At 68.8% G+C, this 57,409-nt stretch carries 43 protein-coding genes (1 of these 43 running past the window's edge); 13 read left to right on the top strand and 30 right to left on the bottom strand.

Going from position 1 to position 57,409, the window contains the following annotated elements:
- A protein-coding gene (locus ACP59X_RS22005; protein ID WP_428562675.1) for a diguanylate cyclase crosses the window boundary here: on the top strand, positions 1-1,357 show its 3' portion. Its footprint begins 185 nt before the window's first position; the window shows 1,357 of its 1,542 coding nt (coding positions 186-1,542); its start codon lies beyond the left edge, outside the window; it ends in the stop codon at positions 1,355-1,357.
- 81 nt (positions 1,358-1,438) lie between these two features.
- Here the strand turns inward: ACP59X_RS22005 and ACP59X_RS22000 are convergent, their stop codons facing one another.
- From ACP59X_RS22000 to ACP59X_RS21990, 3 genes are all read right to left on the bottom strand, one after another.
- Positions 1,439-2,020, bottom strand: coding sequence for a VOC family protein (locus ACP59X_RS22000; protein WP_428562673.1), 582 nt, complete (start codon positions 2,018-2,020; stop codon positions 1,439-1,441).
- Between the two features lie 30 nt (positions 2,021-2,050).
- Entirely contained in the window at positions 2,051-2,908 is an 858-nt protein-coding gene (gene dapF, locus ACP59X_RS21995) for a diaminopimelate epimerase (RefSeq protein ID WP_428562671.1), read from the bottom strand.
- A gap of 77 nt (positions 2,909-2,985) precedes the next feature.
- Complete coding sequence (locus ACP59X_RS21990) at positions 2,986-3,762, bottom strand: hypothetical protein (RefSeq protein ID WP_428562669.1); 777 nt, start codon at positions 3,760-3,762, stop codon at positions 2,986-2,988.
- A 124-nt stretch (positions 3,763-3,886) separates the two neighbouring features.
- On the opposite strand from ACP59X_RS21990, the gene ACP59X_RS21985 reads away from it, so the two are divergent.
- Both ACP59X_RS21985 and ACP59X_RS21980 read left to right on the top strand, forming a co-directional pair.
- Positions 3,887-5,041 carry an OmpA/MotB family protein gene (locus tag ACP59X_RS21985; RefSeq protein ID WP_428562667.1) on the top strand — a complete coding sequence of 385 codons (1,155 nt, stop codon included), beginning with the start codon at positions 3,887-3,889 and terminating at the stop codon, positions 5,039-5,041.
- 150 nt (positions 5,042-5,191) lie between these two features.
- Positions 5,192-6,670, top strand: coding sequence for a bifunctional glycosyltransferase/class I SAM-dependent methyltransferase (locus ACP59X_RS21980; protein WP_428562665.1), 1,479 nt, complete (start codon positions 5,192-5,194; stop codon positions 6,668-6,670).
- 1 nt (position 6,671) lies between these two features.
- On the opposite strand, the gene ACP59X_RS21975 is transcribed toward ACP59X_RS21980, so the two are convergent.
- From ACP59X_RS21975 to ACP59X_RS21965, 3 genes are all read right to left on the bottom strand, one after another.
- On the bottom strand, positions 6,672-9,050 hold the full coding sequence (locus tag ACP59X_RS21975; RefSeq protein ID WP_428562663.1) for a glycosyltransferase family 39 protein: 2,379 nt from the start codon (positions 9,048-9,050) through the stop codon (positions 6,672-6,674).
- A 260-nt stretch (positions 9,051-9,310) separates the two neighbouring features.
- Positions 9,311-10,483, bottom strand: coding sequence for a DNA polymerase IV (locus tag ACP59X_RS21970; protein WP_428562661.1), 1,173 nt, complete (start codon positions 10,481-10,483; stop codon positions 9,311-9,313).
- A 92-nt stretch (positions 10,484-10,575) separates the two neighbouring features.
- Positions 10,576-10,779, bottom strand: coding sequence for a hypothetical protein (locus tag ACP59X_RS21965; RefSeq protein ID WP_428562659.1), 204 nt, complete (start codon positions 10,777-10,779; stop codon positions 10,576-10,578).
- Between the two features lie 150 nt (positions 10,780-10,929).
- Between ACP59X_RS21965 and ACP59X_RS21960 the strand changes: the two genes are divergently transcribed.
- Positions 10,930-13,395 carry a glycogen/starch/alpha-glucan phosphorylase gene (locus tag ACP59X_RS21960; RefSeq protein WP_428562657.1) on the top strand — a complete coding sequence of 822 codons (2,466 nt, stop codon included), beginning with the start codon at positions 10,930-10,932 and terminating at the stop codon, positions 13,393-13,395.
- 617 nt (positions 13,396-14,012) lie between these two features.
- On the opposite strand, the gene ACP59X_RS21955 is transcribed toward ACP59X_RS21960, so the two are convergent.
- From ACP59X_RS21955 to ACP59X_RS21895, 13 genes are all read right to left on the bottom strand, one after another.
- Positions 14,013-14,729 carry a hypothetical protein gene (locus tag ACP59X_RS21955; protein ID WP_428562655.1) on the bottom strand — a complete coding sequence of 239 codons (717 nt, stop codon included), beginning with the start codon at positions 14,727-14,729 and terminating at the stop codon, positions 14,013-14,015.
- A 26-nt stretch (positions 14,730-14,755) separates the two neighbouring features.
- Positions 14,756-15,091, bottom strand: a complete 336-nt coding sequence (locus tag ACP59X_RS21950) for a hypothetical protein (protein WP_428562653.1) — start codon at positions 15,089-15,091, stop codon at positions 14,756-14,758.
- A 125-nt stretch (positions 15,092-15,216) separates the two neighbouring features.
- Complete coding sequence (locus ACP59X_RS21945; protein WP_428562651.1) at positions 15,217-16,899, bottom strand: YIP1 family protein; 1,683 nt, start codon at positions 16,897-16,899, stop codon at positions 15,217-15,219.
- Between the two features lie 108 nt (positions 16,900-17,007).
- On the bottom strand, positions 17,008-18,237 hold the full coding sequence (locus ACP59X_RS21940) for a glycosyltransferase family protein (protein WP_428562649.1): 1,230 nt from the start codon (positions 18,235-18,237) through the stop codon (positions 17,008-17,010).
- 56 nt (positions 18,238-18,293) lie between these two features.
- On the bottom strand, positions 18,294-18,989 hold the full coding sequence (gene fliS / locus ACP59X_RS21935) for a flagellar export chaperone FliS (RefSeq protein WP_428562647.1): 696 nt from the start codon (positions 18,987-18,989) through the stop codon (positions 18,294-18,296).
- 82 nt (positions 18,990-19,071) lie between these two features.
- Complete coding sequence (gene fliD, locus ACP59X_RS21930; RefSeq protein ID WP_428562645.1) at positions 19,072-20,766, bottom strand: flagellar filament capping protein FliD; 1,695 nt, start codon at positions 20,764-20,766, stop codon at positions 19,072-19,074.
- Between the two features lie 117 nt (positions 20,767-20,883).
- Positions 20,884-21,777, bottom strand: coding sequence for a flagellin N-terminal helical domain-containing protein (locus ACP59X_RS21925; RefSeq protein WP_428562643.1), 894 nt, complete (start codon positions 21,775-21,777; stop codon positions 20,884-20,886).
- A 360-nt stretch (positions 21,778-22,137) separates the two neighbouring features.
- Entirely contained in the window at positions 22,138-22,908 is a 771-nt protein-coding gene (gene tsaB, locus ACP59X_RS21920; protein ID WP_428562641.1) for a tRNA (adenosine(37)-N6)-threonylcarbamoyltransferase complex dimerization subunit type 1 TsaB, read from the bottom strand.
- The gene (rseP, locus tag ACP59X_RS21915; RefSeq protein WP_428562639.1) at positions 22,901-23,980 is read right to left on the bottom strand and encodes an RIP metalloprotease RseP; all 1,080 of its coding nucleotides are present in this window, start codon (positions 23,978-23,980) and stop codon (positions 22,901-22,903) included. The genes tsaB and rseP overlap by 8 nt, the downstream gene beginning before the upstream one ends.
- A 131-nt stretch (positions 23,981-24,111) precedes the next feature.
- Entirely contained in the window at positions 24,112-25,362 is a 1,251-nt protein-coding gene (gene dxr, locus ACP59X_RS21910) for a 1-deoxy-D-xylulose-5-phosphate reductoisomerase (protein ID WP_428562637.1), read from the bottom strand.
- The gene (locus ACP59X_RS21905; RefSeq protein WP_428562635.1) at positions 25,359-26,882 is read right to left on the bottom strand and encodes a hypothetical protein; all 1,524 of its coding nucleotides are present in this window, start codon (positions 26,880-26,882) and stop codon (positions 25,359-25,361) included. Before ACP59X_RS21905 ends, dxr begins: the two co-directional genes overlap by 4 nt.
- Before the next feature lie 17 nt (positions 26,883-26,899).
- On the bottom strand, positions 26,900-27,688 hold the full coding sequence (locus tag ACP59X_RS21900) for a phosphatidate cytidylyltransferase (protein WP_428562633.1): 789 nt from the start codon (positions 27,686-27,688) through the stop codon (positions 26,900-26,902).
- Between the two features lie 158 nt (positions 27,689-27,846).
- Positions 27,847-28,329 (bottom strand): hypothetical protein, encoded by a 483-nt coding sequence (locus ACP59X_RS21895; protein WP_428562631.1) that lies wholly within the window; start codon positions 28,327-28,329, stop codon positions 27,847-27,849.
- 125 nt (positions 28,330-28,454) lie between these two features.
- Here ACP59X_RS21895 and ACP59X_RS21890 point away from each other — a divergent pair, with 125 nt between their 5' ends.
- The 4 genes from ACP59X_RS21890 to ahbC all read left to right on the top strand — a co-directional run bounded on the left by ACP59X_RS21890 (position 28,455) and on the right by ahbC (position 32,628).
- Positions 28,455-30,176, top strand: coding sequence for a sensor histidine kinase (locus ACP59X_RS21890; RefSeq protein ID WP_428562629.1), 1,722 nt, complete (start codon positions 28,455-28,457; stop codon positions 30,174-30,176).
- A 21-nt stretch (positions 30,177-30,197) separates the two neighbouring features.
- Entirely contained in the window at positions 30,198-30,602 is a 405-nt protein-coding gene (locus ACP59X_RS21885) for a response regulator (protein WP_428562627.1), read from the top strand.
- Positions 30,603-30,624: 22 nt separating this feature from the next.
- Entirely contained in the window at positions 30,625-31,320 is a 696-nt protein-coding gene (locus ACP59X_RS21880; RefSeq protein WP_428562625.1) for a class I SAM-dependent DNA methyltransferase, read from the top strand.
- Between the two features lie 120 nt (positions 31,321-31,440).
- Positions 31,441-32,628 carry a 12,18-didecarboxysiroheme deacetylase gene (gene ahbC / locus ACP59X_RS21875; RefSeq protein ID WP_428562623.1) on the top strand — a complete coding sequence of 396 codons (1,188 nt, stop codon included), beginning with the start codon at positions 31,441-31,443 and terminating at the stop codon, positions 32,626-32,628.
- A gap of 71 nt (positions 32,629-32,699) precedes the next feature.
- On the opposite strand, the gene ACP59X_RS21870 is transcribed toward ahbC, so the two are convergent.
- Positions 32,700-32,939: a hypothetical protein gene (locus ACP59X_RS21870; protein ID WP_428562621.1), complete on the bottom strand. Its 240-nt coding sequence runs from the start codon at positions 32,937-32,939 to the stop codon at positions 32,700-32,702.
- A 176-nt stretch (positions 32,940-33,115) separates the two neighbouring features.
- Here ACP59X_RS21870 and ACP59X_RS21865 point away from each other — a divergent pair, with 176 nt between their 5' ends.
- The 4 genes from ACP59X_RS21865 to ACP59X_RS21850 all read left to right on the top strand — a co-directional run bounded on the left by ACP59X_RS21865 (position 33,116) and on the right by ACP59X_RS21850 (position 37,091).
- Positions 33,116-34,360, top strand: coding sequence for an HDOD domain-containing protein (locus ACP59X_RS21865; RefSeq protein ID WP_428562619.1), 1,245 nt, complete (start codon positions 33,116-33,118; stop codon positions 34,358-34,360).
- A gap of 26 nt (positions 34,361-34,386) precedes the next feature.
- Complete coding sequence (gene hemB, locus ACP59X_RS21860) at positions 34,387-35,370, top strand: porphobilinogen synthase (RefSeq protein ID WP_428562617.1); 984 nt, start codon at positions 34,387-34,389, stop codon at positions 35,368-35,370.
- 135 nt (positions 35,371-35,505) lie between these two features.
- A complete protein-coding gene (gene ahbD, locus ACP59X_RS21855; protein WP_428562615.1) occupies positions 35,506-36,690 on the top strand; it encodes a heme b synthase in 1,185 nt (394 codons plus the stop codon).
- Positions 36,687-37,091 carry a hypothetical protein gene (locus ACP59X_RS21850; protein WP_428562613.1) on the top strand — a complete coding sequence of 135 codons (405 nt, stop codon included), beginning with the start codon at positions 36,687-36,689 and terminating at the stop codon, positions 37,089-37,091. The genes ahbD and ACP59X_RS21850 overlap by 4 nt, the downstream gene beginning before the upstream one ends.
- 142 nt (positions 37,092-37,233) lie before the next feature.
- Here the strand turns inward: ACP59X_RS21850 and ACP59X_RS21845 are convergent, their stop codons facing one another.
- Together ACP59X_RS21845 and ACP59X_RS21840 are read right to left on the bottom strand one after the other, a co-directional pair.
- A complete protein-coding gene (locus ACP59X_RS21845) occupies positions 37,234-38,523 on the bottom strand; it encodes a (Fe-S)-binding protein (protein WP_428562611.1) in 1,290 nt (429 codons plus the stop codon).
- A gap of 15 nt (positions 38,524-38,538) precedes the next feature.
- The gene (locus tag ACP59X_RS21840; RefSeq protein ID WP_428562609.1) at positions 38,539-39,267 is read right to left on the bottom strand and encodes a respiratory nitrate reductase subunit gamma; all 729 of its coding nucleotides are present in this window, start codon (positions 39,265-39,267) and stop codon (positions 38,539-38,541) included.
- Between the two features lie 238 nt (positions 39,268-39,505).
- Between ACP59X_RS21840 and ACP59X_RS21835 the strand changes: the two genes are divergently transcribed.
- Positions 39,506-40,651 carry an acyltransferase family protein gene (locus ACP59X_RS21835; protein WP_428562607.1) on the top strand — a complete coding sequence of 382 codons (1,146 nt, stop codon included), beginning with the start codon at positions 39,506-39,508 and terminating at the stop codon, positions 40,649-40,651.
- Between the two features lie 9 nt (positions 40,652-40,660).
- On the opposite strand, the gene ACP59X_RS21830 is transcribed toward ACP59X_RS21835, so the two are convergent.
- The 8 genes from ACP59X_RS21830 to nhaB all read right to left on the bottom strand — a co-directional run bounded on the left by ACP59X_RS21830 (position 40,661) and on the right by nhaB (position 57,256).
- A complete protein-coding gene (locus ACP59X_RS21830) occupies positions 40,661-41,809 on the bottom strand; it encodes a polysaccharide deacetylase family protein (protein WP_428562605.1) in 1,149 nt (382 codons plus the stop codon).
- Positions 41,810-41,824: 15 nt separating this feature from the next.
- Positions 41,825-42,841: a glycoside hydrolase family 18 protein gene (locus ACP59X_RS21825; RefSeq protein WP_428562603.1), complete on the bottom strand. Its 1,017-nt coding sequence runs from the start codon at positions 42,839-42,841 to the stop codon at positions 41,825-41,827.
- Between the two features lie 47 nt (positions 42,842-42,888).
- Positions 42,889-47,763: a tetratricopeptide repeat protein gene (locus ACP59X_RS21820; RefSeq protein WP_428562601.1), complete on the bottom strand. Its 4,875-nt coding sequence runs from the start codon at positions 47,761-47,763 to the stop codon at positions 42,889-42,891.
- A 4-nt stretch (positions 47,764-47,767) separates the two neighbouring features.
- The gene (locus ACP59X_RS21815) at positions 47,768-49,738 is read right to left on the bottom strand and encodes a polysaccharide deacetylase family protein (protein ID WP_428562599.1); all 1,971 of its coding nucleotides are present in this window, start codon (positions 49,736-49,738) and stop codon (positions 47,768-47,770) included.
- A gap of 56 nt (positions 49,739-49,794) precedes the next feature.
- Positions 49,795-51,456 (bottom strand): glycosyltransferase, encoded by a 1,662-nt coding sequence (locus ACP59X_RS21810; protein WP_428562597.1) that lies wholly within the window; start codon positions 51,454-51,456, stop codon positions 49,795-49,797.
- 334 nt (positions 51,457-51,790) lie between these two features.
- Positions 51,791-53,995 (bottom strand): polysaccharide deacetylase family protein, encoded by a 2,205-nt coding sequence (locus ACP59X_RS21805; protein ID WP_428562595.1) that lies wholly within the window; start codon positions 53,993-53,995, stop codon positions 51,791-51,793.
- 312 nt (positions 53,996-54,307) lie between these two features.
- Positions 54,308-55,573 carry a uracil-xanthine permease family protein gene (locus ACP59X_RS21800; RefSeq protein WP_428562593.1) on the bottom strand — a complete coding sequence of 422 codons (1,266 nt, stop codon included), beginning with the start codon at positions 55,571-55,573 and terminating at the stop codon, positions 54,308-54,310.
- A 72-nt stretch (positions 55,574-55,645) separates the two neighbouring features.
- A complete protein-coding gene (nhaB, locus tag ACP59X_RS21795; protein ID WP_428562591.1) occupies positions 55,646-57,256 on the bottom strand; it encodes a sodium/proton antiporter NhaB in 1,611 nt (536 codons plus the stop codon).
- Positions 57,257-57,409 lie beyond the last annotated feature (153 nt).

Below are 57,409 nucleotides of genomic sequence, written 5' to 3'. Positions count from 1 at the left end.
ATCCACGTTGGATGGTCTGTCGGCGAATATAGCCTTGGTGGAGGAGTCTGGCGGCATTCTTCTCGTGAACAAGGCCTGGAGGGACTTCGCTCGGGCCAATGGCATTGACCCTGTTCGTGTTTCGGAGGGCGTCAATTACTTACGCGTGTGCGGAACAGAAACGGAGTATTGTGCCGGCGATGCCTTCGTGTTTTCCGAAGGGGTGAAAAGCGTTTTGAACGGAAGCAAGGAATTGTTCGTCATGGAATATCCTTGCCACTCGCCCAGTCGGCAGCGGTGGTTCATGGGCCGGGTCACGCCTTTTCCTGGAGACGGCCCCAAAAGGGTTGTTGTTGCCCACGAGGAGATCACCGAAAGAAAGCTCATGGAGATTGCGCTGGAAAAGACCAACAAAAAACTCGAAGCGATCACCAACGAGGATGGCCTAACCAAGATAGCCAACAGGCGGCATTTCGATGCCGTCCTGGAAAACGAGTGCGCCAGGCATGCGCGATCCGGCGCCGTGCTGTCCGTATTGCTGCTCGATATTGATTACTTCAAGAATTTCAATGATACCTATGGCCATGTCCAGGGCGACGACTGCCTGCGCAGCGTGGCTCAGGCCATGGCCCGGTGCCTCAAACGGCCGACCGACCTGGCCGCGCGATACGGCGGGGAGGAATTCGCCTGCCTGTTGCCGGAAACGAACCTCCTCGGCGCGGTCGGTGTGGCCGAGAACATCCGCGGCACGATTCAAAAACTGGCCATCGAACACAACAAGTCCCAGGTGGCCCCTGTCGTCACCGTCAGCATCGGAGTGGTTTCCCTCCGGTGCGAGTCGCAGACGAAACCGGACGACATCCTCAGGCAAGCGGATGCGCTCTTGTATCAGGCCAAGGAAGAGGGAAGAAACCGGGTCAGCTTCCGGGGCGTCCCGGAAGACGCCTACCTCGGGCCCGGGGACAGCCCGGTGGGTGCCGTCAAAATACTCTGGAACAACGCTTCCTCGTCGGGAAATGCTCGGCTCGACAGGCAGCATGGCCAGCTTGTCGATTTGGCCAATGCGCTCCTGGCCGGAATCCTTTCCGGGGATGCCTCTTTCGACCTGCGGGAAAGTGTCGTCCGCCTGTTGCGTCATGTGCAGACGCATTTTGAAGACGAAGAACATATAATGCGGGAAATGGGCTACCCGCAAGCCGAGGAGCACGCCGCCGAGCATGGGCGGTTGCTTCAGGAGGGCTGGGCGCTCGTGCGGGATGACGACGTCGCAGGCATTTCAGCGGTCGGTGTGTTGCAACACATCGTGCATGGCCTTGTCATGCAGCATATGTTTTCTGAAGATGTGAAATATTATTCGTGGAGTCGGGTTGTGACCTAGCCGCCAGTCCTTGCCGCGGCCCCGGCATGATCCCGTTGTGCCATGGCCGGGCGACAACCCGGAAAAGGGGTTGCCGGCCGGCTATTCATCATCCATCAGCACCAGTTCGCGCCCCTCGCCGGGGTAGATGCGGCGTTCGGCCAGGGGGGTGGGCCGCTCGGGAGCCGGCCATTTGCCGCGCTGGGGGTCGGCGCCTTCCAGGGCCGTGGCGCTGGGGTGGCGGTCGGCGTTGACCGGGTGGGAGCGGATGTCCACGCCCGGCACCGGGCAGCTGAATTCGATGGCGATGTTGTTGGGGTCGAAGGAATACAGCGAAAAGATGAAGCCGTGGTCGATGACCTCCGAGGCCCAGAACCCGGCCGCCTCCAGGGCGTCCTTGAGTTCCCACAGGTCGTTGCGGTCGCGCACGCCGATGGACACGTGGTCGAAGGCGTAGGGCCCCTTGACGGGCACGCCGTGGTCCTTCTGCTCGATGGGCGCGACGCCGGGCCATTCGAAGAAGGCGATCATGTCGTTTTCCGAGATTTCCAGGAAATAGTGGCGATAGCCGGGCCGGCCCAGCCCCGCCACCAGGCGCATGCCCAGCAGGTCGCGCCAGAAGCGGATGGTCGTGTCCATGTCCTTGGTGGCCATGGCCAGGTGATTGATGCCGGTGTATCGCATGACGGACTCCCGGAAAGGGTGTGACGGCGCCTAGTCCAGGTCGATCCCCAGGGCTTGCGGGAAAAACGCGCCCGTAAACACCAGTTCGGCCGCGCCGCGCAGATAGGCCCGGCCCTCGCGCAGGATGACGCCCAGTTCCTCGCCGCCCGTGGTGGTGAGGATGGTCTCCTCGCCGGTCAGGCCCAGCTCCCGGGCGATCACCGCCGAGGCCACCGCGCCCGTGCCGCAGGCATAGGTCTCGTCCTCCACGCCCCGTTCGTAGGTCCGCAGCGACAGCCGCCCCGGGCCTTCGCTCTCGATGAAATTGACGTTGGTGCCGGCCGGCTGGAAGGCCTCGTGGAAACGGATGGCCCGGCCGAGCTTCCAGACGTCCACGGCCTCCAGGTGCTCGAGGACAATCACGGCGTGGGGCACGCCGGTGTTGACGCAATGCAGCGGAAAGGCCTGCTGCTCGATCTCCACGGACATGTTCATGTGCAGGCCCTTGGGCGCGGTGAGCTGCACCGTGACCAGGCCCGTGTCCGTGTCCACCTCGGCTTCGATGGGGCCGGCGTCGGTGCCGAAGGTATGCCGGGCCGGGGCGATGCCGAGCATCCAGGCCAGCTTGGCCGCGCAACGCGAGCCGTTGCCGCACATCTCGGCCCGCGAGCCGTCGGCATTGAAAAAGTGCCAGATATAGGCCAGTCCCGAGCCTTCGGGGGCATGGTCGAGGAAGATCATGCCGTCGGCGCCGACACCGAACGCCTTGCGGCACACCGGCGCCACGATCTCCGGCATCACAGCCGGGTCGTACCCCAGCTCGCGGTTGTCCACGCAGACGAAATCATTGCCGCAGCCCTGCAACTTGTAAAACGGGACGGACGGGCCGCAAACGGCTTCGAGATCCATGCATCGCTCCTTCACAAAAACGTGATCACCATCTAGCAGATCGCCGTAGCCGCGTCGAGGGCGGCGCAAGGGGCCGGTCAGGCCGGCAGGTGAGCCCGGGCCACCCGCCACAGGTCCTCGTAGGAATACCTGGCCCGCAGGCCCAGGCACATTTCCTCGGCCAGGACCATCTTGGCCGCGGCGTCGGCCAGGATGGACCGGCGATGCAGCGTGAGGCGGCGGCGCAAAAAGGCTTCGTCGAAACCGTCGGCCACCAGGATGAGCCCCTCGGCGAAAAAAAGCGACCGGCTGGAATCGGCCAGCTTGCGGCAGGCCTCGCGGCCCTCGCGCCGGGCCACCACCAGGCAGTGGAGCAGCCGGGAAAGCAGCACCTCCGGGGGCAGGCCATGGTCCACGGCCGCCGGGTCCCCGGAGGGGGCTTCTTCGGGGGGCGTGGCGGCGCGGGCCTTGTCCGCCTGGGCGTAGACCCGTTCCATGACAGCGGCCTCGCGCACCGGCGGCACGGCAAAAAGGGCGGTCAGAAGCGACAGGACCCGCTGAGGGTTGTCCCCGCTGACCATGGCCGCGAGCACCCGGGCCATGCAGTCGAGCTTGCGGCGCAGGTCGAAGAGCTGCCGGCGCCGGCCGGCCGTGTACAGCCGCCGCACCGCCTCCTCGGGCAGGCTGGAGCCGAAGGCCGTCTCCAGCAGCAGCCGGATGTAGGGCTCGGACACGGCCGCCATCTCCTCCTGGACGACCCGGCCGCCCTTGCGGCTGTCCATGAGCTTTTTGAGCGACAGCCAGTAGGCGGCCAGGGCCTTGGCGGGCATCTCCACGATGTCGAGGTCGGCGCGGTCCGTGTCCGGGTTGGGCATGGGGCTGTGGCCTTTTGCAGGGATTGCAGATAATCATGACCCCGTCCGACACGTTTTGCCGGACGCGATGACCATACGGCGAATCAACCGTCGGCGGCAAGGCCGGCCGGCGTGGAGGACCGCTATGCGCGGACGTTTGCTCAAAGTCCTCATGGTGGTGCTGGTACTTTTGCCCGTGGGCCTGACCGCCTACCTGGCCAACAACCTCTACCACCGCAAGGGCGTGCCCGAGGCCCTGGAAAACCTGACCAAGCAGCTGTTCCGGTCCAAGGAAGACGAGCGCAAGGCCGAGGCCCGGGCCGTGGAACTCGAACGCAAGGCCGACGAACTCCAGACCGCCTACGACGCCCTGGTGGCCGACCTGCGCGGCGAGGTCGACAGCCGGGACATTCGGGTGCGCCAGTTCCGGGAAAAGCTCGAAATCAATTTCGTGGACAAGGTGCTGTTCGCCTCGGGCAGCGCCGAAATTACCCCCCACGGCCGCGAGATCCTGCTCAAGGTGGGCGGGGTGCTGGCCAAGGTCAAGGACAAGGGCATCTACGTCGTCGGCCACACCGATTCCAATCCCATCCACTCGGCCCTGTACCCGTCCAACTGGGAGCTCTCCACCGCCCGGTCCGCCTCGGTCATCCGCTACCTGTCCGAACAGGGCGGGCTTAACCCGGAACGCTTCACGGCCATGGGCCGGGCCTTCTACCAGCCCGTGGCCAGCAACGCCACGCCCGAAGGCCGCCAGGAAAACCGCCGCGTGGACGTCATCGTGGCCGATGTGCCGCTTTTGTCCGGGGAAACCGGCTCCGAATCCATGCGCGGCACCGTTTCCGGGGACAAGACCCCGGTTGCGGCCACGGCCGAACCGGCCCTTGTGCGCGAAACCGCGCCGCCCCCTCCGCCCGCGCCGGCGCAACCCCCTGGCCCCGGCCGCACCGAAGCCCCGCAACAGGCCCAACCGCAGGCGCCGGCCGCGTCGGGCCAGGCTGCTGCGGCCGATAGCGCCAAGGAACAGGTCGCGCCGCAGCCGGTGGCGCAGCAGCCGGTGGCGCCGCAGCCCGTGGCGCCAGCGCCCGAACCGCAACCGGGCGGCCCGGCCGAGGCCGTCGGCGCCGAGCCGGGCCAGGGCGCGGCGGCCGTGAGCCCGAAGCCCGCGCCGCAACCAGGCTCGCCCGGCGAGGTTTCCCCGCCCGAAACGGGGCAAGGCCGTCCGTCCGGCGCGCCGCAGCCGGGCGGGCCGGACCTGCCGCCCGCCCTGCCCGACAAGCCCGACCCGGGCAAGGGGTAGGGCGAGTCACGGCCCGGGGGCGTTTGCGGCGGCCGCCCATTTGCCTTGGCCGGGAAAATCCTTTACCTCCCCCGCTGGATCGGCGTTTGCGCCGCCACGGCCGGTCAGGCCTGGCGGCACGGGAGGCGACCGAGGCGAAGGATGTCCGGCATGCGGGTGTTATTGGCAGTCATCGCGGACGCGGTCTGTACGAAGGCCGGGGAGGCCGAGGCGCGCATTGGCGACTGGTGCGCCGCGGCGGGGCTGGAAGCGGTCCTGTTGCGCTTCGCCGTGGCCGGCCCGGGCCAGGCCCCCCGCGAAAGCGGTGGCGCCGCCGCGCCGCCGGCTACCCTGGGCCTGGTGACCCTGGGCTACCCCGAGCCACTGGGCTACGGCGAGCGGATCAAGCTTTGCTTCGACTACGCCCTGGAACATGGCCTGGAGGCCGTGGTCGTGCTGGACGGCGACCTGCGTTATCCCCTGGAGACCGTGGGCAGCCTGCTGGCCCCCCTGCGCGCCGGCGCGGCGGACATGGTGCTGGCCGTTCCGTCCGGGCCGGCCCGGGCGGAGGCGGCCGGGGAAGCGCCGCGCTTCAAGGTTCAGCCCGGGGCGCGGTTCGTCTCGCGCCTGCTCAACCGCATCAGCCGCAGCCGGCTGTCCGGCTGGCACTGCGGTTTCCGGGCCTACCGCACCCAGGCCCTGGCCCGGCTGCCTTACCGCTACAACGCCGCGTCGCGGCGGTTCAACACCGAGGTCATCATCCAGTTCCTGCTGTCGGGCCTGACTGTGGCCGAGGCGCCGGCCCCGGGCTATGCGCACGAGCGTCTGGGCTTTGGGGCCAAGGTCCGGTTCGGCCTGGACATGCTGCGGGCCAGCGGCCTGAGCGTCCTGCACCGCATGAGCCTTTTCTACCAGCGCCAGTTCGACCTGGTGGACGACGTGTCCGCCTACGGCCTCAAGCTCGGCTACCCCTCGTCGCACACCGCGGCCCTGGCCCGGGTGCCGGACGGCAGCCGGGTGCTGGATATCGGCTGCGGCGACGGCTCGCTGGCCCGGCTGCTCAAGGCGCGGGGCTGCGCCGTGCGGGGCCTGGACCGCCACGACCCCGAAGCCGTGCCCGGCCTCGACGGCTATACCCGCATCGACCTCGACGTCAGCCGCCACGCCTTCGCCGCCTCGGGCTACGACGTCATCCTCCTCCTCGACGTGCTGGAGCACCTGCGCCGGCCCGACGCCCTGCTCGAACACCTGCGCCGGTCCTCGCCGGGCCTGCCCAAGCCGCGGCTCGTCATCTCCGTGCCCAACGTCGCCTTTTGCATCGTGCGGCTGCGCCTTTTTTGCGGCAGCTTCCACTACGGCAAGCTCGGCATCCTGGACCTCACCCACACCCGGCTTTTCACCGAAGCCTCCATCAAGGCCCTGCTCGAGCAAAGCGGCTACGCCATCGAGGGGATCGCCGGCATCCCGGCGCCCTTCCCCAAGGCCATCGGCCTGGGCTGGCTCAGCCGGGCCATGCTGGCCGTCAACGGCTGGCTGATCCGCCGCAACAGGCGCCTGTTCGCCTACCAGCTGGTGCTGACGGCCAAGCCCAGGCCGACCCTGGCCGACCTCGCCCGCCTGGGCGAGGCCCGGGCCTGCCCCCGCCCGTAGCCTATTCCCCGGTTTCCAGGCGCAGGACCGTGAAGGCGGCGGCGTACGGCGTCGCGTCGGCCTCGGTGAAGGCGTCGTTGACGTGGTTTACCTTGTCGAAGGCGAAGGCCAGGCTGTTTGGGCCGGCCTTGCCCGTGAAGGCGACCGTGCGCGGGCTGGCCGGGTCCTTCCAGTCCGTGCGGGCCAGGCCCGTCTCCCGGGCCAGGACGGCGCCGTTGGCCGTAAGCGTATAGCCCTGGTCGTGGAAGGGATTGACGAAGGCATAGGTCAGGCGCAGGGGCGTGTCGCGCTCCAGGCTGAAATCGAGGCTGTTTTTCGGGCCCGTGGCCCAGCGCCAGCGCCGCTCGCCCTCGTGCTCCACGCCGCCGAGCCCGGTCAGGGAAACAAGCGGGTCCATTGCCGCCTCGTCCATGAGGTCCGGCCCGTAGGGGCGGGCGGCCACCGTCAGCTTGGAAAAACCCACGGTCATCAGGTTCGAGGTCGGGTAGTGCGGGGTGATCAGGGCGCAGGTCAGCTCGAAGGTCACGTCCAGGGTGGTGAAGGGCTCCTCACGGCGCAGGCTGACGGTGCGCTCGACCAGCGGGTCGTCGGAGGTCAGCCGGGCGTTGGGGGCCTCGGGGCCGTGGCTGTCCACCAGGGTCACGGACGGTTGGCCGTCGAAGCTGGCCTTGGCCGTGAACCGGTTGCCCCGGCCGATGTTGCGGTACAAAAGCCCCAGGCGGATGGCCGTGTGGCCGCCGCCGCCGGGGTTGGTCAGGCGGTAGGAAAACGAGGCGGGCGCGTCGTTGGCCGTGGCGATGACGGCATTGCCCCAGTAGGGGTAGATGGTCACGCCGGCGGCCTGATGCACGGAGGTGTAGAACCGGGCCGGATGGGCGTCGAGTTCCAGGGGCTTGCCCGACAGGTCCAGGGGCACCTCGGGCTGGCGCTGGACCACGGCCTTGACCAGCCGGGAAACGCCCAGGGGCCGATCGGCGGTCACCGTGGCCCAGTCCGAGACCGGATGGGCCGCGTCGGCCAGATGCCCCAGGCCACCGCCCGCCCCCAAAACGATGTTGAGGGTCAGGGGGCCTTGGCGCGGCTCCACCCGCTGGTCGGCCAGCCGGTCGTCCAGGGCGTACTGCCTGGCGTACCAATCCACGAAATCCACGCCCATGGCGTCCTGGAGGATGGGGCTGCCCGGCAGCGTGTCGCCGACCACGGCCTTGGCGGCCTCCCGGGGGTCCTCGCCATAGGCCGTGGGCGCGTAATAGTGGCCGGCCAGGGGGCCAAGCAGGGCCACGGCGCCAAGCAGGCCCACGCCCAGGGCGGCCCGGGGGCGGTAGGGCGCCGGCACCAGGGCCTCGAGCCCGGCAGCGGCCAACAAGGCCAGGATGGGGATAAGGAAGAACAGATGCCAGTAGGATAGGCAATAGGCCGGCCGGATGGCCATGATGACCAGGGCCGGGAAGACGAGGAAGCTTAGGGCCACGGCCAGCAGGCGCCGCCCCGTGCGCGCCAGCCGGACGGCGCCGGCCACGGCCAGCAGCGGCAGCAGCCACAGCCACCAAAAGGAGAGGTTCGGCCCGGCCGGGGCGGTGACCAGGACGGCCACGGTCCGCCAGAAATTTTCCAGGGCTTCGAACGGCGTGGCTTTGACGGCAAAGCCCCGGCGTTGCAGGGTGGTCATGACCAGAAAGACCAGCGGCAGGGCGAAGGCCGCGGCACCGTAGCGGATACACCGGCCAAGCGCCGCCTTGCGCCCGGGCCGGGCCAGGATGATGGCCAGGAGGATGGCGAAAAAGGCGGCCAGGGGCATAAGGGACGTGAATTCCGCCAGCAGCAGCAGGGCCAGCACGGCCACCAGCCAGCCCAGGGCGCCGTTTTCCCGGTGGTCGAGGTAGCGCTTGAGCAGCCACAGCCCCACCAGGCACAACAGCACGGTGAAGGAATAAAAACGCACGACCCGGGACAGGTACAAGTGGGCCGGGGTGACGGCCAGCACCGCGGCGGCCAGCAGGCCGGCGTCCTTGTCCAGCCAGGCCTCGCCCACCCGGTACATGACCAGGACGCTTAAAACGCCGCAGGCCACGGCCGGCAGGCGCAAGGCGAAATCCGAGTGGCTCAGGGCCAGCACGCCCTTCATGACAAAGTAGAACAGCGGCGGATGCACGTCCTCCAGCCAGTTCCAGCGCATGAGATAGGCCAGGGGCTTGGTGGCCATGATCGGGCCGAAGATCTCGTCACCCCACATGGAGGGGCCGTCCAGGTGGTAGGCGCGCACGACAAAGGCGATGCCCGCGAGCAGGGCCAGGATGCAGGAACGGTTGTCGAGCCAGGCGGCAAGGCGCGGCCTGTCCGGGCCGAGGGCCGACGGCGGGGCGATGGGGCTTGTGGCCATATGCGCAAGGTCCTTTGGAGGTAACACGCTGCGGGTGCCGGCCCTCTACCGCATTTCGCCCCGGGAGGCCAGATCGCCTGGCCGTGGCCCGGGGAGCCGGCGATGCGGCCCGGCCCGATCCCCGCGCCCAGGGCCAGGGATGGCGGCCCGCTGGCCTGGCGCGGGCCTTGTGGGCGACCGTCCAGGCGGCCGAGGAGAGTGGCGGTGCAGGCGGCCGAGGGGAGTGGGCGTGCAGGCGGCCGAGGGGAGTGGTCGTGCCGTCAGCGGTCCTTTTTGCGCCCATCGAACAGCCGGCCGCGCACGATGGCCTCGCGGCCGAACTTGTCGCGGATGGCGTCCAGGGCGGCGTCGATTTTGCCGTCGTGGGCGCGTTCCTTCTCGGCCGGGGATTCAAACAGGCTCAACTGGCGGGGTTTGTCGCCGAAATTGGCCACGCCGACGCCGATGAGGCGCACGGAACGGGGCAGGGGCTCGGCATCGAGGAGGGCGGTCGCCGCGGCGAAGATGGCGGCGTCGCTGTTGATGGGTTCGTCCAGGGTGCGGCTGCGGGTGATCTGGCGGAAGTCGTTGAATTTGAGCTTGAGGGTGACGGTGCGGCCGCGCAGGCCCTCCTGGCGCAGTTCGCGGCCGATGCGTTCGGATTGGCGCAAAAGCCAGGCGGCAAGTTGCTGCCGGTCGGCGGTATCGGTGCCGAAGGTGTTTTCGGCGCTGACGGATTTGGCTTCATGCTCGGGCACGACCACGTCGCTGCCCCGGCCCTTTGCCCGGGCGTGGAGGTCGAGGCCCCATTTGCCGCAGTGGCGCTGCCAGAAATCCGGCGGATAGGCCAGGACGTCGCCGACGGTGCGCACGCCCAGTCGCGAGAGCGTGGCCAGGGCGCGCTTGCCCACGCCCGGGATCCTGCCCACGGGCAGGTCGGCCAGAAACAGGGCCACGGCCTGCGGCGCGACCACGGTGAGGCCGTCAGGCTTGTCGTAGTCCGAGGCGATCTTGGCGATGAATTTGACCGGGGCGATGCCGACCGAGCAGGAGAGCCCGGTTTCCGCGCGGATGGCGTCCTTGATGCGCTGCCCCAGGGCCTCGGGCGGGCCGAAGAGCGTCTGCGTGCCGGTGATGTCCACGTAGGCCTCGTCGATGGAGGCCGGCTCGACCAGGGGCGAAAAGCGGCGCAACACATCCATGACGCTATGGGAGACTTCGGCGTAGCGGCGGCGGTTGCCGGGCAGGAAGACGCCCTCTGGGCAGCGGCGCCTGGCCTCGACCACGGGCATGGCCGAGCGCACGCCGAAGACGCGGGCCTCGTAGGAGGCGGCCGAAACGACCCCGCGCGGATGGTTGCCGATGATGACGGGTTTTCCCGCCAGCGTCGGGTCGTCGTGCTGCTCGACGGAAGCGAAAAACGCGTCCATGTCGAGGTGGAGGATGGTCGCCATGGCCGAGCCTGCGACAGCCTGGCCGACAAATCAAGGGGGGTGCCCCGGCCGGGCCCTCGTGGGCGGTGGCGCGGCCGCGCCGCGCGGACGGCCTAGGCCTTGACGTCCAGCGTCCCCCCCAGGCCCGTGGCGGCGGAGAGCACCTTCGTCTGGAAGTCGAAATCCTGGTCCACCCGGCCGGTGGCCTGATCGGTGTTGAGGCGGGTCAAGGTGTCGGTGACGACCTGGGCGCCCAGTTTTTGTTGTTCGAAGGCCGAGGCCAGCGTTCCCGTTCCGGTTCCCGATATCGCGTCCATGGTGTCCTCCCGGGGATATGATTGCGCGTCTTCGCCTCCTTATCGGCCGGGGACCAAGGCGCCTTTAGCCCGTTGGTTGGACAACGCCGGGTTTTTCTTGCTATGGGACGGCAACATCCTCGTGCCGAGTCCCCCTGAGGAGGCCCCCCCATGCCCGTTGCCAACTGCCCATTGGAAACCCTCGACGCCGATTCCCTCTCCTGCTCCATCCGCAACCACATCACCCATTCCCTGGGCAAGCCCTGCGCCGAGGCCGGCAGCCGCGACGTGGCCATGGCCCTGTCCATGACCTTGCGCGACCGGCTGGTGGACAGGATGCTCGAAACCCGCGCCCGCTACCGCGAAGCCCGGGCCAAACGCATGTACTACCTGTCCATCGAGTACCTGCTCGGCCGCTGCCTGGGCAACAACATCGACAACATGCGCATCGAGGGCGCCTGCGGCGAACTGTTGCGCCAGTGGGGCTTCGACCTGGAGGAGATCCGCGAATTCGAGCGCGACCCGGCACTCGGCAACGGCGGCCTGGGCAGGCTCGCCGCCTGCTTCCTGGACTCCCTGGCCACCCTCGACCTGCCCGGCTGCGGCTACGGCATCCATTACGAATTCGGGCTGTTCAAGCAGGTCATCGAAAACGACCGCCAGGTCGAACGGCCGGACTACTGGATGGCCGAAGGCATGCCGTTGCAGATCGAACGCCGCGACCAGGCCGTCATCGTGCCGGTCTACGGCCATATCGAGGATCACCAGGGCCCGGACGGCGGCTACCTGCCCCTGTGGGTGGACTGGCAGGACCTGCTGGGTGTGCCCTACGACATCCCCATCGTCGGCTACGGGGACAAGTCCGTCAATTACCTGCGCCTTTTCGCCGCCCGCTCCACCGACAACTTCGACATGAAGATCTTCGACGAGGGCGACTACATCAAGGCCATCCACCAGAAGGTCTATTCGGAACTCATTTCCAAGGTCCTCTATCCCAGCGAATCCATCTCGTTCGGCCGGGAACTGCGGCTGATCCAGGAATATTTCCTCGTCTTCTGCGCGCTGCGCGACATCACCAGGCGGTTCCTCAAGCAGAACCGCAACATCGAGGAGCTGCCCGAATTCACGGCCATCCAGCTCAACGACACCCACCCGGCCCTGGCCGTGGCCGAACTCATGCGCATCCTCGTGGACGAGCGCCGCATCCCCTGGGATCGGGCCTGGAACGTCACCACCCGCACCCTGGCCTTCACCAACCACACGCTCATGCCCGAGGCCCTGGAAATGTGGCCCGTGGAACTCATGGGCAAGGTCCTGCCCCGCCACCTCCAGATCATCTTCGAGATCAACCGGCGCTTCCTGGAGCAGGTCCGCCTGACCTCCAACCCCGGCGACGACGTTCTGCGCCGGCTCTCGCTCATCGAGGAATCGGGCGGCAAGCAGGTGCGCATGGCCAACCTGGCCGTGGTCGGCTCCCATTCGGTCAACGGCGTCTCCAAGCTCCACTCGGAACTGGTCAAGAAGGTGCTCTTCCCGGATTACGCCGCGCTGTGGCCCGGAAAATTCAACAACAAGACCAACGGCGTCACCCCGCGCCGCTGGCTACACAAGGCCAACCCGGGGCTCGCCGGCCTCATCGACGAGGCCATCGGCCAGGCCTGGGTCACGGACCTCGAACGGCTGCAGGAACTCGTCCCCCTGGCCGAGGACGGGGCCTTCCAGCAGAAGTTCATGGCCGTCAAACGGGCCAACAAGGACCATCTGGCCGCCTTTATTGCCAAGATGACCGGCACCGTCCTCTCGCCCGACGCCGTCTTCGACATGCAGGCCAAGCGCATCCACGAATACAAGCGCCAACTCCTCAACGCCATGCACGTCATCCACGACTACCTGCGTATCACCGAGGACGGCTACGTCCCGCCCGCCCCGCGCGTCTACGTGTTCGCCGGCAAGGCCGCGCCCGGTTATTTCGAGGCCAAGGCGATCATCCACCTCATCTGCTGCCTGGCCAGGACCATCAATGCCGACAAGCGGGCCGCCGACGCCATCAAGGTGGTCTTCGCCCCGGATTACCGCGTCTCCCTGGCCGAAAAGCTCATCCCGGCCGCCGACGTCAGCGAACAGATATCCACCGCCGGCACCGAGGCCTCGGGTACCGGCAACATGAAGTTCTCGCTCAACGGCGCCCTGACCATCGGCACCCTCGACGGCGCCAACATCGAGATCCGCGAACGCGTGGGCGACGAAAACTTCTACCTCTTCGGGCTGACCACCCCGGAAGTGGAGCGGATGCTGCGCGAGGGCAGCTACGATCCCTGGGAATACTACGGCAAGCACCCGGAAATCCGGCGGGTCCTCGACGCCATCTCGGCCGGCCGCTTCTGCCCCGACGCGCCCACGACCTTCCACTGGATCTTCGAGAAACTCCTCAGCCGGGGCGAACGCTACCTGCACCTGGCCGACTTCATGTCCTACGTCGAAACCCACGACCGCCTGGGCTCGGAATACGCCCGGCCGGACGTCTGGGCCAAAAAGGCCATCCTCAATACCGCCCGCATGGGCTACTTCTCCTCGGATCGGACCATCCAGGAATACGCCCGCGATATCTGGGGCATCAAGCCGGTGCCAGCGAAGTGAGGGAATGCGGGTGAAGGGATGCGGTGAAGGGATGCGGGGAAAGGATAAGGGGAAGGGGTACGGGAAGGGATAAGGGAAGTGATAAGGGAAGGGGAGAATGCCTCCGGCGGCCAGGAGGGGGTGACCCCCTCCTGGACCTCCCCGACGGGGCGGGTGGAGGCGAGGTCGGCAACGGTGGGCGGCGGGGCGTCGGTCGTTGTGGTCGCGGAAATGGCCAGGCCGATGCAGGCCGCAAAGCCGGCCAGCTCGGCCTGACCATTTCCGCGACCACGGGCGCCAGCGGCGAAGCGCCGCATTTTATGAAAAGACTCTTTCCTCTATAAAAGGGCTTTCATAGTTAAATCCAAGACCTCGGCCCGCAGGGCCGACGGCTGGGCGAGGCCGGAATTTCGCCTTTCGAGCCAGGAGCGCAGCGACGGCATCGAAAGGCGAAATTCCGGCCTCGCATCTTCGTGCCGCGCACGACCACTGTACCGGTGACCGCAGCCCCTTCCGTCCGCCACAGCCGACCGGGGGGCTCGGGGGGCGTGACGCCCCCCGATGGGTCCAGGGCAAAGCCCTGGTGGGGGCTGGGGCAACGCCCCAGTGGGGTGGGTCCCGGAGGCATCCCCGTGCCGCTACGACCCGGCGCCCGCCGGTTGGGCCGGGGGCGGGGTGGGGTTGGGGCTGGCGGGTTTGGGGGGCACGAAGCCGTAGTTCCATTTGGTCATGGTGCCGCCCATGTCCATGGCCAGGGTGGCGGTGATGGCCGAGAGGGGGTCGGTGGGCATGCGGTTTTTGCGGGCGAAGAAGATGTAGTCTTCGGTCAGGCCGGTTTCCATGGTGCCGGCGTGGGCCATGGACCAGAGGCGTTCGCCTGTTTGCGCGTCGATGGCGTCGCAGGTGAAGGAGACGCCGCTGTCGCCGCGGGTGCCGCCGGACATGACGTAGGTGAATTTGCCGACGATGACCAGGCTCAGGCCCATTTTGCGGGCCAGGGCCACGGCCTGGGGCGTCGTGGCGTTGCGCAGGTTGGCTTCGTAGACGAGTTTGGGGAAGACGCGGTCGCGGGTCCAGGTCTGCCAGACCACCCGGGTGAGCTGTTCGCCCAGTTCCTGGGGATAGGGGATGTCCTGGGTGACCTGGAAGGGCACGATGAGGGCGCCCACGGGCGCGGGCGGCGAACGCATGGGCTCGACGTAGACTTCCGGGTTGCCGCGCCGGGTGTAGTTGTCGATGTAGACGGTGTGTTTGTCCGAGAGTTTGGGTTCCACGGCGCAGGCGGCCATCGCCAGGCACAGCGCGGCGGCCAAAAGCGCCGAGGCGGACAGGGCGCGGGGAAACGGTGGGCGCATGGGGACCTCCTGGGGCGGGGCCGGGGTTATTGGCGCGTGGTGGTGACCACGGGCGCGTCGGAGAGGGTTTTGAGCAGCTGTTCGCGGGAGGACAGCAGGCTTTCGCGCAGTTCCAGGCGTTTTTTCGAGGGCAGCAGGCGGAATTCGGGCCGTTTGGCCATGCGGCCCAGTTCGCGCATTTCCTCGCGGATGCGGCGGGCCTTGAGCTGGAAGGCCTGTTCCGAGGGGCGGACCTTGGAGGCCAGGTCGGCCAGTTCGGCCAGTTCGGCGGCCATGGTCCGGAACGTCTCGGGGTGGATGTCCCGGGCCAGACGGCGTTTGGCGGCCAGGTTCCGCCACAGTGTCCGCAACCAGGCCAGCATGGTTCACCCCATCCTTGTCGGCGAAGGCGTATGGGAGCGGACGTGTCCGAGGCGTCCGTCAGCGCTTGCCGCCATGGTGGTTGTCGCGGATTGGCGGGGCATCGTCAAGGGGATGGCGGTCCGGGCTAATGGCCGGGCGAAAGGTTCTGGAGCATGGCCAGCAGCAGGAAGAGGTAGACGGACCATTTGATGAAGATGGCGGCCAGGGTTTGGGTATAGGCGGCGTCGTGGACTTTCTTGAGGCCGATGGCTTGCAGGGCCATGTACCAGACGAGGATGACCGGGGAAAGGAGCTGGCCGGCCACGGGAATGGCGGTGAGGACCGTGGGCGCGGCGCTGTAGCACATGACGCGGAAGGTCTCGTTGAAGCCCTTTTTGGCGCTGCGGAAAAGCAGCAGCAGCAGGTGGGTGAACCAGGCGTCGAGGTAGATGCCGAAGGCGATGGCCAGGGGGACCAGGAGCAGGGCGATGAGGAAACCCAGGCTCGGGGAGGTGGCCACGGCCCCCAGGGGGTCGGGTTGGGCGGCGGGGCCGCCCAGCTTGGCCCGCAGCCCCATGAGCGACCACAGGAAATCGAGGACGAGCAGGAATTCGCTGATGATGAGGTTGAATACCAGCGCTTTACCCTTGGGCCGGCCCTCGGGCATCTGGCTGAAAAAGGCCAGGGGGGTGAACAGGATTTTCTTGAGCGTCAGCAGCAGGCCCGGGAAGAAGCCGTAGCCGTCGAGCCGCTCCCAGGGGATGGGGTCGGTGACGACCTCGCGGGGCGTGGGTTCCTCGTCGGGATCGTCGTCAGGGGCGGGCGTCCGGCGCTTTTGGGAATCCTCGTCGTCCATGGCCTTGAGCCGGGCCCAGATGTCGCGCACGCCGTCGGCGCGGTGGCGGCCGGCCGTGGCGCGGGGCGGGGCGGGCGTCTCCGGCTCCTCGTCCGCCCCGGGTTGGGGCGGCGTTTCGGGGGCCGGGGCCTGGGCCGCGCGGCGCACGGGCCGGGGCTCGTCGTCGTCGGCCGGAGGCACCGGTTCGCGGGGCGTCATCGGGGGGGCGGGCTCTCTCGGCTCGTCGTCGTCGAGGTCCGGCAGGGGGCGCGCGCGTCCGGTTTCCCGGGCGGGCGGGGCCGGATCGGCCGGCTGCCGTGGCGGGGCCGCCGCCTCTTCGTCGGCGAGCTTGTCCAGGAGTTGGCGGGTGCGCAGGGCCTGGGGCGACGGCTCATCGTCGGGCCCGTCGTCCTGGGGCTCGGGTCGCCGGCCGCGCCGGTTGCCGGGAACCTGGGCGGGGTATGCGTCCGGCTCCTCGGCCGGTGAGGCGGGCTGTGGGGTGCGGCGGTTCCTCACGGCCTGGGATGGGGCAAAATCGTCGGGTTCCTCGGGCGCGGCGGAGATCTGGGGGGCGCGCCGGTTCCTGGCGGCCTGGGGCGCCGAAAGATCGTCGGGCTCGTCGGCCAGGGGAGGGGCCTTGGGCGCGCGCCGGGTCCTGGTGGCGGGAATTTCCTGGGGATCATCCTCGGCCAGGGGCTCGGCCAGGGGCTCGTCCAGGGGCTCGGATTGGGGCTCGGGCTCGAAGCGGGCCGTGGATTCGGCCTCGCGCCGGGTCGCCGCCGGCCCGGGCCGGCGCCAGGAGGATTCGCCGTCCTCGGGCACGGGCAGGGTGACGCGGCTGCGGGATTCCGGGCGCGAGGCGGCTTGTTCCCTGTCCAGGCGGAACTTGAACCGATGGCGACATTTCGGACATGTGGCCATGGTCGAAGTGACGGGAACCTTGTGATCGGGCAATTCCCGAAAAAAACCGCATTGCGGGCAAGTGATGCGCATCGTGTCCCTTTTCCAAACGCCTGGCCGGGGGCGCCACGCGTGAACCGACGAAATGCAGTGTAGCCGCTCCACGGCGGCAAGGCAACCGCCGTCGTGTCGGGCGGTTCGTTACCATAGCTCGGCCGGGAGCAAAACCCTCCGCTGTGCCGGCTCAGCGGCCAGGGCGTCGAAAAAGGCCCGGGGCAGGACCGGGTAGTCGGGGCTGAGGTGGTGGCGGGGTGCGCCGGCGGCGTCGTCGTAGGCCGCCAGCTTGGCCGTCACGGCCCGGTCGTCGGCCAGCAGGCGGTTATAATGGGTCAGCGGCGCGTCCAGGGCCAGGACGGCCCGGCCGGACAGGCCTTCCAGGCGTTCGTGGACCGGCCGGACGTAGCGCGGCCGGGCGGGCGGGGCGTTGCGGAAAAAGCGCAGTTGGAGGTCGGGCCACAGGCCGTGGCCGACCTTGACCTGGCCGGCGTCGGGATAGAGCGTCAGGCGGGGGAAGTAGGCCGCGCCGCAGTCCGGGTCCGGGCCCAGGCGGCCAAGGAGCGCCGGCAGGTGGGGCGAGGGCCGTTCGTCGGGGTCCAGGGTCAGGATCCAGCCCGGCGGGCAGGCAGCAAGCAGGGCGTTGCGCTGGGCGGCGAAATCCCCGCCGAGGGGGCGGGCCAGATGGCGCGCGGGCATGCCCAGGGCCTCGGCCAGGCCGGCCGCGCTCGGGGGCACGGCGGCGGCGTCCCAGCACAGGACGGCGCTTTCGGCCAGCCCGGCGCAGGCGGCGAAAAAATCGGCCAGCCCGGGCTCGCCAGGTTTGGCCAGCACGGCCAGGGTCACGGGCGGGGCCGGCGCCGGGGGGACGGCCGGCGGCAGGGGCGCGCTTTGGGCCAGCATGCGCCGCAGCCAGTCCAGGGCCTGGCGCTCGGGGGCCGGGCAGGGTTCGGGATTGGCCGTGACCAGGGCGGACCGGGTCTCCAGGCCGGCGGCGAGCGGCAGGCAGTAAAGGGCCTGGCGCGAGGTGTCGGCCACAAGCCGGACCTGGCCCTTGGGGCCAAACCAGGGCAGACGGCCGGCATCGCGCAGGCGGCGGGCCGTGGCCGGGTCCGGGCACAGGACCGTCAGGAATTTGTCGGCAGGGAGGCCGTCGGCCAGGGCGGCGGCCAGGGCGCCCGTGCCGAGGCCGAGCAGCACGATGTCGCGGGTGTCCCTGGCGGCGCGCAGGATGCGCGACGCCCTGGCCTGGGTGCGCCCGGGGTCGTCCTGGGGCGCTGCCGTGGCCGGCCACGGGGCGGGGGACGGTGCGTCGCCGAGCCGCCAGTCAAGAATTTCGGATGTGTAGGTGAAAAACGGATGCGCGCCTTGCACCATGCCCTCCGGGTGGGCTGTAGCGCAAGGCGCGTCGAAAAGTCCAGGCCGGCCGGGGATCAGCCCTGGGTCTGGGTCCGGCTGGCGGCGTAGGCGGCCATGGCCCGGCGCACGGGCGAGGCCGTGGGGGTTTCGATGGTGGTGAACCGGGGCGGCGTCGGGATGTTGACGTGGGCGGCCGGGGCGCTGGAAACGGCCTCCGCGATCCTGGTGGCGGCCGGTGCTTCCTGGACGGCCACGGGGCCTTCCGGGCTGGCGGCGGGCCGGGCGGGGGCGGACTGGCCGGGGTAGGCGGCCAGGGCGGCGGCCTTGGAGGCCAGGGGCGCGGCCGGGGCGGTGGGCAGGCGGCCCGAGGACTGGGTGCCCGGGGTGGTCACGATCTTGGTCGCCACCTGGCTGTTGGCCTCGTTGAAGGCGTCGCGCAGGCCCGTGAGGATGTGCACGACCTCGTCGATCTTGGTCGCGTCCATCTTGAGGTTGGCGGCCAGCAGCCTGGTGCTGCAGAAAAAATACAGCTTTTGCAGGCGCTCGGCCAACTGCCCGCCCTTCTGGGCGTTGAGCGTGCCCTGGAGTTCGGACAGGATGTCCAGGGCCTTGGAGATGAGGATGCCCTTTTGGGCATAGTTTCTTTCGGCGATCTTTTCCTTGGCCTGCTGCAGGAACTTCAGCGCCGCGTCGAAGAGCATGATGAGCAGGTCGCCCTGGGTGGTGGTGGCGACCTGGGTCTGAAAGTATGATCTGGCGGCGCTTTGCATGGAATCCTCTCCCTGTTTTGCCTCTTATCGGACGGGAGGGGATTTTCTGTAGGGGCGAAGTGACGGTTTGTTCGGGCCGGAATCAGCTGTCGGACGAGAGCTGGGCGATCTGGGAGTCGAGCTGGGTTTGCATCTGGTTGTAGGTGGAGAGCATGGAATCGACCTTGGCGAAGCGCTTGCGCAGGTTGGAGGCGTAGGTGGCGATGCGGCGCTCCTCGAAGGCGATCTTGTCGTCGATCATGGCCGTGATGTCGTCGTAGTTCTCGTCGAGGATGTGCAGGGGGCCGTCGCTGCTGTCGGTGAGCTCGCCGAGCAGGTCCACGAGTTCGCCGGTCTTGCCCTGCTTGAGGGAGACGGTGCCGGTATGGGTGCCGGCGGTGACGTCGATGGCCTTGATGACGAGGCCGGCCTCGTCGTAGCCGTGGGAACCGGTGATGAGGTTGGAATTGCTGTGCCACATGGCTGCGTGGCCGTTGATGGTGGCGCCGGTGATCTTGCCGCTGGCATCCGTCGTGTAGGACACCTCGTAGGAGCCGCATTGGGTGGTGTTGGCGATGTAGGAGGACAAGGCCATTTCCGAGGTGTCGGAGCGGCCGACGTAGCTGGCGGCGAAGAGTTCGGCCGCCTTGGTGGCGTTGGAGGCCAGGATGCCGCTCAAGGTGTCCTCGTCGATGATCAGCAGGCCCTCGGTGTCCGAGCCCTCCTCGGCGTCGGTGGTGATGCCGAGCTGGGCCAGCACGGAGTAGGTGTCCAGAGTGTAGTCGAAGCCCACGGCCTTGCCGGCCACGGCGGTCTTGAGCTTGGTGTCGATGAGCTGCAGGCCGTAGTTGCCGGTCAGGATCGAGGCCTGCTCGGTGCTGGAGTCGTATTTGGTCAGGTCCTGGAGCAGGGTGCGCACGGTGTTCATCTGCTCCACGAAGGTCTGGATGTTCTCGCGGACGGCATCGGTGTCCGTGGCGGTGGTGATGGTGACGGTGCCCGTGCTTTTGAGGCTGAGCGTCAGGCCCGAGACAAGGTCCGTGACCGTGTTGGTTTCCCGGGTGATGTAGGCGTTGGAGGCCGTGGGCCAGCCGTCCAGCTTGAGCAGGGCGCTGGCGTTGGAGGTGATGGTGTCGAATTTCGCGGCGGTGAATCCGGTCAGGCTCGTGTTGGAGGCGATGGTCAGGCTGGCGCTATCGCCGGTGTCCATGCCGCGCATCTGGAGATAGTATTTCGAGCCGTCGTAGACCACGCTGGCTTTGACGCCGGCGTTGTTGGCGTCGTTGTTGACGATGCTGGCCAGGTCGGTGAGCGTGGCGTTGGCGCCCACGGACAGGGTGTAGGTCGTGCCCTGGTAGACGTAGGCGAAGGTGGCGTCCGAGGCCGAGGCGTTGATGTCGGTGTCGGCGCTGGAATAGCCGGTCTGGGTGACCATGGCCTTGGCCGTGGCCAAACGATTGACGGTGATCGAGTGGGAGCCGTCCAGGGCGTCGGAGCCGGTCGTGGCGGACAGGACCAGGGAATTGGTGGAATCGGTGGTCTTGACCAGGAATTCGCCGACGGTGTCCATGCCCTTCAGGGTGCTCTTGAGGGTGAGCATGGCCGAATTGAGTTCCTGGAAGGCCTCCTGCTTGCGGACCCAGGACTGTTTCCAGGTTTGCAGGGTGGTGATGCGGCCCTGCTCGACCTGGACCAGCTTGGTGATCAGCGCGTCGAAGTCGGTCCCGTTGCCGAGGCCCGAGTAGGTGATCTGGCCGGAGGTGGTGACCGGCGTATAGGCGCTGACCGTGCTGGACATGACGTCATCCCGCGCGAAGGTTTGTTGTGTTGGGCGCAGACTCCGGCGTTTTTATTGCAATCATCGTACCAATAAAAAGGCCGGACCGCCAGGGCGGCCCGGCCTTTTTTACGGGTTTTAACCCTGGATGAGGCTGAGCGCCATCCTGGGCAGGGAGTTGGCCTGGGACAGCATGGCCACGGCCGACTGGGTCAGGATCTGTTCGCGGACGAAATTGGTCATTTCGGTTGCCACGTCCACGTCGGAGATCTGCGATTCGGCGGCTTGCAGGTTCTCGGACTGGATCTGCAGGTTGGAGATGGTGTTCTCCAGGCGGTTCTGCAGGGCGCCCAGGTTGGCGCGGATCTTGTCCTTGGACACGATGGCCGTCTTGAGGGCGTCCAGGGCCTTCTGGGCCTGTTCCTGGGTGGAGATGGACCGGCCGGCGCTTCCCGAGGCGGCGCCGATGCCCACGCCCAGGGCCGAGGCCGTGGAGGTGCCGATCTGGACGTAGTAGTAGTCCTCGGCGCTGGCGTTGCCGGCGCCGAAGTGGACCTTGAGCTTGCCGGTGGAGTTGATGCCCGAACCGCTGTGGGTGGACGAGGACAGGTTGCCGTTGAGCAGGTAGATGCCGTTGAAGTCCGTGGCGTTGGCGATACGGGTGATTTCCGAGGCCATGGCCTGGTATTCGGAGTCGATGATCAGGCGCTGGTCCGAAGTGTAGGTGCCGGTGGCCGCCTGTTCGGCCAGTTCCTTCATGCGGATGAGCTTTTCGTCCACGACCTGCAGCGCGCCGTCCGCCGTCTGGATCATGGAAATGGCGTCGTTGGCGTTGCGCACGCCCTGGTTGATGGAGGCGACGTCGGCCCGCATGAGTTCGCGAATGGCCAGGCCGGCGGCGTCATCGGCCGAAGAGTTGATGCGCAGGCCCGAGGACAGGCGCTGGGTTGAGGTGGCCAGGGCGGAATACGAGTTGGACAGGTTACGGGCCGCGTTGGCGGCCATACCGTTGTAATTGATGGTCAGCGACATGGTTGTTTCCTCCTTGAAGGGATCGGGCGTCCTTGCCCTTTGCTTCCGGTTGGGGCCGCGGGCCCTCGGCCGACGACAACCGGCGTGTGCTTCGTTGATGGACTTATCGACCCCGGAAAATCGATTCTTTAGCGCCCCGCCCGGCGGACCGAAAAAAAGGCGCCCGCCCCGTTGCCGGGAGGGCGCCTGAGGCAACCGGCCGGGACCGGGCCGGTGGCGGCTGTTTGCGTCTTTGAGAAAATGAATGGCCGGCCGCCGTATCCGGCTGGCCCGGCCCGGAGGGCGGGCAGGGGTGCCGGGTCACGGCCCGGCGCGGCATCGGAAGGCAGGCGCCAGCTGAGGCGGCCCGCGCAGCGGGGCTCAGTCCCGGGTCACGGCCCGGCGCAGCATGGTCGCGGCCGCCTCGGGGGAAAGCCCACGGCCGGCGGCCAGGGCGGCCAGGTTTTCCTCGGCGTCGCTTGGGCGCAGATAGAGCGGCGAGACGGGTTCCATGGAATAGTCGGCGGCGGCGGCGGCGGCCAGCAGCGTGCCCGGGTCCGGGGCGCAGGCCTCGGGGCCGAGCACCGTGGCCAGGGGCACCAGGCGCAAAAAGGCCTCGCGATGGCGCACGGCCCCGTCGCCGACCAGCCACAGCGGCCCCACGGCCGCGCCCTCGGCCGCCCGGGCCAGGGCCGCGTCGAGAAAAAGCGCTTCGGGGGGGCCCATGGCCGCGAGCTCCCCGTCGGCCAGAAACGACTGGACGTAGACCTGGCCGGCCCGGGCATGGGTGACGGCCAGGATCGCACCCGTGGCCGCCCGGGCGGCCGAGGCGGCCAGCAGCGGCAGGAAATCGAGCCCGGCCATGGGCAGGCCGGCGCCCAGCGACAGCCCCAGGGCCGTGGCCAGGACCACCCGGATGCCGGTGAAGCTCCCCGGGCCGCGCACGCAGGCCACCCCGGCCAGGTCGGCCGGGGCCAGGCCGGCCTGGCCGAGCAGTTCCCCGATCAGGGGGGCGAGCAGGGCGGCGGCCTGGCCCGTGGCCGGGTTGGTCCGGACCAGGGGTGCCCAGCCGGGCCGGCCGAGCAGCACGGTCAGCTCCGGGGAGACGCCGTTTAAGACGAGCAGCGGCCCCGGGCCGGCCGGGCTAGCCATCGAGGACGCTCAACTGGCGGCGGATGTCGTTGACCGTGGCCAGGATCATCAGCCCAATGAGGAAGGCCAGGCCCAGCTTGGTGGTCAGCGCCCGCATGCGCGGGCTCACCGGCCGGCGCATGACGATCTCGATGGCGTAGAAAAGCAGGTGCCCGCCGTCGAGGACCGGGATGGGCAGGAGGTTGAGCACGCCCAGGTTGACGCTTATGAGCGCCGCCAGGGCGACCACGTTGCCCAGGCCCTCCGAGGCCTGCTTGCTGACCATCTGGGCGATCATGATGGGGCCGCCCAGGCTGTCCAGAGGGACCACCCGCTCCAGGAGCTTCAAAAGCCCGGTGTAGGTGACCACCACCACGTTCCAGGTCTGCTTGACGGCCTCGCCGGCGGCCGAGCCGGGCCCGAGCGGCACCGACCGGGTCTTGCCCGAGGCCACGATGCCGACCAAGGGGGCGCTTTCCTCTTCGCCGAACAGGTTTTTGACCGTGCGCATGGCCGGGGTCAGCGAAAAGGTCATGGTCCGGCCGTCGCGGTCCACGGCCAGGGTCACGGCCTTGCCGCCGCCGGCCCGGATGGACTGGGCCAGGGTGTCCCAGTTGGCCACGGCCCGGCCGTCCACGGACACCACCGTGTCCCCGGCCTTGATCCCGGCCACCTCGGCCGGGCTGTCCTTTTGCACCTGGCCCACCACGGGCAGCATCTCGAAGCGGCCCTCGGCCACCAGCAGCCCCCAGAACAGCAGCCAGGCCAGGACGAAGTTGAAGACCGGGCCGGCGGCCACCACGACCATGCGCTGCCAGGCCGGGCGCAGGCGGAACTGCTCCTCGGGGGGGTAGCCGTCGGGGATGGGGTCGTCGGGGTCCTGGGCCACGAGCTGGACGTAGCCGCCCAGGGGAACGGCCGAGAGCTGGTAGCGCGTGCGGCCCCGGGTGATGCCGAAAACCTTGGGGCCAAAGCCCAGGGAAAAGGTGACCACGCCCATGCCGAAGGCCCGGGCGGCCAGGAAATGCCCCAGTTCGTGGAAGAAAATGAGCCCTCCCAGGACCAGGGCCACGGCGAGGATGCTTTCGATCATGCGTACTCGGCTGCGCCGCCGCCCGGGGGCGGGGGCGCGGGTTTGTGACGGCCGGCGGGGGCGGGCGATCCGCGCCGCCGCTTGGGCCGATGCGTTCCGTTACTATAAGCCGTCCCGAGGCGTTGGCAACGTCAGGCCCGGGCCTCGGCCGCCCGGCGGACCCGGGCGTCGAGGTCCATGATGGCCGCCGCGTCGGGCAGGGCCTCGCCGGCATGGGCGCACAGCGCCGCCTCGATGGTGGCGGCGATGCCCGGAAACGGCAGGCGGCCGTCGAGGAACAGGGCCACGGCCACCTCGTTGGCGGCGTTGAGGACCACGGTGTGGCTGGCCCCGGCGCGAAGCGCCCGGCGGGCCAGGCCCAGGCAGGGGAAATCCCCCTCGCGCGGGGCCTCGAAGGTCAGTTGCGACAGCTTGACCAGGTCCACCCGGGGCACGGACAGGGGCAGCCTTTCCGGGTAGCCCAGGCAATAGGCGATGGCCACGCGCATGTCCGGCGGGCCCAGGTGGGCCAGAAGCGAGCCGTCGTGGAGCTGGGCCAGGGAATGGACGATGCTTTGGGGATGGACCACCACCTCGACCATGGACACCGGCAGGCCATAGAGCCGGCAGGCCTCGATGACCTCCAGGCCCTTGTTCATCAGCGTGGCCGAATCCACGCTGATTTTCGGGCCCATGGCCCAGGTGGGGTGGGCCAGGGCCATGCCCGGGGTGGCGGCGGCGATTTCGCCGGGGGATTTGGTGCGAAACGGGCCGCCCGAGGCCGTGAGCACCAGCCGCTCCACCAGGGGCAGGTCGGGCAGGCCCGGGCCGCCCAGGGCCTGGAACAGGGCGTTGTGCTCGGAATCCACGGGCAGGATGACCGCGCCGGTGCGGCGCGCCGTCTCGCGGATGAGGTCGCCGGCCAGAACCAGGGATTCCTTGTTGGCCAGGGCCACGACCTTGCCGGCGGCCACGGCGGCGAGGGTAGGCACAAGGCCGGCCGCGCCCACGATGGCCGAGACCACCACGTCCACGTCGGCCGCGCCGGCCAGGGCGGCGTAGCCTTGCGGCCCGACCAGGATGTCCGGGGCGTAGCCGGCCGGCAGCAGGGTCGCCAGGGCGGCCGCCCGGGCCTCGTCCAGCACGGCCAGGGCGGCCGGGCGGAAGGCGGCGGCCTGCTCGGCCAGCAGGGTCACGTTGGTGGCCCCGGCCAGGGCGGTCACGGCGTAGCGGTCGGGGTGCTCGGCGGCCACGCGCAGGGCGCTGACGCCGATGGAGCCCGTGGCCCCGAGCACGGCCAGCCGCCGGGGGCGGCCGGTTGCGGCTACGGCCAGGGAGGAGATGTAGCCCGAGGGCGCGGCGGCGTCGGGACAGGGGGGCGGACAGGAAGAGGTTGGGCTCATGCGTCGTTTCGGGTCCGGGCCGGGTCCGGGGCGCCGGGGGGGGCGATGCCGTAGCGGCCGAGGAGTTCGGTGATGCGGGCGGGCAGGTTGGTGGCCACCTTGCCGAGCGCCGTCAGGTTGATGCAAAGGTAGAGGTCCACCTTGTGGGCGGCGGCCTCCCACAGGCCGACCAGCGCCCTGGCCAGTTCGGGCTCGATCTGGAACAGCCGCAGGCGCTCCTCCAGCTCGGCCCCGTTTTTGGGGCGAAACAGCAAGGCGTCGGCCCGGTCGGGGTCGTCCTCGAAAAACTGCTTGCGCCGCACCTTGTTGAGCCCCGTTGCGGCCAGGGCGTCCACGGCCTCGCGGGCGGCCCGACGCACCCGGGACGAGCGGATCTGGATGCGCCCGGCGTCGGCCTCGCCTTTTTCGCGCAACAGCGAAGCGAAGTCGAATTCCATGATGTTTTCGAGCACGTTGCCCAGGCGGGCCGCGTCGAAGGTGCCGGCGGACTGGACGATGTAGGCCCGTTCCTTGGGCGCGAAATCGCGCAGGGCCCGGGAGAAGTCCTCGCGCACCACCCGCAGCGACACCGCCGCGCCCACGCACAGGGCCGTGATCTGTTCGACCCGGGCCTCCCGCCGGCCCGCGGCCGCCTCGTCGACCTCCTCGGCGGCCAGCTCCTGGCGGTAGTCGCGCGCGACCTGGTCCATGGCCGCGACGTGGGCGGCGAAAACCGCTTCGTCGCGGTCGGCCTTGCGGTCCCAGCCGGGCAGGTCGGCCCGGGTGAGGATGCCCAGGGCGGTTTCGAAGTCGGTGCGGCCTTCGGCCGTGGTCGTGGTTTCCTCGAAGGCGGTCTGGACGCGGGTCTTGGAGATGGGCTTGACCGTGCCCAGGAGCTTTTCCAGCACCGCGTCGAAGGGGAAGGCCACGACGAGGAGGTTGCCCTCGCGGGAGAGCTTGTAGCGCCGCTCGGCCAGGATGCCGTCGTAGGCGCCCCGGACCTCCTCCTTGATGAAGCGCTCGATGTAGGCCTTCCAGTACTGTTCGTCGAAGACCAGGGTGGCGGTGATCTCCTCGATCTTGGCCAGGGACGACTCGCCGAAATGGCGGATCACGGCGTCGCTGAAATGGTCCTTGATCAGGCTCGAGGCGTAGACCGCGCCCTGCAGGCACTTGGCCAGCCCGGTCTCCACCCGCTCCAGGCGTACGGCCAGCTTTTCCTGGGCGGCGGCGTCGCCCACGGCCTTGGCCTTGCCGTAGTGGTTGAGTTCGAGGAGGTAGGCGCCATAGCGCTCCTTGATGGCGGCGTGGCCGGCGTGCAGGCCCTCGGCCCGGCGCAGCAGCATGTCCATGAGGCTTTGCTGCTCGGTCTCGAGCAGGGGGAACTCGTTGATGCGCCCCCGGTTGGCCCGCAGAAATTCCAGGAAGACGCGCTCCTCCAGGACCTCGCGCCGCGCCTTGACGGCCTTGAGCTCCTCCAGCCGTTCCAGGCAGGCGGCGAAGCGTTCGTCGCGGGACAGGGATGTGGCGGCATCGTCCATGGCGGCAGACCCTCCCGTTAGCCGAGCCCCAGGGCGGCCCGGCCGGCGGCGAACACCAGGATGGCGGGCAACAGCCCGTCGATGCGGTCCAGGATGCCGCCATGGCCCGGCAGCAGCGACCCCGAATCCTTGACGCCCGAGGCGCGCTTGAGGGCCGATTCGAAGAAGTCGCCCAACTGGGAGACCGCGGCCAGGACTACCCCGGCCCCGGCCAGCGCCCAGGCCCCGGGGGCGCAAAAAAGGGCGAAGGCGGCGGCGACGAGGGCGGCGGCGGCCAGGCCGCCCACCGTGCCGGCCCAGGTCTTGCCCGGGCTCACCGCCGGCCAGACCTTGGGCCCGCCGACGAGGTGGCCGGCGAAATAGGCCCCGGTGTCGGCGGCCATGACCACGGCCAGGACGAAGGCCGTCTCGCGCACGGAAAAAAGGCACAGGAAACGCAGCGAAACCGGGATGTAAAGCAGGGCGGCCACCACGACCGCCCGGGGCGGCGCGGTCTGGCCGCGCCAGGCGAACCGGCCGAGGAAGCCGCACTGTTCCAGCCACAGGGCGGCCGTAAGCACGGCGACCAGGGCCGGCCAGCCGCCCACCACGGCCGTGGCCACGGCCGCCGCGCCGAGGACGAGGCCCGCGGTTTCGAGCACCGGCCCGGGCCGGCCGAGCATGACGAAAAATTCCCGCATGCCGGCCACGGACGCCGCCGCGACCAGGACGGCCAGAAACCAGCCGCCGGCCCAGACCGCCGCGGCCAGGACGGGCAGGCCGACGGCGGCCGTCAGCCAGCGGGATGTGTAGGATGCGCCGAACATGATGTGCTGCGAGACTCCCCGGCCCGGGCGGTGGTGCCGCCGGGCCGCGCCGTTTGGCTTGCGCCGCCGGGGCGGTTATTTTCCGGGCCGGGCGCAACCGCCCTTTCCGGCCGGGCGAAAGGCCCCGGTCGTCCAATGCCCCCGCGAACCGGGCGGCGTCAATCCCACCAGGTGACGGGTTCGAAGCTGGCCGGCAGGACTTCGGCCAGCCCGGGCAGCACCGAGCCTTCGATGAGCCCGCGCAACCGGCCCCGCAGGGCTTTGTAATACAGGTCGAGCTCCACAACGAACCAGTCGTCCCCGTCGGCCAGCCCCTGGGAGACCATCATGATGTATTCGAAGCCCTGGCCGAACCGGGCCGCGCCCGTGGCCGCGTCGGCGGCCTGGGCGAACCGGGAGAACCGGTCGAACACGCCGGCCAGGGCGGCCCGGGAGGCGGGGTCGACGTCCACGTCGGTCTGCAAGGTCAGGGTCATGTAGCCCGACCCGTCGGGCCGCACGAATTCGGCGATCTTGAGCACGCCTTCCTTGGGTGGCCCGCCAAGGCCCAGGTCCAGGGAAAACCCTGTGAAACCGGAGAGCTGTTCGTGGGCTTTGAGTTCGCGCAACTGCTTTTTGAGGTCTATGACGTCCTCGGTCATCGGAACACCTCCGCGAAACGGGCCGTTTCGTGACACTGGCGGCTTGTAAAACCCGTTGCGGAGACGTATGCTTTTTTCATGCATTTGGCCACTGTGTTCCCGCCCGCCGCCGCCGGAGCCCGTCCTTGAGCGACCGGCACTATTACCAGTCCCTGACGCGGGTCATGGTGGCCTGGATGACGGCCGTGGCCCTGGCGCCGCTTTTGGCCTGCGCCGTGGTCCTCGGCCACCAGTTCCACACCGCCTACCGGGCCAAGGTCGTGGCCCAGCTCGAGGAGCTGGTGCTCAAGCACCGCCAGCAGGTGGGCGCCTTTTTGCGCGAATCCGTGGCCGAGCTGCGGGTGCTGGCCGAGATCGCGCCCTTTGCCGACTTCACCGACGACCGGGCCCTGGCCGGCCTTCTGGCCACCATGCAGCACGAGCACGGCGGCGTGTTCGTGGACCTGGGGCTGGTGGACGGGGCTGGTGCCCTGGTCACCTACGCCGGGCCGTTCCGCCTGGGCCGGGCCGACTATGCCGAGGCGCCCTGGTTCCTCGCCGCCAAGAAGGGCGACGTGACCGTCAGCGACGTCTTTCTGGGCCTGCGGGGCCTGCCCCATTTCGTGGTGGCCGTGCGGGTGACCCACGACGGCCGGGACTATTTCGTGCGGGCGGCCATCGATTTCGCCGCCTTCAACAGGCTTGTGGAAAACATCGGCCAGGGCGCCACGGGCCAGGCCTTCATCTTAAGCGCCCGGGGCGAGCTGCAAACCACGCCCCGGCGGGCCCAGGGCATCGACGTGGCCTACCTGCGGGCCAACATCTGGGGCCAGCCCGGCTTCAGCGTGGCCGCAACCGAGGACAAGCCGCTGGTTTTTTCCCGCGAGGACCCGGAGACCGGCCGGCCCATGATCTACGTGGCTAGTGTCCTCAAGGGCGGCGAGTGGGCCCTGGTCTACCAGCAGGACGAAACCGACGCCTTTCCCTCGCTCTACCGGGCCAGGATGCTGGCCATCGCCATCGTGGCCCTGGGTGGCTGCGTCATCCTGGCCGCCTCCTGGATCCTGGCCCGGCGCATGGTCTCCCGGGTGGCCGCCGCCGACGCCGAGCGCGACGCCTTAAACGACCAGGTCATCGAGGCCGGCAAGCTGGCCTCGGTGGGGGAGCTGGCCGCCGGCATCGCCCACGAGATCAACAACCCCGTGGCCATCATGATGGAAGAGGCCGGCTGGGTGTCCGACATCCTGTCCGACGACGACCGCGACACGCCGGACAACATGGCCGAGATGCGCCGGGCCCTGGACCAGATCCGCCTGCAGGGCTCGCGCTGCAAGGAAATCACCCACAAGCTTTTGAGCTTCGCCCGCAAGACCGACGAGCGCATCAAGGAGCTCGACCTCAACATCCTGGTGGCCGAGATGGCCGAACTGTCGACCAAGCGGGCCCGCTACGTCAACGTGCGCATCGAAACCGATCTCGGCGGGGAGCTGCCCCATGTGGCCGGCTCGCCCTCGGAGCTGCAACAACTGGTGCTCAACCTCGTCAACAACGCCCTGGATGCCATGGAGCGCAATGGCGGCGTCCTGACCATCGCCACGCGCCTTGTCGGCGACCGGGTGGAGCTGCTCGTGACCGACACCGGCCACGGCATGCAAAAGGCCGTGGCCGCCCGCATCTTCGAACCCTTCTTCACCACCAAGGCCGTTGGCAAGGGCACGGGGCTGGGGCTGTCCATCTGCTACGGCATCGTCAAAAAACTCGGCGGCGAAATTTCGGTGGATTCCGCGCCGGAACAGGGCGCGACCTTCCGGGTCAGCCTGCCCGCGGCGGGCAGGCCCGCTGCCGCGGCCCGGCCGGGCCAGCCCTGAGGCCGGTTGTTGGGAGATGGCATGAGCGAACAGGTTCCCTTGCGGGTGCTCCTCGTCGACGACGAGGTGGGCTTTGCCGAGGTGCTGGCCAAGCGGCTGCGCCGCCGGGGGCTCGCCGTCGAGGTGGCCCTGTCCGGGGCCGAGGGGTTGCGGCTGCTGCGGGAAAACGACTTCGACGCCGCCGTGTGCGACCTCAAGATGGTGGACATGGACGGCATCGAGGTGCTCAAGGTTTTCAAGAAGATGGTGCCGGCCATGCCCGTGGTCATGCTCACCGGGCATGGCTCCGAGGAAGCGGCCAAGGACGGCCTGGCCGCCGGGGCCGCCGACTACCTGCTCAAACCCTGCGACATCGACGAACTGCTCGCCAAACTCGTCGAGGCCGTGGGCAAGGCCAAGGCCGACACGCCACCGCCTTCGGCCTGACCGCAGGCAAGGAGCCCCCGATATGCCCGATATGCCCCAGACGCCCGCTTCGGCCGAGGCGTCCGCTTCGCCCGAGGCGCCCGAGACCGATGCCGCCGCCCGCTTCGACGCCAAGGCCGCGGCCTGGGACACCAGCCCCCACCGCCGCAAATTGACCGCCGACATCATCGCGGCCATGGACCGGGCCGGCGTGTTCCGCGAACCCGTGGGCGACGCGCTGGATTTCGGCTGCGGCACGGGGCTTTTGACCCTGGAGCTGTCGCGGCGCTGCCAGCGCGTCACGGGCCTGGATTTTTCGGCCGGCATGCTGGCCGCCCTGGACGCCAAGATCGAGGCGGCCGACCTGCAAAACGTGGCCACCATCCTGGCCGACCTGGCCGCCGGCGACCCCTTTCCCGGCCGCTACGACCTGGTGACCAGCGCCATGGTCCTGCACCACGTGCCGGACCTGGCCCCGGTGCTGACGCGCCTTTTCGGCGCCCTCCAAAAAGGCGGCCGCCTGGCCCTGGCCGACCTCGACGCCGAGGGCGGCGCCTTCCACGACGACAACGAGGGCGTGCACCACTTTGGCTTCGACCGGCTGGAGTTGGCCGACACCCTGGCCGGCCTGGGCTTCGCCGACATCGACGCGGCCACGGCCGCCACCATCGAAAAGCCGGCCAAGTGCGGCACCGTGCGCCCCTTCACGGTTTTTTTGATGACCGCCAAACGGCCCTGAGCGATCAAGCCGCGACATCCCGGGGGGTTGGCGCCGCCCCGTCCCTTGGGCCGCCCCCTACCCCGTCCCCGGAAAATGTATTATAGGGCCTTCCCACCCAACGAAGAACGAGGATTTCGCATGATCGGCATTTCCAAGCTTTACTGCGGCGGGGTCGAGCCCTCGGACGCGCTGCGCTACGGCCGCCACTCCGGCAAGCTCCCCTCCCACCTGCTGCAATTTTCCGCGGACAAAAAACCCGTCGTGGTCTGGAACATGACCCGGCGGTGCAACCTCAAGTGCGTCCACTGCTACGCCAAGGCCGTGGACCCCGAGGGTGTCGACGACATCGGCACGGCCGAGGCCAAGGCCATGATCGACGACCTGGCCGCTTTCGGCGCGCCGGTGATGCTTTTTTCCGGCGGCGAGCCGCTGGTGCGCAAGGACCTGACGGAGCTGGCCTCCCACGCCACCTCGCGGGGCATGCGGGCCGTCATTTCCACCAACGGCACGCTCATTACCCGCGACAAGGCCCGGGAACTCAAGGCCGTGGGGCTGTCCTACGTCGGCATCTCCCTGGACGGCGGCGAGGCGGTCCACGACCGTTTCCGCGGCGTTGCGGGTTCCTTCAAAAAGGCCCTGGCCGGCATCGAGAACTGCCAGAAGGAAGGCCTCAAGGTCGGGCTGCGCTTCACCATCAACAAGCGCAATGTCGGCGAAGTGCCGCTTTTGTTCGATCTTTTGCGCGACCTCGAAGTACCGCGCATCTGCTTCTACCACCTGGTCTACGCCGGCCGCGGCTCGGAACTGATCAAGGAGGACCTGGACCACGCCGCCACCCGGGCCCTGGTCGACCTGATCATGGACCGCACCCGGGCCCTGCACGAGGCCGGGCTGGCCAAGGAAGTCCTGACTGTGGACAACCACGCCGACGGCCCCTACGTCTACCTGCGCCTGTTGCGCGAGGACCCGGCCCGGGCGGCCGAGGTCAAGGAGCTTTTGTCGTTTAACGAAGGCAACAGCTCCGGCCGGGGCATCGGCTGCATTTCCTGGGACGGCAAGGTCCACGCCGACCAGTTCTGGCGCAACCATGTCTTCGGCAACGTGCGGCAGCGGCCGTTTTCCGAGATCTGGGACGACCCGGACATCGAGCTTCTGGCCAAGCTCAAGGACAAGACGCGCCACGTCACCGGGCGCTGCGCCGGCTGCCGCTACCTTTCCATCTGCGGCGGCAACTTCCGGGCCCGGGCCGAGGCCATAAGCGGCGACGTCTGGGGGCCGGACCCGGCCTGCTACCTGACCGACGAAGAGATCCGGCCCGACGAATAGGCCGGGCCGGCCAACGGAAAAAAGGGCCGCGGGCGGATGCTCGCGGCCCTTTCGTCTTTGGGGAAGGGGTGTTAGAAAAGGGTATGCTGGTCGGTGCGCACGCCCCGGATGCGGGCCAGGGCCACTTCGGCCTGGCGGCGCATGCGGAAAAGCGCCCGCAGGCAGGTCAGGTCGTTTTCACCGGCGATGGCCGCGAGGGCCTCGACGGCCACGGCCAGCTTGGCCGTGTCGTCCATGGCCGGGCTGGTGCCGGCCTCCACGATGGTTTCGAGATCCGTGACCTTAGCCAGTGATGCCGCGCCTGCGCTCATGTCCTGCTTCTCCCCGCTGCTTCGCCCGTGGCGTGTGATGTCCGGCGGGCGTCATACTCCCGGGGCGCGGGTCTGTAAAGCGCTGCCGCCTGTTGACCATGGCCGGGGAAAAGGAATAGGAAACAATGGAAGCGATGAAGCCGTAACACACGCGGCGGCGCGCGAAGGACCAGATCGTGGGCAGGCTCCCTGTGGATGCGCTCGAACCGGGCATGGTGCTGGCGTCGGACCTCCTGGGCTCCGACGGCAAGATGCTGTTGCCCAAGGGCATGACCCTGACCGACGGCCTCATTTCCAGCCTGCGCCGGCGCGGCGTGGCCGGGGCGGACATCGACGCGCCCGGGGACGGCCAGGAGGCGGCCGCAATCGACGCGGCGCTGCTCGAGGAATGCGCCGCCCGCGTGGGCCGGCGTTTTCTGGCCAATGACCTGGCCCAGCCGGCCATGGCCGCCCTGTTCGAGGCCGCCGTCATGTCCCAGGCCCGGGCCCTGGCCGCCGGCCAGCCGCTCCCGCCCGATGTCGGCCCGAGCCCCCGGGCCGAGTCCATGGCCGACCTCTTTTTCCGCGAGGAAGGCGGCGTGGAGGACCTCGTGGACAGCGAGGTCAAACTGGCCTCCTTCCCGGACATCTATTTCAAGATCCGCCAGGTCCTGGATTCGCCCGTCAGCTCCGCCTCCCAGGTGGCCGACGTCATCGGCAAGGACACGAGCCTGACGGCCAAGCTTTTAAAGCTCGTCAACAGCCCCTTCTACGGCCTGCCCCACCGGGTGGACTCCATCAGCCGGGCGGTCATGGTGCTCGGCAGCCAGGAAGTCTCCACCCTGGCCCTGGGTATCTCGGCCATGAACGCCTTCAAGGACATCCCCCCGGAACTGATCAACATGCGCACGTTCTGGGAGCATTCCATGGCGGTTGGGGTCTTTGCCCGGCTGCTCGGCACGGCGGTGATCCGCAACGGCTCCGAACGGCTGTTCGTGGCCGGCGTGCTCCACGACATCGGCCGGCTGGTCATCTTCAAAAAGCTCCCCCACGCCGCCGTGGAGGCCATCTACTACGCCAAGGCAAACCTGACGCCCCTGTGCCTGGCGGAAAACGAGGTCCTGGGCTTTTCCCACCCGCTCATCGGGGGCCTGCTGCTCAAGGCCTGGAAATTCCCCGAGGCCCTGGTGGCCACGGTCTCCTGCCATCACACCCCGTCGGCCTGCCCGGGCGACGTCGAGGCGGCCATCCTGCATCTGGCCGACATCATGGCCGTGGCCTTGGGGCATACCCCGCCGGCCTCGGTGATGGTGCCGCCCCTCGAACCGGCGGCCTGGGAGCTTCTGGGGCTCGAACCCGGCCGGCTGGGCGAGCTGGCCGAGGAAGGCCAGTCCCAGGTCGACGACATCGTGGGCGCGTTCTTTCCGGCCCGCAAAAACTGATCAAACGCCAGCAAGCGAGGTTTCCCATGGCTTTCGGCGAGTTTCATCGCGGCCGTCGGTTGCGCCGCACGGCCTTTTTGCGCGACATGGTCCGCGAGACCGAACTGCGCCCCGACGACCTCATCCAGGGCTATTTCGTGGTGGATACGCCCGAGAAGGACTACGAAAAGCCGCTGGGCTCCATGCCCGGCCAGTCCCAGCTGTCCGTGGAGCGCCTGGTGGCCCGGGTGGGCAAGGCCATGGGCGACGGCCTGCGCTCGGTGATCCTTTTCGGCCTGCCCGAGAAGAAGGACCCGGCCGGCAGCGGCGCCTACGCCGACGACGGCATCGTCCAGCGGGCCGTGGTGCGGCTCAAGGAATCCTATCCGGAGCTGGCCGTGGTCACGGACGTGTGCCTGTGCGAATACACCAGCCACGGGCACTGCGGCCTGCTCGACGGCCACGGCGAGGTCAAAAACGACGACACCCTGGAGCTATTGGCCAAGACGGCCGTGAGCCATGCCCGGGCCGGGGCGGACATCATCGCCCCCTCGGACATGATGGACGGCCGGGTGGCGGCCATCCGCATCGCCTTGGACGACGCGGGCTTTTCCCACATCCCCATCATGTCCTACGCCGTGAAATATGCCTCGGCCTTCTACGGCCCCTTCCGCGAGGCGGCCGAGAGCGCCCCGGCGTTCGGTGACCGCAAAGGCTACCAGATGGACCCGGCCAACGTGCGCGAGGGCTTGCGCGAGGCGGCGGCGGACCTGGCCGAAGGGGCGGACATCCTCATGGTCAAGCCGGCCATGCCCTACCTCGACGTGCTGCGGCTGCTGCGCGACAGCTTCGACACGCCCATTGCCGCCTACCAGGTCAGCGGCGAGTACGCCATGCTGCAAGCGGCCATCGCCAACGGCTGGCTGGACGAAAAGCGGGCCATCCTGGAGGCGCTCACCGGCATCAAGCGCGCCGGCGCGGACATGATCATCACCTATTTCGCCGAGAAGGTCCTGCCCTGGCTCAAATAGCCACGCCTTGCCTCGGGCCCCGCCAGTCATTATAGCAGACAGATCGCGCGGTCGGCGTTTGGCGTCGGCCGCGCGTCACATCAAGCCCAAGGAGGGGGCGTCGGCCGTGCGTCGGCCCCGCCCGCGAAACCCCCTATGCAGCATCCCCACGGCAAAGCCCCCGGCCATCCCGGCGGCCAGCCTTCCGGTCATCCCTACGGTCATCCCGGCGGCCACCCCCAGGGCGCCCCGCACGGTCAAACCGGCCCCGGCGGCATGCCGCCCCTGCGGCTGATCGCCTGGGAAGTCACCCGGGCCTGCAACCTGGCCTGCAAGCACTGCCGGGCCGAGGCCTGCCTCGATCCCTGGCCGGGCGAATTCGACACCACCGAGGCCAAGGCGCTCATCGACACCTTTCCCGAAACCGGCAGCCCCATCATCATCTTCACCGGCGGCGAGCCGCTGCTGCGCCCGGACATCTTCGAGCTTGTGCGCCACGCCCGCAGCCGTGACCTGCGTTGCGTCATGGCCCCCAACGGCACGCTGATCACCGCCGAAAACGCCCGGGAAATCAAGGCCTCGGGCATCGCCCGCTGCTCCATCTCCATCGATGCCCCGAATGCCGCCGACCACGACGCCTTTCGCGGCGTGCCCGGCGCCTTCGAAGGGGCGCTGCGCGGCATCGAATACCTCAAGTCCGCCGGCGTGGAGTTTCAGATCAACACCACGGTGACCAAGCACAACATGGGAAATTTCAAGGAAATTTTCCGGTTGGCCGAAAGGCTCGGCGCCGCCGCCTGGCACATCTTCCTGCTCGTGCCCACCGGCCGCGCGGCCGACCTCGGGGCCGAGATCATCACGGCGAAACAGTATGAGGAAGTGCTCAACTGGTTCTACGACTTCCGCAAGACCACCAGCATGCACTTAAAAGCCACCTGCGCCCCGCACTACTACCGCATCATGCGCCAGCGGGCCAAGGCCGAGGGCGTTTCCGTCACGCCCGACACCTTCGGCATGGACGCCATGACGCGCGGGTGCCTGGGCGGCACGGGCTTTTGCTTCATCTCGGCCGTGGGCCAGGTCCAGCCCTGCGGCTACCTGGACCTCGACTGCGGCAACGTGCGCGACACCCCGTTCCCGGAAATCTGGCGCGCCTCGCCCCAGTTCCTCCAGTTTCGCAACAAGGGGCAATACCAGGGCAAGTGCGGCGTGTGCGAGTACCACCGCGTCTGCGGCGGCTGCCGGGCCCGGGCCCAGACCATGTCCGGCGACTACATGGCCCCGGAGCCGCTGTGTGATTACACCCCGGCCAAGGCCGGCCCGGGCGGCGACGGGGCATGAGCCCCGGCCCGGCGGCGGGGGAGGCGGCCCGGGAGCGGTCCCGGCGCCTGACGCTGCGCTTGTGGGGCGTCCTTTGCCTGTGCGCCGGCCTGGGCCTGGGGGCCTGGGCCTGGCAGCGGGGGCAGGCGGCGCCTCAGGCCTCGGGCTACGTGGTCGTGGACGGCCTGGCCTATCCGGCGCCCGTGGAAGACACCAAGGCCTACAACCGGCAGATGGAAGTCATGGGCGGCAAGGGGCTTGTGGCCGTGGAGGCGTTTTCCCGCTGGTTGGGCGGGCTTTCGCGTTCCCGGGTTTTCGCCGGCCTGCTGGCCGCCGCCGGGCTGGGCCTTGGGCTGGCCTTTTTCCGCATCGCCGCCAGGCCGGCCGTTCGCGACGACGAGGACCCCGGCCAGTCCCCCTAGCCATTCGGCCCACAACCGCCGGAAGGCGTCAGGGCCGACGTGCGGTGGTACCCTGAAACCCCTTGCGGGATTCCAAAGGGCGGGAGCCCTTTGGCCGCCGGAGGCTATTCCCCTCTTCCATTTATGACACGCCGCCTCCTCCTTAACGGCGCGCCGCCCGGTCGAAGAGTTCGAAGACCGTGGTCACGGCCACGGGCAGGTCGTGGTAGTCGGCCAACTGCTCGATCTGGCGCAGGCAGTTGAAACAGGGCGCGGCCACGAGGCCCGCTCCCGTGGCCCGGATCTGTTCGATCTTCATCCTGCCGGACACCTTCATGCGGAATTCGTAAAAGGTATCCGCCCGGCCGGTGCCTTCGGCCGTTTCCAGCACGGCCAGCCCGCCCCCGCCGCCGCAGCAGAAATTGGCCTCGCGGTTGGGCGTCATCTCCCGGAAATCGGCCACGCAGGCGGCCAGCACCTGGCGCGGCGCCTCCATCACGCCGCCGCTGCGGGCGAAATTGCAGGGGTCGTGGTAGGTCACGGGCTGGGGGTTTCGCGTTTTGTCCAGGCGGATGCCGCCCCGGGCCAGGACGTGCGCCGCGACGGTGAAGATGTCGGTCACGGCGTAGGGCAGCCCCGGCGCGCTGGTGTGGCCGCCCATGAAGCGGGCCACCCGGTAGGCGTGGCCGCACTCGCCGATGACCAGGCGTTTGGCGCCGCACTCCAGGCAGGCCTCGTGCAGGAGCCTGTTTTTGCGGCGCATGTGGTCGTCGTCGCCGGAGAAAAGCCCGAAATTGGCCGCGTCGAACCCCTGGCTGGACAGGGTCCAGGATATGCCGGCCAGGTGGAAAAAGACGGCGCAGCCCATGAGGTTTTCCGGTCGGGCCATGATCTCGCTCGAGGCCGTGGCGAACAGGGCCTCGGCCGGTTCGTTAAGGGGAATGCGGATGGCCGTGCCGTGCTCCTCGCGCAATTCCCCCTCCAGGAAGCGGATGATGTCGCGAATGGCCGCTTCGGAAGCGCCTTCGTTGTTGCCGTGGATCTCCGACGCCTCCTGGGTGGCGCTGATGCGGCAGGGGGTCAGGCCCAGGGCGTGGAGGATGGCCCGGGCCTTTCGGGTGAGGGCCGCGTTGTCCAGGCCCATGGGGCAATAGACGGCGCAGCGCCGGCAGCCCGTGCATTCGTAAAAATCGCGCATCCACACGCGCAAGGCGTCCGCGTCCGGCCCCCGGCCGCGCCGGTAGGCGGCGCGCAGAAGTTCGGCCCGCCGGGCCGGCAGCAGCCGCGGGTTCGGATCGGCCAGGCTCACCGGGCAGGCGGCGGCGCAGCGCCCGCAGGCCAGGCAGACGTCCAGGGCCAGTTGCAAGGCCCGAGGGCCATGGGCCATGTCGGCCACGGCGGCGCGGGCCAAGGCCAGCTTGTGGGCATCAAGGGCGGCCAGTCCGGGATGCATGGGCGCCTCCTCGGGTTATGTCCCGGCCGGCAAGCCGCCGGAATCGGCGACAAGGCCGGCCTTGGCCGGAAAAACACCCAGGGTGTGAAGCAGCTTGGAAAAGGGCAGGGCCACGGCCAGAGCCTGGGCCAGCAGGAAATGGGCGGCGAATCCCGGCACGTCGGGCAGGGGAACCGGGCGCAACCGGGCCAGGGCGGCGAAATAGGCCCGCACCGGGCCAAGGTCGGCCTGGCCGGCCAGGCGCATGGCCAGCCCCGAGGCGAGGACCGCCCCGAGCAGGGCCAGGCTCAAGGCGTCCCCCGGCCGGGTGATGGCCCGAAGCCCGGGAACGGTCAGGCGGCGCAGGGCCAGCACCAGCACGGCGGCCAGGGCGACAAGGCCGAGGAGGGTGCCGCACACGCTGGCCAGGCGGTCCACGGCCTGGGGAGCCAGGCCAAGGCGCGCCCACAGCCGGGGAAAATCCGTCAGGACGCGCAGGTGCCCCAGGGCCATGAGGGCCAGGGCGGCGTGCAGGGCCCAGGCGGCGGCGATGCCCACGGTCCAGACGGTGCGCCGGCCGCCAAGCAGGCAGATTTCGCGGCCGATGCCGGCCCAGGCGGCCGGCCGCGAGGTCGCGGCCGGAAAAAGGGGGGCTGGCGGCGCCTTGGCCCGCCGCCAGCGGGTCAGGCGGCGGGCCAGGCCCAGGGCCAGGACGGTCGCGGTCAGGTAGGGCAGGCAGCCCAGGGCGAGGCTGGCGTACGGCATGGTCGGCTCCTTGGCTGGCATCGATCCACCGGAGGGGATCGTCCGGGAGGGGCGGCGCGACATGATTCTTGACTGAATTGCTGGATCATGTATACTAACGGACTTTTTGTTTGTCTATTGTCCGGGTGCGTCAGGCGCCTCGCCGTAACCGCCATCCCCCTTCCGCCGACTGGCCAAACGTCTGCGCCTCGTCGGCCGTGGCGCCTGTTTGCGAATCCTCGTCCCTTTCGGAGGCTTCTTGTCGTTTTTTTCCACCGGTTCCCAGGCGCCCCTGGCGCCCGTGCGCGAGCCCATCGACGCCGACGTCTCGGCGCGTATCGACGTGCTGCGGGCCGTGCTCATCGGCCTGATCGTCCTGTGCCACGGCGGCCGCTACCTCGGCGGCACGGTTCCCTTCGCCTCGCCGTTCGTGGAGTGGGTCCTGACCATGGCCAACCGCGGGCCAACCTGCGTGGCGGTGCCGCTTTTCTTCGCCATCTCGGGCTATCTGCTGCTGCGCAAGCTCGAGGCCACCCCGGCCGCGTATTGGCGGCTGTTGCGCACCAAGGCCGTGGCCATCGGCGTGCCGTTCGTGCTTTTTAACGCCATCTGGATCGCCTGGGTGTTCCTGGTGGGCAGCATACCGCTGTTCGGCGGCCGGTCCTTCGTCCTGGCCGCCGGCATTCCGCAAAAGCTGCTCGGGCTGGGCACGTCCCCGTTCAATTATCCGCTGTGGTTTCTGCGCGATTTGCTGGTTGTTTTTGCCCTGGCCCCGATTTTCCTGGTGTTTTACCGGCGCCTGCCCCGGGGCGGGCTGTTGTTGCTGGCGGCGCTGTGGTTCCTGGAGTCCCCGGCCAGCGAATATTCCCTGGCCGGCTTCGCCTTCGCCTTCTACGCCGGCGGCTATCTGGCCAGGCGCCGGGCCAACCTGCGCGACACGGCCGGCTGGGACCTGTATGTCCTGCCGATCTTCGCCCTGGGCACGGTCCTGGTGGGGTTGCAGCCCTGGCTGGGGCTCGACCCCTACGCCCTGGCCGCCGTGAAGAAGGTCTATCAGATGGTTGGCGTGGCCGCGTTCTGGTGCCTGTCGCGGCGGCAGTGGCTCAAGGGCAGTGCCTTGCTGCACCGGGTGGCGGCCATGAGCTTTTTCGTCTTCCTCACCCACGAACCCACGGTCAGCCTGCTGCAATCGCGGCTGCTGGCCGTGTGGACGCCGGCCGGGACCGTCGGCCAGCTCGTGGCCTATCCCCTGGTGGGGCTCGCGGCCATGGCCGGGCTCTCGCTGCTGGGCTGGGGGCTGTCGCGGGCCTTGCCGCGCGTGTTCGCGGTGGCAACCGGCGCGCCGCTGCGGCTGCGCTTCGCCGCCGAGGCCGCGCCGGCGCCCAAGCCGGGCCACGGGGCGTAGGGTGCCGGGCTACTTGGGCTGGGGCAGGTAGTAGCGGCCGTCGCGCAGGGTGGCCTGCTTCTTGACGGCCGTGGCCAGGTCGCGAAGCGCCACGTAGGCCACGTCCTTGTCCTTGGCCAGCATGGGCAAAAGCGCCTGCCACTGCTCGTTGGTGAACTCGTCCGGGCCGTGGGAATACAGGCAGAGCACGCCGCCGATCTCCTTGATCTTTTTTAAAAACGCCTCGACCTTGGCCCGAAATTCCGGGCTGGCCGTGTCCGTGCCGAACAGGTCGCGGGGCTTGCCGGCGTAGATCTGGTACAGGTCGTAGCCGCCGGGCGCGCCGAGGGCGGCGAAGCCGGCCGTGCCCACGCGGCCGCAGCCCATGCCGAGCTCGCCGGCGATGCCCCGGGACACCGGGTCGCTGACCAGGAACGGATAGACCATGGAGGTGACCGCGTACTGGGGCAGCCCGGTTTTCATGTCGTCCAACGCGCCGGCCATCTCGTAGCGGGCGCTTTGGGCCGTGTCCACGAACAGCGGTACCAGGCCGTTTTTGAAAAAGATGTCCACCTTGTCCTTGCCGGCCAGAAAGCGCGACTGGATGTTGCCGTAGTAGGGGTCGCCCATCTCGGCCGTCACGCCGCGCGTGTCATTCAAGGCGTCCACGAGTTGCTTGATGGTGGGCGTGCGCCCGGCCTCGGACAGGTCGAACTCGGCCAGGGGCTTGGCTGCGTCGTCCACGATCAGGCGCAGCTTGCCGGCGGCGGCGTCCACCACGGCATAGGCCGACTTGGCCGAGGGATGGAAAAAGCGCAGCCGGATGACCGCGCCCGGGGCCACGGCCACGTGGTCGCGGGTGTGGTTGGCCACCTCGTGGCCCTTGGCGATGTGCCCGGCCAGGATGGCGTACTCCTCGGGCGTGGCCTTTTGCGTATTGAGGGCCAGCGTCGCCTTCATGCCGTGGCTGTCGCAGTCCGTGGCCAGGCGCGACCACAGCTCCAGGTTGGGCAGGTCGTCGATGACGATGGCCACGTAGGCCTTGGGGCCGGGGCCGGGCAGGGGCACGCCCCGTGTGGCCGGGGTCAGGCCCTGGGCCAGGGCGAGGGCGGAAAAAAACACCGGACCCAGACAGCAAAGCGCCAGGCCGCGACGGCAGGTGGCGAAAAACGACTGCACGGCAATATCTCCCTGTTAATGCCTGAGGGTTGCCAGCCAGGAGAACAGCGACGGCGTGTTGCCGCCCAGACGCCACACGGCCAGGCGCGTAAACCCCGCCGCCTGGCCGGCCCGCCACAACGTGGCCAGGGTCTCGCCGTCGGCGTACCAGACGTCGTGGTTTTGCCCCTTGTCGTCGCTGTAGCGGGAAACGAGGTAGCCGTCCGCCGGCGAGCGCGTCGGGCGGACGTTTTTTTGCGCCACAAGCGTTTGGGCCTCGGTTTCGGTCAGCTGCCTGGCCGCCTTGGGGCCGGTCCAGTCGAAGCCGCCCGTGGCCAGGGCCAGGCTGGTGGCCGAAAGGGCGCCGATGGCGCGCAGGGCGGCGGCCTGGTCGGCCAGAAATTCCGGCGTGGCCTTGGGGCCGGGGCCGGAATGGAAGCCGAAGAGGTTGTAGCCCATGAGCACGTAGCCCGGCCCCGTGGGCAGGGGCGAGGCGAGGTAGCGCCGCTGGGGCTGGAGCAGCACGGACAGGGCCAGGCCCTCGGCCTGGGTGCGGCGGTAAAGGGCCTCGACGAAGGCGAGGAAATTGGGCCAGTCGGCGGCGGCCACGTTCTCGTAGTCGATTTCCAGGCCCGGGAACTTGTGGCGCTTGGCCAGGGCGACCAGCGCCTCCACGTGGCCGGCCCGGGCGGCGGGCGTGGCCACGAGTCGCGAGACCAGGGCCGGGTCCTTGAGGAGGTTGCCCTTGCCCGTGGGCGTGGCCACGTCGTTGACCACGGTCAGGTAGACCTTGGCCGGGCCGAAGACGCCGGAAACGTCGGTACCGAGGATCCTGGCCCATTCCGGGGCCAGGGCCGGCTGGTCGCGGCTGTCGAAATTGGCGGAAAAAACGCGCACGGAATCGAAAAGCCCCGGGTGGGAGCGCCATTCGGCCAGGCCCCGGGCCAGGTCCCAGTCGGCGATCCAGGCCGTGACCGCCCCGTCCGGGGCGGCTCCCCGGGCTTGCCCCCGGGCCGGGCCTGGGGAAAGGGCCAGGAAAAGGGCCGCGCACACGAGGGTCGCCGCCAGGGAAGAACCCCGGCGGGCGGCCCGCAACTTTTTCAGAAGGTGTAACTTATTCCTGCCCATGCTTCGCTTAGGGTATAGGTGGGGGTGCTGAAGTACGCGTACTTCAGCGACAACTTTAGCCGTTCCCGCATGGTGATGTCCATGCCCAGGTTGGCCCGCCAGATGTTGCGCCAGTCGTTGGTGCGGTCGCGGGAGGGGCCGTAGCCGAGGCTCCCGTTGACGTTGAACCAGCGGGTGGGGGAGTAGCCGAAGGTGCCGTAGGCCAGGTGGGTGACCAGGCTCATGGGCGCCCAGTACTGGGGCGGGCTGCGGTCGCTGTTGGCGAACTGGAAGGCGTAGCCGAGCGACACCAGCGGGAACTCGAACAGCCGGGCCAGCAGCCGGCCGTCGATGGAGCCGGTGTTGTTGCCGTCGGTGCGCGAGATGCCGTGGATGTTTAAAAACAGGTCGTAATAGTCAAACAGCCGGTTGTGGGTGAAAAGGCTCAGGCGGTTGGCCATGATCTGGTCGGTGATGGCCTCCACGGTGTCGATGCGTTCGTGGGCGGCCTGCAGGTCCCAGGTGCCGTCGATGGGCAGGCCCTTGGGCGCCAGCGGCCCGTGCACCGTGGCCATGCCGTTGAGCCAGGTCGAGGGGCCGCCGTCGGTGTTGGTGAGCTGCCCCTGGGCCTCCAGCCAGAATTCGGGGTAAAAAAACCAGCGCGCCCCGACCACCAGGTCCTCGCCGTCCAGGTATTGGGTGCGCCGCGAGGTGAGCACGCTGTAGAGGTCGTCGGAGGACAGGTAGCCGTTTTCCAGGGTGTTGGCGAAGGCCTTTTGCATCTTCCCTTGGCGCTGGTAGCTGTCGATGGACCATTCGACCCGGCCGGCCCTGGCGAAGACCACCAGGCTGTCCAGGACGTGGACCTCGCCGCCGAACCCCCACCACCAGTAGTGGCGGTTGTCGCTGTCCCACCAGGTATCCAGGCTGGCCTCGACCTTGGGCCGGGTGCGCAGCTTGGCCCGGTCCAGCTGGATATGGGTGCGCGGGGCGTCCGGGGCCGCTGCCACGGCCTTTTCGGCCCGGGCCACGGCCACGGGGTCGTCGTGCATGTAGTAGGCGTTGACGGCGTGGTGGTAGGTCAGGTCGGCCGGGTTGAGGCCAAGCTCCTTGGCTTCCTTGAAATAGTTCTCGGCCTGGCCGAGCTGTTCCTGCCAGGAATAGACCTTGGCCAGCTCCAGGGACACCTGGCGCATGGGGTTGGTCTGCTCGAGCAGCCGGGTCAGGCCGGCCGCGTCCAGGGTCGGGGACACGGACTTGGCCGCGATGGACCGGGGGTCGGACACCGGCGTCCAGTAGCCTTCGGGCGTGAGCTCGAAGGCCATGGGGAAGGCCTCGGTCACGACCTTTTCGTAGGCCTCGCGGCCCGCCTGGCTGGCGGCCAGCACATCGGACGGGCCGTCGCCGCCGGGGTAGAAGAAGATCGGCCGGGCGTCGCCGAGGATGGTGCCGTCCGGGTCCAGGGCGCGCAGCCGGGCTTGCAGCCGGGCGGCCGGCGTGGCCTCGCCCGCCGCGCCCTCGGCCGCGCCGATGCTGTTCCAGAGGTTGGCCGAACCGGCGCCCGTGGCGTCCTCCTTGGGCGGATTGTGGTCGGTCAGGGCCAGGGACCAGCGGCCGTTGCCGGCCAGGCGCCGCACCTGGGCCGCATCGGGCATGTAGGGCGTGCCCGGGACCAGGGATTCGCCGCCGACGATCAGCACGGCCTTGCCGCCGACCTCGGCCAGCAGGGCGTCGATTTTGTCCAGTACCGGGCCGGCGGTGCGGTCGACCAGGACGAGCACGGCCGGGTGCAGGTCGGTGTTGCGCTGCTTGAGGGCCTCTTCGCCGGCCGGCCGGGCGGCTACTTCGGCGGGGTTTAGAAACGTGCCGCCGGCCCCGGCCACGGCCCGCAGGTGCTCGGCCATCTGCGACAGGCGCAGCTTGCCGGGCAGTTCGGCCTCGCGCACGTCGGCGTAATACAGGCACAGCACGGGGCTGCCCGGCCCGAACTTGCGGATTTTTTCCAGGGTCGGGTAGGCCGGCCGGTAGTCGTGGTCGGCCGCGGCGGCGATGGCGTATTGCAGCCGCAGGGTGGCGTTGTCCGGGGCCACGGTCATGAGCGTCTGGGCCGCCTCGTAGGCCTTGGGCGCGTTGCCGGTGTACTGGTGGATGTTGAAGATGCCGCGAAGCGCCGGCAGATAGGCCGGGTTTTTGTCCAGCAGGCCTTTGTAGTGGGCCATGGCCTCGTCGTATTTCTCCTGGTCGAGCAGGGCCTGGCCGTACATGTTCTGGATGGTGACCGAGGCCGGGTCCTTTTCCAGGTAGCGCCGGGCATAGCCCTCGCAGGTGGCCGGGTCCCGGGCGAATTCGGCCGCCTCGGCCGCCTGGCGCAGCAGTTCCTGGTCGCCTGGCACCTGCGCCAGCCCGATTTCGGCCTGGCGGATGGCCTCGCGGTATTCGCCGAGAGCCAGCAGGGCCTCGCAGACGATGCCGCCCAACAGCGGTGAACCCGTGGCGGCATAGGGCGTGGTCAGGGCGGCCACGGACTCGGCGTAGCGGCTCTGGCGGTTGAGCGACAGGCCAAGGCCGGACAGATAGTCCACGGAGCGCGGATTTTCGGCCAGCATGGCCCGGTACAGGGCCTCGGCCCCCTTGGGGTCGCCGAGGTCGAGGCGGGCGGCGGCGGCGGCGCTCATGATGGTCTTGTCGCCCTTGGCCACTTGCGCCTCGAACCAGGCATCGGCCTGGCGGGCGGCGTCGTAGCGGTTGGCCCCCACCAGAAGGTTGATCACGCGAAGCCGCAGGGTGGGATCGTTGGGGGAAAGGCCCAGGGCGGCCTGGAAATGGGGCAGGGCGGCGGCGGGGTCGCCGTCGAGCAGGGCGAATTCGCCCAGGGCGAATTCCCTGTCCAGGGGCGAGGCCTTGGCCAGGGCGGCGTCCAGCAGCCGCTTGGCCTCCTCGGCCTGGCCCTGGCGTTTTTTGACCAGCGCCAGGTAGAGCAGGGCCTGCCCCTGGCCGGGATCGGCCTGCAAGGCCCGTTGCAGGAATCCGGCGGCCTCGTCGAGCTTGCCCGTGTTCCACAACACCTTGCCTGCCCCGGCCCAGATCGGGGCCATGGCCTTTGGCGCGACGCCGGTGGCCCAGGCTGGCGGGGTGAGAAAGGCAAAGCCGGCCACGAGCTGGTAGTCGACGAGGGTGCGACTGATGCGCTGGTAGACCTCGCCGGCCAGGGCCGGGGTCAGCACGCCGCGCACCAGCTTGCCCTCGGCGTTGAAGCCGGAAAAGGGCGCCTGGCCGAGCCCCCCGGCCGGCAGGGCGGCCAGGGCGCGCAACTTGTCCAGGGCGAGCTGGGCCTGGCCGCTTTGCAGCCCGGCCATGGCCGAAAGCAGGTCGGGGTAGGGGCCGGCCGGCCCCTTTTCCAGCACCTTGCCCACCAGGTCCCAGCGGTTGGCCACGGCCAGGGTCCAGGCCAGGCCCAGGGGCGTGACCTCGGGCGCGTACTTGCGCAACAGGGCCATGGCCTCGTCGAATTTGTTCGTTTCGATCAAAAGCGGCACGATGCGCGACAGCAGGGGGTCGCCGGCCGTGAGGCCCTCGGACAGGGACTCCTTCCAGAACGAGACGGCCGCGTCGGGCCGTTTGGCCGCCCACAGCTTCCAGCCCACGTCGCGAAGGACCACGGCCTGGAAGTCCGTGCCGTCGATGAGCCCGCGCACGGCGTCGATGATCGGCTGCGGGTCGCCCTTGGCCCCGATCTGGCCGACCATGGCGTCGGCCAGTTCGATGTACTGTTCGCGAAAGGGCTTGCGGTTTTGGATCTGGCCCATTTCCTCGGCGGCCAGGGCGTAGTCGCCGGCCAGCTTGGCGACCATGGCCAGGCCGAAGTGCAGGCCATCCTGGCCGGGTTCGGCCCGCAGCCGGGCCTCGAAGGTGTCGGCGGCCTGGTCCTGGTGGCTGGCCCGCAGCGCCAGCAGGTACTGGCCCTGGTAGAGGGGGTTGTTGGGGTAGAACTGGAGGCAGCGCTCCAGGAAATCGGCCGCCTTGGCGTAGTCCTTGGAGACAAGCCGGGCGTCGGCGATCCAGCTGGCCCACAGGCCCACGTCCGGGGCGTTGCGCCACTGCGTTTCCCACAGGTCGGCGGCGGCGGCCGGGTTGCCCTGGTTGTAGTGCACCCAGCCCAGTTCGCCGGTCACGGCCACGGGGTCGTAGCCGTGGGCCATGGCCTTTTCCAGCAGGTCGTGGGCCAGGCCCAGCTGCATGCCCCCCAGGGCTTCCTTGCCGGCGTAGAACTGGAGGGCAGCGATGGTGCCCTTGCGGCCGTCCGGCACCGGCGTGGCGGCCAGTTCGCGCAGGGCGGCCGGGTCGCCGGCGGCGTAGCCGGCGGCCAGCTTGGCCACCAGCCTGGCGTCGGCCGAGGCCGGTTTCCAGGCGGACAAAAACCGGGCCAGGTCGGGCTTGGCCTTGGGCTTGGCCAGCAGGTCCTCGATGAGGGCGGCGGCCATGTCTTCGCTTACGCCCGAAACGTAGCGGTCCAGGGCTTGCTGGCCCTTGCCGCCGGCCTGTTCGTCCAGGCGCAGCAGGGCCGAAAGCTCCAGGACGTTGTTTTCGACGTTTTGCGGTTCCACCTTGAGCGCCACGGCCAGGGTGTCGAGCGCCCCGGCGTAGTCCTTGGCCCGGACCTGCAACGTGGCCTTTTGCCGCCACAGGGGCGGATAGGCCGGGTCCTGGGCCAGGGCCCGGTCGACCATGTCCATGGCTTGTTCCACCTGGCCCCGGGCGGCGGCCTGCTGGGATTGGCGCAGCAAGGTGACCACCGAGGCGTCGGCGGCGGACAGGGCGCTGGGCGTGGCCAGCACGAGCGCCACGAGAAGGAGCAGTGGTCGGATCATGGCGCTACCTTTTGACCTCGTACGTGACGGCCGTGGCGTCGGCCGGACCGGGAATGCGGAAGAGCATGCGGGAGCGGTCGTAACGGTTCTTGAGCCTGGCCATGTCCGGGTTGTCCTCGGCCGGCGGGACGTCGAAGAGCAGCCAGTCCGGGGCCAGGGGCGCGTCGCTGGCGGCCAGGCGGGCGACCGAGGCCTCGCCCAGGCGCAGGGCCACGGAAAAGCCCTTGGCCGTCAGCGCCTTCACGAGGTCGGACAGGGCGTTGAGGTCGGGGAAGGCTTCCATGGGCAGCACGAAGCCGCGCAGGAGCTTGGCGAAGATCAGGGCGGCCGGGGCCTTTTCCACGAAGGCCACGGTGTCCAGGGCCTTGGCCGCCTCGGCTTCGGGCATGTCCAGAAAGACGCTGACGCCGTCGGCGGACACGGCCACCAAGGCCGAGGCGTCGCCCACGGGGTCGGCGGTCAGGGCCGTGGACGGCAGGATCATGGTGGTCAGGGTGCGGGCCTCGCCCAGGGCCGCGTCGTGGATGTCGGCCACCTGGAGCCAGCGCGGCGGGAAGGTGGTCAGGCGCAGGTCCGTGAAGGAGGCGGTGCGGGGCGGCTTTTCGCTAAGCGCCCCCAGGGCGAAGAAGCCTCGACTGGTATCGGCCGTCAGCGGGATGGGATAGGGGCTGGCGTTTTTGCCGTCCACGCGCAGCAGCAGCCGGTTGGCCTTGACGCAGGCGTCGAGGTCCACCGGGCCGTCGTGGTCCAGCGGCAGGACGTACTGGAAGATGGTGTTGAGCGAGGTGCCGTTTTTCTCCTGGACGAGCACCCTATCGGCGGTGACCTGGATGCGGGCGAAGGAGCCGGCGTCGCGGTAGCGCAGGTAGATCAGCCCGGCGCCCTTGGGGCTGGGCTCGACCTTGACCTGGCACAGGAAGTTCTCGAAACCCTCGGAGCCGCGCAGCCTGGCGAAGGGGTCCTTGCCGTCGCCGTCGCTGACGGTCAGGCGCTGGCCCTCGGCCGCGATCTCCCCGGAGGCGACCTGCCACAGGCCCTGGCGCACCGAATCGGAGAAATCGAGGTAGCGCGACCGGGGCAGGCGGGATTCGATCTCCAGGACCAGCCGGTCGGCGGTCCAGTCCGGGCCGACCAGCAACCGGGTCAGGGCGCGGGGGTCGCTCTCCCGGGAATTGTAGGTCTCGCCCACGCGGGTGAAGGCCACGGGAAAGGTGGCCTTAAGCGCCTCATCGATGGGCTTGGCCAGTTCCGGGGCCAGGCTGACGCCCAGGGTGTTGGCCGGCTGGAAGTCGTAGCCAAGCGGCGGGATGCCGGTGGCGTCGGCGATGGACTGGTAGGCCAGGCGGAAGTCCTCGGCCACCCGGGCGTCGAAGGCCTCCTGGGTCTCGGGTGGCTGGCCGTCGGCGCCTGTTTTGAGGGCCGTGAGGTAGTGGGCGTAGCCGCCCTCCCGGCTGACGTTGATCAATTCGGCGTGGTAGCCCATGGAATTGACGTCCCAGTAGGGATTGGTGGCCACCTTGCGGATCTCGTCGGCGCGCATGAAAAAGCGGTTCCAGCCGGTCAGGTGGCTGCCGTAGAGGTAGAGGGAGGCGTGGAAGCCGATTTCCTGGAGCACGGGCTGGCTGAACAGTACGCTGTCCTTGCGGCCGCCTTCGAACATCACGTAGAGGGCCTTGTCGGGCAGGGGCTTGCCGTTGGTGTAGAAGTCGCGCAGGTCGGCGGTGGTGACGGCGGTGTAGCCGGCCTTGGCCAGGGCGGCGAGCTGCTGGCGCAACTGCGTCTTGGTGACCAGGCTGTTTTCCTTTTCGTCCACGGTCAGGCCGCCGTAGGAGATAGCCACGAAGCCGTCGCGCTGGCTCCAGGCGGCCCGGTCGTGGGCCGGGGGCGTGCCGCGGCTGAAGGTCGTGTGGTAGACGAAAAAAGCCGCCGCGCCCAGGATGGCGTACTGCAAGGCGTAACGGATGCATTTCCTCATGGCGTCGATCCCGGGGCTAGATTCCTTATGTGTCCGCGCGACAGGCGCAACGTCGACTAATGGGCTTCCGAGTCATGGGTGGAAGGCCGGGTGCCCCACTCGGACTTCCAGAAGGTGAGCACGGCCCACACGATCTGCCACAACAGGATGAACAGGTAGAAGAAGCAGAAGGGGATGCCGTAGATCCACAGGTTCGAGCGCTTGATGAAGAGATACGACGTGCACATGAGCATGCTCATGAAAAACACGCCCGCGATGTACATGATGGGCCACACGCCGTAGAGCAGCGGCACGACCACGAAGGCCCGCAGCACGATGACCGGCCCCAGCAGCGGCAGGATGAAGCCCAGGTAGAAGGAGATCGCCATGAACGGCTCCTTCTTCCACATGAATTGGCAGGCCCGCAGGGTCTCGCGCAGCCAGGACCGCTTCCAGCGCATCTGCTGGGTGTAGAATTTCTTGTAGGTCGAGGGCACGATGGTGTGGGTCACGGACGTGTGCTGGTAGACCGTGTCGTGGCTGCCCAGGAAGTAGTTGGTGAGGCTGCGGTCGTCGCCGAAGGTGGCCGGCCGGCCCAGGTAGGTCTGGTGCTCCCAGACCTCCAGGTAGCCCATGAGCACATCGCGGCGGTAGGCGGCCAGGGGGCCGGACAGGCAGGTCACGGCGTCGAAGATGCTCTCGGCCGCCTTGAAGATGCGAAAGCCCACGTAGTAGCGCACGGCCTGCATGCGCGTGAGCATGTTGGTCCACTTGTTTTCCACTTCGCAGCGGCCGGTCACCGCGCCGATGCGGGGGTTTTTGAGCGGCTGCACCAGGCGCAGCACCGAATCGGGCTGCAGGAAGCTGTCGGAGTCCACGAAGACCATGACGTCGCCCTTGGCCAGGCGCGTGCCGGCGGCCATGGCATGGCGCTTGCCCCGGTTTTTCGGGAAGACGTGGATGCGCAGGCGCTCGCCCACCTCGTCGTAGACCTTGGCCTTGACCGCCTCCAGGGCGGCCACCGAGCCGTCGGAGCTGCCGTCGTCGACCACGATCACTTCCAGCAGTTCCTCGGGATAGTGCTGGTTGAGGCAGCCGCGCACGGTGCGTTCGATCCATTCCTCCTCGTTGAAGCAGGGGACGATGATGCTCACGCTCGGCGTGAAGTGCATGTCCACGGGATAGGGCCGGTAGAGGGCGGCGAAGAAGAAGCGCGTGATGAGGTAAAAAAGGGCGCACAGGCCGTAGAGGAAGACCGGCACGTCGAACCAGAAGTAGAAGATGCTTTCCTTTTTGATGTACCACACGCCGACCAGGGTCAGCATGATGCCAATCAGCGCCGCCGCTTCGAAATAGCGCCAGCGGTTGCGTTGCAGGTCCTCGGTGATGGTCGTCTGGAACTGGAAGGCCACCTGGCCGGTCTGGCTGTCCACCCGCACCACGGTGGACGGCAGCTTGAGAAAGGACTCGTAGCCTTCGGGCAGGGTGCCGGAGTTCAGGAAGAAGTGCAGTACGACCTTCTGGCCGACTTCCAGCTTCTTGTCCGGGGCCAGCAGCATGCCGCCCTGGGAGATGTTGATGACACTGCCCGAACAGTAGCGGTACTTGTCGTTGGCGGCGTAGACGTCGGCCTTGCCGTCGGAAAAATACCGGGTGTCGTGGCTGCGGCGCGTCGCCCCCTTGGAGGGAATGTCCGGCAGAAAGCGGCGGTCGGGTTTTTCCCGGGGAAAGACTTCCATGATCGTCGTGGCTCCCTGCGAAGCGGCGGGCCGGCGATGCCCTGTCGGGTCGATTGCCGACCGCTGCGTTTCACTTTCTTAATCTCTTGAGCGAATCCGTTTGCCGTTGCGCGCCGGCCGGGTCTGCCCTCCCCCGGACGCAAGGATCGCCCACGGTCCTCCCCGGTGGCGTTACGTGCGAAAAGCTTCTTTTTTTGAAGGAGTTGCCGCACGCCTGGCCCGGCTGGGGGAAAGCATGACCCCCGGCCAAATCCTGGTTGCGGCCGAAAACGCCCTGGCCGGCCCAGGAGGGGCCGTCGCCAGACGGACAACTGCAAGAGAAAGGCCAGCGGGTTTATTGGCTCAGGAGCAGCAACATGAGGACGCTGGGCAAGGCGGCCGGCAGGCCGCCGGAGAGTTGGTAGAGGCCGACGCTCGGCAGCGTGCCGGCCGGGACCAGGCGGCCGGAGAAGTCGGTCATGACCCGGTCGTAGGGGCTGCCGGCCGCCAGCAGCGGCGACCCGGGTTGCGGCCGATAGTCGGCCACGTCGGGCCAGGCGGTGCGCACGTAGACCGAGCCGTCGTGGGACTGGGCGTTTGCGGCCACGAAGGCGCGCAGGTCCTGAAGCGTGCCGAAGGACACCTCGGGGTCGGCCGCGAGCTGCTCGATGAGCGCCCGCCATTCGTCGAGGTCGTATTCCTTGGCGCCGTGGCTGAACAGCGCGATGGCCACGCCCGTGAACTTGGCCCACTCCAGCAGGGCCGAAACGCGTTGGGAAAGCGTGGTGGCGTCCAGGTGGCGGCCCAGGATGATGCCGGGCTGGGTGGCCCACATTTCCAGGACGTCGTAGCCGCCGGGCGTGGGCCCGGCCCAGAAGCCGCCCATGGCGTAGGAGCCTTCGTAGCCGCCCCGGGCGGCGGTGAAGCCGGCCTGGCTCGTGGCCTGGCGGACCTGGGCGTCCACGTCCAGGAAGGGGTAGATGAAACTGTCGCAGGTGTAGGGTGTCGCGCTGCCCGGGGCGCTCAGGTGGGATTCGATGATCGCCTTGGGTACGACGATCTCGTCCGTAAAAAACTGCGTGTCGTTGCGCACGAGGGTGACGGGCGTGCCGGCGGGCAGGGCCTGGCTCGTGGCGTCGAGGTCCTGGGAGAGCACCCGGGCGCTGGTGTAGCTGGTGCCGGGGACGGTGATGAGGCTGGCCGCGAAGCCGGGCAGGGCGGCGATGGCCTGTTGCACGTCGCCGATGGTGGCGTAGGCGGCGCTTCCCAGGTCGTAGGCGGCGACGGTGGCCCCGGCCGCGGTCAGGCGCAGGGTCTGGGCGGCCGTGCCGGCGCTTTCCACGGTCACGGCGGCATCGCTGGCCGCGCCGGTATAGGTGATGGTCAGGAGCCGTCTTTCCGTCAGCACGACATGGTGGGCGCTGTGGGCGGCCACCTCGTTGCCGGCGTTGACCTGCGTTTGGATCGTGGCCCAGTCCTGGCCGGAGACGTTGTCGGCGGCGTCCAGGGCCAGGGTGGATTTGATGCCGCGGGCATTGCACAGCCCGGCCACTTGCACCCAGAAATCGATGTTGGCGGCGTCGTCGATGCCGAGGTTGACCAGGGCCTGGCGCCGGCCGTGCAGGAGCCGGGGCGAACCCGGGGCCAGCGGGTCCACCTCGGTGACATGGGCGCTGAATTTGGCCCCGTCCATGTCCACGGGGCTGCGCGGCTGGGTCAGGCAACTGGTGAGCGTGACCGGGGCTGCGGCCGACTCGGACCAGATGAGGTAGTCGGCGGCGTAGCCGTTGCTTATGAGCAGGCAGTTGCGCAGGTTGGTGCCGCCGGGGAGGGCGGCGCCGGGGGGGCTGTAGAGCACGTAGCCGGAAAAGCCGGCCAGCAGGCAGTTGTTGAAGGAAAGGCGCGAGGCGGTGTTGGGCTGGATGTAGCCGAACTGCATGTCGGCGAAGAGGCAATAGTCGAAGGTCACGTCCGAGGAGCCGGCGTCGATGGTCACGACCTGGCCGTAGTTGACGCCCCGGCGAGCGCCCTGGATGGTACAGCGGGAAAAGGAGGCGCCGCCCGCGCCCACGGAAAGCAGCTGCTGCCCCGGCCCGATGACGCATTGTTCGAAGCTGGGCGTGCCGCCGGTGACCCGGACCGTGGACACGTACTTCTGGGTGTTGGCCGAGCCGTCGAAGGTCAGCCGCCGCCAGGTGGAGGCGTGGGCCACGGACAGCACGGTCTGGCCGTCGGCGGCCTTGACCGTGACCGGGCCGCTGTGCCCGGACGCGGTACTGCCGGTTACGGTCACGCCGGCGCGCCCCGTGGACAGGGTTTCGGCGTAGGTGCCGCCGGAAACCTCCACCACGTCGCCGGACTGGGCGGCCAGCAGGCCCTGGCCGATGGTGGTGAAGGCTTGCGCCCAGCTCGACCCGTCACCGCCCGGGGCGGCGGCGTCCACGTACCAGGTGGCGGCCCGGGCCGGGGCGGCGGCCACAAGCACGAGGCAGGCCAGGAGGGCCAAGCAGGACAGGGGCCTTATGCGGGGGCGGGGAAGGACGAACGCGGGAAAGGGCATGCGGGAACCTCGGATATCGAGGTTTCTAATCGAGCGGGGCGTTTTCGGCAAGCGCGCGGTGGGGACCCGAGAAAAAAACGACCGCGTCCGACCGGGGGTCCCGTCCGGTCGGACGCGGCGAGGAGGGAGACTTTCTTATTTTCTTAATCGGCGCGTTTGCCTTTGTTAACCGCATCGGCCAACAAGGACAGGGCGTAGCAGGATGCAACCACCAGGCAAACAATGACAATCTTTTCGACGAACATTGGGGTAACCTCCGCTTGCCCCATGTCCCTGCATCCCGCGTGCCAAAATGGACCCGCTTGGCCGGCGTCAGTCCGTGTCGGCCTTGCGCCGGGGCAGGGGCAGCACCAGGTTGAGCACCACGCCGGCTACGCCGGCCAGGCCGATGCCCTCCAGGTGCAGCCCGCCCAGGGAAAAGGTCATCTTGCCCATGCCGAGCACGATGATCAGGGCCACGATGACCATGTTGCGCGGCTCCATGAGGTCGGCCCCCTCGCGCACCAGGGAGTTGAGCCCGACCACCATGATGGCGCCGAATAAAAGCAGCATGATGCCGCCCATGACCGGGGTGGGGATGCTCTGGAGCAGCGCCCCGAGCTTGCCGATGAAGGCCAGGCAGATGGCCGTCAGGGCCGCCCAGGTCATGAGCGCCGGGTTGTAGATCTTGGTCAGGGCAACGGCGCCGGTGACCTCGGCGTAGGTGGTCAGGGGCGGGCCGCCCAGGCAGCCGGCCAGGGCCGTGGCCACGCCGTCGCCCAGAAGCGAGCGGTCCACGCCCGGGTTTTCCAGGTAGTTGCGGCCCGTGACCTGGCCGATGGCCAGGATGCCGCCGAAATGCTCGATGATGGGGGCGATGGCCACGGGCACGATCACGATCATGGCGTCCACGGAAAAGGCCGGGCCGACGAAATGCGGCACGGCGAACCAGGGTGCGGCGGCCACGGCCGAAAAATCCACGATGCCGAGGACCAGGCTCAGGGCATAGCCGGCGCCGATGCCCGAAAGGATGGGCAAAAGCCGCAGCATGCCCCGGCCGTAGATGGCCACGGTCACGGTCACGGCCAGGGAGAAGAAAGACACCAGCATGGCCGTTTTCTCGGGGTAGAGCACGGCCGCGCCGTCGCCGGTCCTGCCCATGGCCATGGCCACGCCGACCGGGGCCAGGATCAGCCCGATGACCATGATGACCGGGCCGGTGACGATGGTCGGCAACAGCCGCAGCAGGATTTCCACGCCGCGCAGCCGGATGACCAGGGCCGCCAAAGCGTAGACCACGCCCACGGCGGCCAGCGCCCCCATGGTGGCCGGCACGCCGTAGGTTTTGACGCAAAACATGATGGGCGCGATGAAGGCGAACGACGAGCCGAGAAAGATCGGGATGCGCCCCTTGGTCAGCACCTGGTAGAGCAGGGTGCCCAGGCCGGCGCAAAAAAGGGCCACGTTGGGGTTAAGGCCCGTCAGCAGCGGCACCAGGACCAGGGCGCCGAAGGCCACGAACAGCATCTGGGCGCCCACGGGAAATTCCCGCAGCCGCAATTGGTAATCCCTTCCCCGCCGGATTTCTTCCGCCGCCATGGCCTGCCTCCTTGCGGGCCGTCATCCCGCCCGGGGCCGGTCCCCGGGCGCGCCGTGCGGCCCGGGCATGCCTTACAGCAAGAGCCAGGCGGCGGCCAGTCCCGTCACGGTCATGGTCACGGTATAGGGCAGGGCCAGGCGCACCATCTGGCCGTAGGACAGGCGGATCAGCGGCGCCAGCGCCGAGGTCAAAAGGAACAGGAAGGCGGCCTGGCCGTTGGGCGTGGCCACGCTCGGGATGTTGGTGCCGGTGTTGATGGCCACGGCCAGGCGGTCGAACTGGGCCATGGCGGCCGCGACCTGGGGCTGGGCCTCGGCCGGCAGCCCGGCCAGCACGGCGGCCCGGTCCAGGCGGGCGTCGGTGAGCTTGGCCAGCAGTTCGGCCCCATCCATGCCGAGGCCCGGCATGGCCGCGAACAGTTTGACGAAATGGGCCTTGGTCTCGGTGATGTAGACCGTGGCCACGAAGACGTTGTCGCTGATCATGGAGAGCAGGCCGTTGGCCAGGTAATAGGCGGCGGTCTGGGACTTGCCGGAAAGGGACAGCACGTAGCCGGTGATGGGGGCGAACAGGTGCTGGTCGTGGATGACGGCCACGATGGCGAAAAAGACCACGAGCAAGGCCGTGAAGGGCAGGGCCTCGGTGAAGGCGCCCCCGATTTGGTGCTCCTCGGTCTTGCCGCAAAACGCGGTCAGCACGATGATGATGGACAGGCCGATGATGCCCACCTCGGCCAGGTGGAAGGCCAGGGCCGCGACCAGATACACGGCGGCGGCGGCCTGGACGAGCAGCGAGGCGCGCTGCCGGTTGGTCATTGCGGCCTCGCGCCGGGCGTCGTCGGCGGCCAGCACCGCCCGTACCCCGGCGGGCAGCCCGTGGCCGTAGCCGAACAGCCCGAAACGCTCGACCACGACGGTGGTGCCAAGGCCCACGGCCAGCACGGGCAGGGAGACCGGGGCGACCTTTACGAAGAACTCGACGAAGTGCCAGCCCATCTCGTGGGCGACCAGCAGGTTCTGGGGTTCGCCGACCAGGGTGCACACGCCGCCAAGGGCCGTGCCCACGGCGCCGTGCATCATGAGGTTGCGCAGAAACCCCCGGAATTCCTTGAGGTCGCGGCGGCAGTCGGTGTCGAGGCCGGCCTCGTCACCCAGCTTGCAGTTCCCGGCCGAGGCGTGGCGGTGGTAGACCTCGTAGAAGCCGTAGGCCACGGCGATGATGACCGCCGTCACGGTCAGGGCGTCGAGAAAGGCCGACAGAAACGCGCCGGCGAAGCAAAAAAGCAGCGACAGAATGATCTTCGAACGCACCTTCATGAGGATTTTCGTGAAGGCGTATTGCAGCATGTCCTTCATGAAGTAGATGCCGGCCACCATGAAGATGAGCAGCAAAATGACCGGGAAATTGTGGGCCGCCTCGTCGTAGAGGGTTTGGGGCGAGGTCATGCCCAAAAGCACGGCCTCCAGGGCCAGCAGCCCCCCGGCCGGCAGGGGGTAGCACGACAGGGCCATAGCCAGGGTGAAGATGAATTCGGCAATGAGCGCCCAGCCCGTGACGAACGGGCCGGCCAGGGCCAACAGCAGCGGGTTGGCCACCAGAAAGGCGGCGATGGTCAGCTTGTACCAGTCGGGCGAGGCACCGAGCAGGTTGGCGAGAAAAGCCCTGGGCAGGGTCCGAGGCATGGAGCGCTCCTTGGGTGCGTCGGGGAATTCCGGGCGCGGTTTCGGGGATGGGGCCGGGCCGTGGCAACAATTGAATTACAATAAAGTAAGAATGTCGCCGGGCCAAGCCCCTTTGAAACCCGGGGCGCCGGGAACCAGGGGGCGCCGTGGCGG

This window comes from Solidesulfovibrio sp. DCME, from assembly GCF_049995385.1.
Taxonomy (GTDB): Bacteria; Desulfobacterota; Desulfovibrionia; order Desulfovibrionales; family Desulfovibrionaceae; genus Solidesulfovibrio.
This window is presented reverse-complemented; position numbering and strand designations above follow the sequence as displayed.

What these genes read in the sequence shown, in the direction of transcription:
- rseP (WP_428562639.1), bottom strand. Translation starts at nt 23,980, where the DNA reads ATGATCGAAAGCATCCTCGCCGTGGCCCTGGTCCTGGGAGGGCTCATT.
- ACP59X_RS21925 (WP_428562643.1), bottom strand. Translation starts at nt 21,777, where the DNA reads ATGTCGCTGACCATCAATTACAACGGTATGGCCGCCAACGCGGCCCGT.
- ACP59X_RS21970 (WP_428562661.1), bottom strand. Translation starts at nt 10,483, where the DNA reads ATGGCGACCATCCTCCACCTCGACATGGACGCGTTTTTCGCTTCCGTC.
- ACP59X_RS21905 (WP_428562635.1), bottom strand. Translation starts at nt 26,882, where the DNA reads ATGGACGATGCCGCCACATCCCTGTCCCGCGACGAACGCTTCGCCGCC.
- ACP59X_RS21870 (WP_428562621.1), bottom strand. Translation starts at nt 32,939, where the DNA reads ATGAGCGCAGGCGCGGCATCACTGGCTAAGGTCACGGATCTCGAAACC.
- fliD (WP_428562645.1), bottom strand. Translation starts at nt 20,766, where the DNA reads ATGTCCAGCACGGTCAGCGCCTATACGCCGGTCACCACCTCCGGCCAG.
- ACP59X_RS22000 (WP_428562673.1), bottom strand. Translation starts at nt 2,020, where the DNA reads ATGCGATACACCGGCATCAATCACCTGGCCATGGCCACCAAGGACATG.
- ACP59X_RS21845 (WP_428562611.1), bottom strand. Translation starts at nt 38,523, where the DNA reads ATGCATCCCGGACTGGCCGCCCTTGATGCCCACAAGCTGGCCTTGGCC.
- ACP59X_RS21810 (WP_428562597.1), bottom strand. Translation starts at nt 51,456, where the DNA reads ATGGAAGTCTTTCCCCGGGAAAAACCCGACCGCCGCTTTCTGCCGGAC.
- ACP59X_RS21900 (WP_428562633.1), bottom strand. Translation starts at nt 27,688, where the DNA reads ATGTTCGGCGCATCCTACACATCCCGCTGGCTGACGGCCGCCGTCGGC.
- ACP59X_RS21985 (WP_428562667.1), top strand. Translation starts at nt 3,887, where the DNA reads ATGCGCGGACGTTTGCTCAAAGTCCTCATGGTGGTGCTGGTACTTTTG.
- ACP59X_RS21850 (WP_428562613.1), top strand. Translation starts at nt 36,687, where the DNA reads ATGAGCCCCGGCCCGGCGGCGGGGGAGGCGGCCCGGGAGCGGTCCCGG.
- tsaB (WP_428562641.1), bottom strand. Translation starts at nt 22,908, where the DNA reads ATGGCTAGCCCGGCCGGCCCGGGGCCGCTGCTCGTCTTAAACGGCGTC.
- hemB (WP_428562617.1), top strand. Translation starts at nt 34,387, where the DNA reads ATGGCTTTCGGCGAGTTTCATCGCGGCCGTCGGTTGCGCCGCACGGCC.
- ACP59X_RS21840 (WP_428562609.1), bottom strand. Translation starts at nt 39,267, where the DNA reads ATGCCGTACGCCAGCCTCGCCCTGGGCTGCCTGCCCTACCTGACCGCG.
- ACP59X_RS21960 (WP_428562657.1), top strand. Translation starts at nt 10,930, where the DNA reads ATGCCCGTTGCCAACTGCCCATTGGAAACCCTCGACGCCGATTCCCTC.
- ACP59X_RS21955 (WP_428562655.1), bottom strand. Translation starts at nt 14,729, where the DNA reads ATGCGCCCACCGTTTCCCCGCGCCCTGTCCGCCTCGGCGCTTTTGGCC.
- nhaB (WP_428562591.1), bottom strand. Translation starts at nt 57,256, where the DNA reads ATGCCTCGGACCCTGCCCAGGGCTTTTCTCGCCAACCTGCTCGGTGCC.
- ACP59X_RS21895 (WP_428562631.1), bottom strand. Translation starts at nt 28,329, where the DNA reads ATGACCGAGGACGTCATAGACCTCAAAAAGCAGTTGCGCGAACTCAAA.
- ACP59X_RS21815 (WP_428562599.1), bottom strand. Translation starts at nt 49,738, where the DNA reads ATGAGGAAATGCATCCGTTACGCCTTGCAGTACGCCATCCTGGGCGCG.
- ACP59X_RS21820 (WP_428562601.1), bottom strand. Translation starts at nt 47,763, where the DNA reads ATGATCCGACCACTGCTCCTTCTCGTGGCGCTCGTGCTGGCCACGCCC.
- ahbC (WP_428562623.1), top strand. Translation starts at nt 31,441, where the DNA reads ATGATCGGCATTTCCAAGCTTTACTGCGGCGGGGTCGAGCCCTCGGAC.
- dxr (WP_428562637.1), bottom strand. Translation starts at nt 25,362, where the DNA reads ATGAGCCCAACCTCTTCCTGTCCGCCCCCCTGTCCCGACGCCGCCGCG.
- dapF (WP_428562671.1), bottom strand. Translation starts at nt 2,908, where the DNA reads ATGGATCTCGAAGCCGTTTGCGGCCCGTCCGTCCCGTTTTACAAGTTG.
- ACP59X_RS21975 (WP_428562663.1), bottom strand. Translation starts at nt 9,050, where the DNA reads ATGGCCACAAGCCCCATCGCCCCGCCGTCGGCCCTCGGCCCGGACAGG.
- ACP59X_RS21880 (WP_428562625.1), top strand. Translation starts at nt 30,625, where the DNA reads ATGCCCGATATGCCCCAGACGCCCGCTTCGGCCGAGGCGTCCGCTTCG.
- ACP59X_RS21805 (WP_428562595.1), bottom strand. Translation starts at nt 53,995, where the DNA reads ATGCCCTTTCCCGCGTTCGTCCTTCCCCGCCCCCGCATAAGGCCCCTG.
- ACP59X_RS21990 (WP_428562669.1), bottom strand. Translation starts at nt 3,762, where the DNA reads ATGCCCAACCCGGACACGGACCGCGCCGACCTCGACATCGTGGAGATG.
- ACP59X_RS21965 (WP_428562659.1), bottom strand. Translation starts at nt 10,779, where the DNA reads ATGGACGCGATATCGGGAACCGGAACGGGAACGCTGGCCTCGGCCTTC.
- ACP59X_RS21945 (WP_428562651.1), bottom strand. Translation starts at nt 16,899, where the DNA reads ATGCGCATCACTTGCCCGCAATGCGGTTTTTTTCGGGAATTGCCCGAT.
- ACP59X_RS21885 (WP_428562627.1), top strand. Translation starts at nt 30,198, where the DNA reads ATGAGCGAACAGGTTCCCTTGCGGGTGCTCCTCGTCGACGACGAGGTG.
- ACP59X_RS21980 (WP_428562665.1), top strand. Translation starts at nt 5,192, where the DNA reads ATGCGGGTGTTATTGGCAGTCATCGCGGACGCGGTCTGTACGAAGGCC.
- ahbD (WP_428562615.1), top strand. Translation starts at nt 35,506, where the DNA reads ATGCAGCATCCCCACGGCAAAGCCCCCGGCCATCCCGGCGGCCAGCCT.
- fliS (WP_428562647.1), bottom strand. Translation starts at nt 18,989, where the DNA reads ATGCAAAGCGCCGCCAGATCATACTTTCAGACCCAGGTCGCCACCACC.
- ACP59X_RS21940 (WP_428562649.1), bottom strand. Translation starts at nt 18,237, where the DNA reads ATGGTGCAAGGCGCGCATCCGTTTTTCACCTACACATCCGAAATTCTT.
- ACP59X_RS21800 (WP_428562593.1), bottom strand. Translation starts at nt 55,573, where the DNA reads ATGGCGGCGGAAGAAATCCGGCGGGGAAGGGATTACCAATTGCGGCTG.
- ACP59X_RS21950 (WP_428562653.1), bottom strand. Translation starts at nt 15,091, where the DNA reads ATGCTGGCCTGGTTGCGGACACTGTGGCGGAACCTGGCCGCCAAACGC.